Here is a 44,969-nt window from a genome sequence, read left to right as displayed (position 1 = left end):
CCCCCCCCCCCCCCCCCCCCCCCCCCCCCCCCCCCCCCCCCCCCCCCCCCCCCCCCCCCCCCCCCCCCCCCCCCAACTCACTACTCCGGCGAACCACTTGTCCTCAAGGGGCGCATTCTCGCGAAGGTGTAAATGATGATGTTTGATCCATCAAACCATGCGTTAAAAGATGCAGCCCAAGATCGTTGTTTTCTCTGCGGAGAAAAATTCCCCATCGACAAAATTACGCGGGAGCACGTATTCCCAAAGTGGCTTCAAAGAAGGCTAGATATTTGGAATCGCCAACTGACCCTGGTGAATGGGACAAGGATCAAGTACCGAAGCTTTACGGCTCCAGCTTGCGTTGACTGCAATGGAATATCGCTTTCCCGTATCGAAGACAAAGTCGCGACAGCGCTTCCGCTAGGGGCCAAGGCGGTTCGTGCGCTGGGTCACGAAATTTTGTACGTTTGGCTTTCAAAGCTAATGTTCGGTGCGTTGTACGTCGAGGCGCTTTTGCCGTCTGACCGATCCAATCATCACGCTGGGCCAATCCTGCCAAGCACTGTCCTCGAAAATTTCCGACACCTGCATTTCATGATGCAGGCAGCGAGGACTTCCGTAGAATTTCATAGCTTCGAGACTAAATTTCACGCGTCCGTGCTGGTGTTTCCTGTGCAGCGGCATCCTTCTGCTGCACATCGATTTATGTATCGTGATGACGTTCTGCACGGATGTATCGCTGTACGACTTGATACGGTAGGCCTTATTTGTGTTGCGGACGGTGGCGCTCAGGAACGGCTTGCTGAGGAAATTTTTCCGAAGCTTTTTAGCCACAACCTTCACCCGTTGCAGTTTGAAGAAATTTGCGCCAAGGTGTTTGCAAAGGCGCGGACTCAGCGGCTGGTTCCGAAGTACGTCACCGCCATCAGCCCCGGCCGCACCAGCGTTACTCAAATGCCGTTTGGGGGAATGTCGGGTGCGATCTTTGGTGACTGGGACCAGCAGCTTTACGCGCTAATGCTGGCCGACTTTACCGGGTACCCACTCGAAATCATTTCGCCCGGAGAAGGAAAAATCACCTCGTGGATTGGCAACTACGACGAACCCAGCGTCATTGACGTTCGTACGCAGCCGTGGCCATAAGTCATCGACGTGTTGCATCGACCGGTTTAATCTCCAGCCAAGGCAGACGTTCGCTGCGCGGGTGACCGCCTCGGCCTCAAGTTGAACTACATCCCAGGGGGCATCCATAGGTTTCCGTCAATCCATGAAAAAGCTGCGGGAAGCAATGTCCCCAAAGAAAAGCCCGCGAGCCTCTCAGCATCGCGGGCTTTTCCACATCTAGGCCACCATCAGCAGCCCCTCACCTCACTCCCCAGCCACCTTCTTCCGCGGCCCCCGACTAAACCGCGCCGACAACGTCCGTCGCGCCGAATCCAACCCTTCCCCTTTGCCCGCCACCTTCAGGTACGTGTAACCCTCCAGCGCGGCCGTCATCAGATCACTGCCCATCGCCAGTTGCGAATCCTGCATCCTTTCCAGCAACTTCTCCACGCGGGCGAGGCGAGGGCGCAGGGTGTCAAAGCCCACCAAGTCACGTCGCATCTCCTGTAGGCTGAAATTGGCAGGAAGCACGCTGGGGTTGTTGCTCAGCAGTTCCACTGCCTGGCGGCAGAACGCTTCGGACTTGTTGCCCATCTTCATGAGCGTGCTGCGCTGCTCGACTGACAGGTCAATCAGGCCGACGAGCTTTTCTTCCAGCGTCTTCAGCGCACCGTCAATGGCGGTCAGGTCGGTGGCGCTGGGTTGAAACGAGATCAAGTTCTGAGACATTGCGTTCCTTCTAAAGCGGATATCAACGTCATGCCGATTGGCACAACCCGGTGAGGGTGGCTACCGCTGCGGCGTATCGCAATGCTGTACACAACTTTTGACGGAAAGCGCCCGCACATGGGGCGAGCAAGCCCGCTCACGCCGTTCGAATGTTGGAGCGTGAAGCGCGAGCTTTGGACTGTCGAACTCGACTCTCTGAGACTGACGCTCGACTCTCAGACAGTGGAACGTGACCCTCAGACAGTGAAGTTCGAGTGTTTGAGGCTCAAACGCGACCCTCGAAGGGGCGAATTCGACTGTTTGACACTGACGCTCGACCCTCAAACAGTGAAACGCCAGTGTTTGACCCTCGCGTTCCACTCTCTGAGGGTGAAGCGCCACTGTTTGAGGCTGGAGCCTGACCTTCCGACCGTCGCTCCCGACGAATCAAGAATCCAACTTTCGCCGCTGCCCCCATCGCTATAATCCACCTCGCTGCCGCACCAACGGCAGTCGGGTTTGGCGACCTGCACTGGTGGCTCTGGAGAGACGATGCTTCGCGCATCGCCTCCGCACACCCACGCACGCACTACGGCGGGCCGGGTGGGGAGACCGCAAGGTCTGCCGGTGCTCCAGAGAGCCGGTTCGCCAGCCCCGCCGTCAGGCCCGCCACCTCGTCTGGCGATGAGTTGCCGGGCCTCCAACCACCTCTGGAGGCTCTATGCCAAATGGTCCAAGCGGGAACCGCCCCGCGTCGTATCCATCTCCGCCAACATCGCAACCCCCACCGCCCACGTCATCCGACACAGGCAGGCTCACCAAAAACCGCACCTACCTGAACGGCGCCATCGCAGCGCAGGCGTATCTCAAACGCACGCGCACCGCCATGTGCACGCACGGCCAATGCCGGCCGGGCATGCTGCGCGAACAGCTTCAACATCTGTCCGCACACGCGTTTCCACCGGCCTTCATCAAAGGCTTTGTGGATGCGATTGATGCCTACGTATCGATGTCGCTCGGGGGCCGCGATGTCGATCCGCAAACGTGGGACGTACTTGCCGCCGTAGAGCGGCGTGGCTACAGCCAATAACAACAGATTGACGCATTCCCGTGACGGGCGGGGATGCCGAGTAGTGCATTCGCTGCTGGATTTGCTCGCCTTCGGCCATGAGTGGCCGCCAGAGCCCTGGACATCAGTCATGGAATTGAAACGTGCTCAATCCAAAAGGCGGCAGATAGCCAAGCGTTATGCCCACGAACACGGCGATGGAATAGCCGAGTGCTCCTACGTGCAGATGTACTGCGACAAGTACGCGGCCAAGCACCGAGAAACAAATCTGCCGACGCCGTGGGAACCGAAACAACTTCGGTTCAATGTTTGGCACCAATTGCGCCTATAAAGAATCCTGCGGCGCCGAGAAAGAGCGCGTACCGAATGGAGTACTTGGCGCACGAAGGGCTGCTCAGAGTCGACAAGCGCCGCGGTCCTCGCGCGGCAATCGGCCATCAGCAGCCCGTGGTGGCCGTCCGTTTTCGGGCAGACTCTCGGCAGCAAGCCATTGATCGAGATACGGCCACCGACCGCAGCACACACTCTGACGACGGCCGCCCGCATCGATGATGCCGCTGGCACGACTAGACTGCTGGACACCATGAACCTACCCCAGAACACGACCTCGACCAAAGCGCGCGCCGTGCCCATGCCTAGCAACAGCGTGCTAGCGCCGCTTTATGCGGGCGCGGACCTTTTGGACGCTTTCGCAATTCGACTGCCGGCGGAGGCCAGCGATGATCTGGAGGTGTTGGCACGCGCCGCGTTCGAGCGGCAGGCGTGGTGGATTCGTGCGCTCACGCGTGTCCGCGATGTGGCGATGGCGACAGTCGGCGTCAAATCGTCTCGCGCCGTCGGTCTTGCCGGAGCGGCGCGTGGGCCGGTTATCGGTTACTTACCGCTGCTGTCAAAGAGCGCGACGGAGTTGATAGTGGGCGCGGATGACCGGCATCTCGATTTCCGCGCCACCATCCAACTTCGCGCCGATGCGGCAAATGGGCGCGAGCTGCTCGCAGGGACGGTGGTGCATTGCCACAACAGACTGGGACGTCTCTATCTTGCGACGATTGCGCCGTTTCATCGCGTGATTGTGCGGGCGAATTTGGAACGGGCAGTAAGAGAAATGAGGACTTGAGCACGCAGTGGCGGTAGCGGCAGGTTGCTTTAGCGGATCACGAACGTCCGGTTTCGGGCAGGCGATTCACCACGTCCACCGGCTCCTTTGGGTCGGAAGTGGACGGCCGTAGGCAGTGCCATCATCGACCGGTTGAATCCGCAGCCGACAACGGACAGTCTGCCGGTCGGCTACTGCGCGCGAGCAGAACAGCTATCAGCAGGACCTGTACCGTGCGCATCCAAGCCGCACGCGGAACAAGCTTCCTTGGCCATCCCCTGATTCCAGTTCGATGATGCCGTTGTTGAGCTCGACCGCCCACTTTGCTATGGCCAACCCCAGGCCTGCACCGCCGGTTTCTCGCGAGCGGTCTGCATCGATGCGATAAAAGCGCTCGAAAACGCGGAGGTGATGCTCAGCGGCAATACCTGGGCCGTTGTCACGGATCTCAATCACCGCGCAGTCCGGCATGGCATCAACACTCGCCTCAATACGGCCCCCATGCTGGGTGTAGCGGATCGCGTTGCTGATCAGGTTGAACAGCGCCTGCTGAAGCGTCGCCGGATCCACCATCGCTTCGACCCGCTTTGTGCTTGAGCACACGAGCGTTTGTTGCCTCTCTTCGGCCAGCACCCGCAGATGATCGGCTACACCCGCGGTCAACGCGGTGAGATCGCACAAGGTGCGCTGCAACGGCAATGCTCTAGCTTCAGCACGCGTGAGCATCAACAGCCCGTCGAGCAGGCGAACCAGGCGGTCTGTTTCTTCCAGGATGCTGCTCATGGCGTCGGCTTGTCGCGCGGGATCTTGCGGGTGCTGCAGCGCGTTCTCGCCAACGCTACGAATCACCGTCAGCGGCGTGCGCAGTTCATGCGAAGCATCCGCGGTAAAGCGGCGCAAGCGCGCAAACGCATCCTCCAGACGTTCCAACGTGTCGTTGAAGGCCGTGGCCAAGCGATTGAATTCGTCGTCAGGGCCATCGGCGGGCAAACGCTGCGACAGGTTGTCAGCCGATATTTCACCCGCCATGCGCGCCATCTTGCCAACCGGAGCAATCGCCCGCCCGGCGAGGATGTATCCGCCAACGAGACTGATCAACAGTGCAAAAGGCAAGCCCACCCAGGTCATCAGAATGAGCTTGCGCTCGATGACATAGGTTTGTTCCATGTCTTGCGCCACGGTCACCCTGTATGCCACGCCCGCGTGCTGGGTCATGGCAGTGCGCAGGTAGTAGTGGCGGCCATTGGAGGCTTTCTCGACACAGTAGGGGTTGGTGGGATCTGAGGATCTGGCGTTCAACGTGCTTACCTGCCAGGCACGCGTGGTCTGCGCCGGCTGACCAGATGCTGCGATGCGCGCGAGTATTCCGGTATCGCGCAAGCCGGCGCTGTGGAGACCGCTTTCTTCACGCAGCATTTGCTCGACTTGCTCGACGTCACGGTCTACCTGTGTGCGCAGCAGCACCATATTGCTCGCACGCGTGAGCAGGAAGACGCAACAAGAAAACACCAGGCAGATCAGCGTGAGCGAGACCGCGTACCACAGCGTCAGGCGCTGCCGCACGCTACCGGCGCCGACTCGCATCAGCTGGCGTGGCGCAGGATGAAACCCACGCCGCGAATGGTGTGCAGGAGCGGGTGATCGAACCCGATATCAACTTTCTTGCGCAGGCGGGCAATGTGCACATCAATTACGTTGTCCAGCGGCGCCGCACGCGGCACGTCCTGCCAGATGTCGCGCACGATCATGGCGCGCGTGACCGTGCTGCCGCGATGGCGCACCAGACATTCGAGAATCTCGAACTCCTTCGCGGTCAGGTCCAGCAGCCGGCCGTCGCGCGCTACCTCGCGCGTCACCAGGTCCATTTCGAGCCCCGCGTACTTGAGCTTGAGTGCGGGTTCGGCCGCCCCCCGTCGCAACAGTGCGCGTACCCGCGCGAGCAGTTCCGGCAGTGCGAAGGGTTTGACCAGATAGTCGTCTGCGCCGCTGTCCAGGCCGTGCACGCGGTCTTCTACCGTGTCGCGCGCCGTGATGATGATCACCGGCGTGGCTGCATCGCGTGCGCGCAGCGTCGAGAGGATTTCGATACCGCAGCGCCCTGGCAGCATCAGGTCGAGCACCACCAGATCAAACGGCTCCGTGCCCAGCAGGAAGAAACCTTCCTCCCCCGTGCTGGCCACGCGCACGTCGTATCGCTCGCTTTCAAGGTGTTCCTGAATCGCCTGGGCCAGCTTTTTTTCGTCTTCAACGACAAGGATGCGCATGGTGTTTTTTGCCGAGCCCCCGGGGCATTGCCTGGTCGGCGGATTCTACCTTGCGAGGCCTCAGCCTCTTCCTGAATTCTTCGTCAGAAAAGCTTCAGTTGTGAGGCGTTGGCGGGCCCTTCTACGATGCGTCCGTCGACTAGGCATGCAAGCCCCTCGCGCTGCCGCAGCGGCATTCCAATCACGATAGTTCAACCACTGGAGTACACGATGGCCTTGATTACTCGGAGCCTTGTTGCGTTTGTTTTGCTGCTGTCTGGTGTCTTTGCCCATGCTGGCGAGCAGGCCTTTGACCAGAAGTCGTTTGACGACCTGCGTGCAGCAGGCAAGCCAGTTGTGGTGCATGTGCATGCGCCCTGGTGCCCGGTGTGCAAGAAGCAGGCGCAGGTGATTTCTGCGCTGGAATCCGAAGACCGATTCAAGAGCCTGACGGTGATGCGCGTCGATTTCGACACGGACAAAGGCGTGCAGGCCGCGCTTAAGGTCACCTCCCGCAGCACCCTGATCGCCTTCAAGGGCGAGACCGAGCTCGGCCGCTCTGTGGGGGACACCAACCCTGATTCCATTGCCGCGCTGTTGGCCAAGCCGCTGCAGTAGCGCCGCCATGACCGCAACCCGCAACCGATAGACAGGAACGACATGGAATTCGGACTGGGAACCTATGGCCTGGGCTATGTGGCCGGCGTCTTGTCGACCTTGTCGCCTTGCGTGCTGCCGCTACTCCCCATCGTGTTGGCGGGCGCGGCATCAGCGCATCGCTGGGGCGCAGCTGCGCTGACAGCGGGCCTGGCGCTGTCGTTCACAGCGATGGGAATGTTCGTTGCCACGGTTGGAGTCACGATCGGGCTGGATGCAGAGGTGCTACGGCGCATTTCGGCATGGCTGCTCGTGGCGGCTGGCGGCATGCTATTGCTGCCCGCTCTGCAGCGGCGCTTTGTGATGGCCACTGCCGGTGTTGCCAATGTTGGACAGAGCTGGTTGTCTGGCCTCGACGTTGGCGGGCTGCGCGGGCAGTTCTTTGTGGGCCTGGCACTGGGCACCATCTGGAGTCCCTGCGCGGGGCCGACGCTGGGCGCCGCAATCGCGTTGGCTGCTCAGGGGCGCCACCTTGGCAAGATCGCGCTGCTGATGATCTTGTTCGGCCTGGGAGCCGGCACCCCCCTGATGCTGCTCGGTAGGCTGTCAAACGCCACCTTGGCGAAGCTGCGCGGGCGGTTGCTGTCTGCGGGCAGACTGGGCAAGCCGGTGCTTGGCGTCATCCTCATGGTGCTTGGTGTGATGACGTTGACTCGGGCCGACCAGCATCTGGAAACCTGGGTGGTGAACTGGTTGCCGGCCTGGGCGGTGGATCTGACCACGCGCTTCTAGGAATCGGTCTCCGATGGTCTCTACGTGGAGGCGTCGAATCTCGCGCGGTTCTCGACACTGCACCCTTTGCGCAAAATCAGTTCACCGGAATTCAGAATGTCTATCCGCCACACCTTCGCCTGTAGCCTTTCGCTTGTTGCCCTGCACGCGGTGGCCCAAGTTCCGCCCGAGATCGGCGGCAAGCTCAACGCCATCGGTCACGCCGTCGACCTACCGGCTGTGACCGCGTTGTACGCACCCACTCTCAAGCATCAGTCGTACGTGGGCACGCGCGTCACGCGCGAGGTGAGCTACGGCAAAGATGCCGCGCAAAGGCTCGACGTGTTCGCGCCAGACACGCCCGCCACCACACCACGCCCCGTGCTGATCTTCGTGCATGGTGGCGGTTTCGTCTCGGGGGACAAGCACACTGCCGACAGCCCCTTCTACGACAATGTGATGCTGTGGGCCGCACACCACGGCATGGTCGGCGTCAACATCAACTATCGCTTGGCGCCAAAGAACCCGTGGCCGGCCGGCGCCGAAGATGTAGGTCTGGCCACGCGCTGGGTACAGGAGAACATCGCTATGCAGGGTGGCGACCCGCTACACGTCTACCTACTTGGGCACTCAGCGGGCGGCACGTTGGTCGGGTCGTACGTTGGGCAACAGCAATTTCAGGGGCAGTCTGCAACGGGGCTGGCCGGGGTCATCCTCTTGTCGGCCGGCATCGTCGATCCAACCACCGCGGAGCCGAGCGCCCCACTCAAGGCGTACTTCGGTGATGACCCACACCGCTATGCTGAGCGCTCCAGCTTCCAGGGTCTTGTGCGGACCCGCCTGCCCACGCTGGTGGCGGTGAGCGCGCTGGAGCCGCCGCCCTTCGAGCGCCAGGCGCTGCAGTTGCAGAACGCACGTTGCCGGCTGGACCGCTGCGCCTCGTTTGTCCGCTTGGCGGGGCATGACCATCTGTCGACCGTGTTCTCGTTCAATACGACGGACGAGTCTGTCGCCGATGCCGTTCTTGCTTTCATACGCGGCAGTGGTACCGCTCCGACCCAATCCGCATCGAACTAGAGCCGCTAATCTGCGCGGGGCCCCGGTTTTGTTAGCGGCTCTTAGCTAGCCGCGTGGGGTCACGGAACGGACGCTATCCCATGCTGGGCAAGCGTGAACTGGGCGAGCCCGACTTGTAGACAATGCCTTCCCCGAGATCCGGTTCCACAGCGTCAGATGAGATCGAGGCGGAAGAAGAGCGAGTTCCGGTCCACGTAGTCGTACTTCACTGGCACCTCAGTCTGAGGGATCTCCCGAAATCCATTTGCTTTGTAAAAAGCATGAGAGCGCGTTGCGATCGACGGCGTGTCGAGCACAATGGAAACGATGCCAGACGAGCGAGCGAACTCGATGACGGCGTTAAACAACTTCGCCGCACACAGCGTTTGCTTGCCTCTGTAGTCCGCCAGCACGAATAGCTTTTTGAGAATGCCGATGCCATTCGGTTTTGCCTGCAGGCCAATGGTGCCGACAACTCGGCCGTCCTGCGCCAGGGCGACCCAGAATTGCCCGCCAGTCGCGACGTAGTGCGTCTCGATGTCCAAGAGGTCTGGTTGGTCCTCAAGTGAAAGCCCCACCTTGAACTCAACGTTTTGCACGTAAAGGATGGTGTCGATGACCTGTTGCTGTTGCGTCGCATTGAAGAGCTCGACGTTGACGCTGGCGGCGTGCGCGCCTAATTCGGTCATACAAGGACTCCATAAATTTAAGGTACGGCTGTCTCCCCCTCGAAGGGGCGTGCCAGGATTTCGCGAAGAGGTTAATCAGCGGTAGTCGGTGAGCACGGACAACGCCCACATGCCTATTGGCGTTCCATTGGAACCTGCGGAACGATTCCATCAATTTGTTGCATCGACCGGTTGAATCCGCAGCCAACAACGGCCATTCCGCGCCTACGAGTCTATACTCCCGGGCCCGGCAATCTGCGTGATACGACAAGACCAAATGAAAGCAAGAGAACTGTTCATCGTTTTGCTAGGAGCGTTGGCGTTGACTCAACCATCACTATCCTTCGCGCAAAACATCAACGGGAAAAATCTCTACGTACAGAGATGTGCGATGTGCCACGGCGCAGATATCAAGGGCACGGGGCCACTGGCCAAGAAAAGCAATCCCCCCACGCCTGACCTCACGACCGCTGCGTTCAAAAAGCGACTCAATGATTATCCGGGCGTCATCGTCTCATCCGTAATACTTCGCCCGAACGGAGACCTGATTCCGAGAACCTTGAGGGAGAACGGCGTAAAGCTGGCGCCGCACTCCTGGACCGTTCAAGATTTTCGCGATTTGAATCAATACATGCGTGACGTGATTTCTAAAAGCCGATGATTGCGTATTGACCGTCGGCACATGCTCGCGACAGGCATACCGCGTACTGCGCTTGCCGGGGTCCGGGGCCGGTGAGTGCGCCCTGCCAACTCGTTCAACGCGCGGGCGGATGAACGACTTGCATTGCTGACTTGGCAACCCGCCGCATCACAGCGCGCAATGTGACGCGTAGCGCCAGAAATACCCGGGCCCACGATCCCGATATCGGAGTAGAGTGGGGTACGGATATCAGCGGGGCGCATCGTCGGCCCCGGCACAAGAGAAATTTGCCTCGCCTCTGATCGACGCGTCGCGGACGTTCCACCTCGATCCAGCCTCCCAAGCTGCCTCTCCGAGTCGTTTTTCCAGCACGGCTCGCACTTCACCCGCCCCCGGGCATTCTCGCCTTGCCATCAGAGCACCAAGGGCGTAGCCCGGCCCGCTCGCTTTTCCTATGGGAGATCCACCATGGACACCTACCCGACATCCTTCTACAAAGGGTTCGCGATTTACCCCCTGATTTACCCGTTCAACCCACCGCGCGAGTGGCACGAGAAACGCCCCGACCGCGCGTACAGCGTCTCGGTCGTCATCTGTCTTGAAGGCGAGACGATGGACGATGAGCGCTCCCGCGTCTTTCGTCTAAGAGGCGAGCCATGGGACAACGTAGGCGCTGCGAAGCGCGCGGCCGCGCAGGGCGCAGAGGACATCATCAATGGGCTTGTGCCGGGCCAATCTATGGCTGGCGAGTAGACCGTCCTATGAGGTCAAATCCGAAGGTCTGTCCGGTGGCGCTCTCAAGGGCCACCGTCTACGCAAGCGACCCAGCCATGCCGGGCGTCAGGAGTTCGAATGGTTCGAATGCAGTACTCAATCTGCCTGGCTTATGAGATTCGCGATCAGGCCGCAGACTTCATCTTCAATTTTCACGCGGCGCAGACCGCGCGCCAGACAATCGTTGCCGAATCGCTGCAACTGACCCCTGCGATTCCGACCACGCTTCAGACGGAATCGACCTTACTGAATCGTTATCTACGGGTGCGAGCACCGCGCGGCCATCTCGCCATCAACTATGTGGCCACCGTTGATATGCGCCACCTGCTCACACCACCGCAGTCACTGTTTGAAGTTCGTATTGCGGACTTGCCGCTGGACGTTATTCCCTTCCTGGCGCCCAGCCGCTATTGCGAATCCGACCGCCTCATGGCATTTGCTCGCCGGGAGTTTGGCGGGTATCAGCGCGGGTATGCGCTTGTCCTTGCGATTCGGGATTGGGTCTGCCGATATGTACAGTTCATCCCGCTATCCACGAGCGAGCAAACCTCTGCGGTGGACACATTGGTGGATCGGCATGGCGTATGCCGGGACTACGCCCATCTGATGATCGCGTTGTGTCGCGCGCTAAGCATTCCGGCCCGTTTCGCGACGAGCGTCAACTACGGAGCCGACCCTGCTCTCGGCCCCAATGATTTCCACGCATTTGTAGAGGTGTACCTGGGCAACCAGTGGAATCTGCTCGATCCATCAAACGGATCGATGCCCATGGGGCTCCTGCGGATTGGTACCGGGCGCGATGCCACTGAAGTGCCCATCGCAATGATCTTTGGCGATGTTGAGCCGACCCGCCCTCGCGTCGAGGTTCAGGCGCTCACAAGCGCTGAGCCGAAGGCCGATATGCCAATGGCGACTGACCAAGCAATCTGCACTTGGTAAGGCACCTGCGCTGCCTACCATTCCTGCGTGGCCGGAGGAACATCCTCAGGGCCAAGAATGACGTCCACCGCGGCGCGCCCCGCCACCTCTCCTACCAAGTGCGCCCAACGCTTGGAAAAGGGTCCCCCATGAATCTTGATCCGCTTGCCCAGCGCTATCACGCCAGCGGTCTCAATGGGTCCTTCGATCCGGAACCACAGATCAAACATGTCTTCAGACGTCTCAACGAGATCCACATGAATCTGAAAGCCGCGATACTCGGTGGTGCGTGTCATATTGCCTCCGGGGTGCGCTATTTCCTTGCGCCAGGATCTCAGCCCTAGCTTCAGAACACGTCCCGCCGTAAAGGGGTGAACCGCCTTAGGCTCTTATCGTTCCTGCTGCGAACGCAGCGAAGAACGGCAAGGTCGGCATCGAAGGCTCTGCACTGACTGCCGAGTGCGCTGACAGGGCCAGCGCCTGATGCCCAATCTACGCGCATTGCGGTCAGGCTTGGGACTTATTTCGTCAGCACGCTGAGAAGGCGACTTCAGGGCATTATTCGAATCGTCGGAGCGAGATCCGATTTCGCGCGGTACGCTCAAAACCGAAGGCTGACGCCAGGAGGATAGGCAATGAAGTGGTTGACTGTTTTCGCCCTTGCCCTGTGCTGCTGGGCCACCGCATCGCACGCGCAAAGCGGTGATATTGCAGCGCATGTTGAAGTGCATGCGATTCCGTCGTTCACGCTGTCGGACACTCAGGTCTTGACCGGCAGCAAAGATGGAAAGCCCGTGATGGTGGGCGGCGTGCTGCGCCTGGCCCAGGCGAGTGGCCGCCAGCCGGCGGTGGTGCTCATTCACGGCTCCAGCGGCATTGGCCCCAACATCGAAATGTGGGAGCGCATATTCAATGCCCTGGGCATCGCCACCTTCGCCATCGACGGCTTCACGGGGCGAGGCATTGTTTCGACAAGTCGTGACCAAAGCCAACTGGGTCGGCTGAATCTCATCATCGATGCATATGGTGCGCTTTCCGTGCTGGCGCATCATCCGAGAATCGATTCCAAAAGGATCGTGCTGATGGGCTTTTCGCGAGGCGGGCAGGCCACGCTGTATGCGGCGATGCGCCGGCTTCACCGGCTGTGGAATACCAGCGGTGCGCGCTTCCAGGCATACATTCCGTTTTATCCCGACTGCATGACGCGCTATCGCGATGACACCGACGTCGATGCCCCCATCCGGGAGTTTCATGGCGCTGCGGACGATTACGACCCGCCCCAAAAATGCGCGGCTTATGTGGAGCGCCTGCGCAAGGCCGGTAACGACGTTGCGATGACGGTGTACCCCGATGCGCCTCACGCATTCGATCTGCCGTTAGACATGGCACCCACAGTTGCCAAGGGCTCGCAAACGGTGCGGGCGTGCGAGATTGCCGAAGACGAGAAGGGGATATTGATCAACCTCGCCACGCAATCCGAGTTCACGTTCAAGGATGCATGCGTTCAATTGGGCCCGCATGTCGGAGCCAACGCCCAGGCACGCGAAGCTGCCATCCGTGACGTTCGTGCGTATCTGAGCACGCTCTTCTCACGGCAGTAGATTCAGGCATCTGCATCACCTTTTTCCGCATCCACCGTGCGAAACCCGTCTATGAAGGCATCCCCACGCTCCAAGGCCGCTTTGCGATGGCTGAAAGCTGCAGTCATCATGTTCGGACTGACGGCCAGTCTATTCACCGCAACCAGCGAGGCAAAGGAAGTGCAGCACTCCATCAAGAACGTTGTCCTGGTACATGGTGCGTTTGCTGACGGATCAAGTTGGTCTGAGGTCATCGCAGCACTGCAGCGCAAGGGTTATCACGTGACCGCTGTTCAGAACCCGCTCACCTCTCTGGAGGACGACGTTTCTGCCACCCGCCGCGTTCTTGCCCGGCAGTCGGGAGACGTCATTCTGGTGGGGCACTCGTATGCCGGTGCCGTGGTGACTGAAGCGGGGAACGCAGACAACGTCAAAGGCATCGTCTACCTCTCTGCGCTGGTACCGGACAGCGGAGAATCCGTGTCCGATCTGCTGACGCGCCTGAAGGCGCCCATGGATGGCCTGAAGCCCGACAATGAAGGCTTCATCTGGCTCGACGACCCGGCAGCCTATCGCGACGTCATGGCGGGCGATGTACCCGAGCCCCGTGCGCGCATTCTTGCTGCTACGCAGGTCCCTATTTCCGTATCTGCCTTTGCAGGCAAAGTCTCTCATGCGGCTTGGCACGACAAGCCAACGTGGTATCTCATTACCGAAGAAGATCATGCGCTCAAGACGCCAGTGCAGCGCACGTTGGCCCAACAGATTGGAGCCCGCGTGACGACTGTGAAGTCGAGCCATATGTCGTTGGTCTCACACCCCGCCGTGGTGGCCAATCTGATCGATCGTGCCGCGAAAGACGCGCAGCACTAGAGCGTCGGCGGGTTAGAAACTGAGGTGCACCCAGCGCGGCGTCGACGCGATGTTGCGCCGTGAACAGGCGGGAAGCCCTACGCCCGCGAGGACTCTGCGGCGTTGGCCAGTTTCGCCATTGCCTGCGTTGCTGAACGAAGCTCCTTATCGCCCATCTGACCTGCAAGTTCTGCTTTGGCTGAACTCCACACCGGGAGCGCATTCGCCACGAGTCGACGCCCGGATGTCGTGAGGGTCAACTGCTTTCCAGCTCGGCCGCGTCCGCCAGTGGCGTGGACCAAATCCCGGCTTTCCAGATTCTGAACAGATCGGCTGAGGGTAGTGGGGTCGACGCCCGCCTTATCCGCTAGCTCGACCAGCGTCGTTCCCTCGGCTTCACCGATACCAACCAACAGGCTGAACTGCTCCGCCGTTAGCCCGAGCGGCTTGAAACAGGCGTTGTAGTAGCGCGTGAGTGCGCGCGCCGTTGCGCGTGCCCGGAAGCCCGGACACTCCGCAGCAACGTTCTTCAAAGCCTCTGGATCAAAACCCTTCATGCCTACCCCGTTTGACAATCCTGCCTTCCCTTAATAATGTATATGCATTATTTAGGAGGCACAATGCCGGCATACGTACACGTCAATCTACGCATCATCGACTCTGCCAAGCAGGCGGCGCTTGCTCCGCGCTTTCAAGCTGCGCTGCAAGAGGCGGGCGGGCGAATCTTGCATTTCGGCCCTGTCGCGCAGGTTCTGGAGGGGGATAAAGACCCGTTGCCGATGGCCGGCGTGTTCGAGTTCCCGACGCTGGCCCAAGCGCTAGCTTTCTACAATTCCGAGACCTATGCGCCGATCAAGGCCGATCGGCAGGAAGCCCAGGAATCGCGGATGTTCGTTGTCGAAACGCTGTCGTGATTCACGGCTTCCGGCCAAGAAAGCACGTTCCCCGGTACGCATCGAAAAACGCAAACCACTGCGGAGGATGGAAGGATGCTGACGAACGGCTGGGGCTATGTTCAAACATGACGATCGAGGAGCTTCACTCATTCTTGAACAGCACGTTCGATTTGGTCACCGACCCAGTGGAGCGGGGCAGCGCTCGCACATACTTTCTCGGCAACGTGGTGTGGCAGCCGTCGGCGACCACGCGCATCCTTCATGTTGGGTGCGGGGTGAACAACCAGGTCAGCCACATCAAGCTGTGCGTCTCGTCGGACAACAATAACAGTGTGTTTGTACGGTTGCCGGTGACCTGGTTGGAGCTTGAGCAGATCGTGGCCAACGAGATTTCGCTGCGTGCACGGAGCCGGCTGGTGAATACCTAGGCCGGCTGGTTCTGCACCCCGCTACTGAGCCTGCAAAAACGCAGCAACCGCTTTCGCTTGGTCGTCCGACAGCGTGTGTGCAACGGCACTCATCACGGGAGCGTTGGCGCGCGTGCCGTTCTTGAACACCGCAATCTGCCGTAAGAGATAGGCGTCATGCTGGCCCGCCAGCCTCGGGAAGGTTGCGTTGCCCTGCGCTTGGGCCCCGTGGCACGACGCGCATGCTGGTACGCCGTCCGCAGGCAGGCCGTGCTCGAAAATCTCTTTGCCGCGCGCCATCAGTGCAGGATCACCTGCAGGGCCGGCAGGTGCTGTCTGCCGCGCATAGTATTCGGCCAAGGATGCAATGGTTGCGTCGTCCAGCTGCGATGCGATACCCCACATGAAGGCCTGTGCATCGGTCTCACCCCGGCCACGGGTGCGGAAGCCTTTCAACTGCGCTTCCAGGTACTGCGGCATCTGTGCGTCCAGGCGCGGAAACATCGGCGCTTCGCTCTTGCCGTGCACCCCATGGCACGAAGAACACAGCTGCGCGGCAAGCTTCTCGCCATCTTGCGCACCCGCCATGTTCGACCAGCCGATCATCGCCAACGCTGCCAGCGCGGTCAGCCAGACTCGCCTGGGCTGATGGAATCCTTTCATGGCGTTCTCCCCCCTCGCATCTTCGCGCGTGACCTACGGCTAGAACATGAACCAGCCAAGCAGGTAAATCGTGTTGTTGTCGACCGCGTTTCTGCCGTTGCCGTCGTAATTGGCGTGGGCGCCGTTGAACTTCAGGAACCACGTGTACTGCAACGCGAGCCTGATCTGCGGATGCGGTAAATAGTCCAGTTCCAGGATCACGCCTTGTGTGTCTGGTCGCCCGTTGGCGCTGCCCGTCACAGGCGCTTGGGCGTACAGGCCGGGGTCTGCGTTGCCTGTTGTTGAAAAGTACGCGACCGACCCCCCGTACTTGCGCTGGTAGTAGTACGACGCTTTGGCTTTGAAGGTATCGAGATGATCGGTTGGGTTGGCCGGAGTGGGGCCCGCGCCGATGCCACCGCTCGGGAAGCTCGCCCGCCAGTTCTGTTGCTCGTGGATCCATGCCATCTGCGCCGTGAACGCATGGGTCATGGTCAAGTACTGGTACTGCGCGTCGAGCGCATAGTCTTTGAAGCGATCGGTCGGTGTGCCCGGCATGGTGTTGTCGGGATACCGGTTGGCCAGCAACCCGAATGTGCCAAACATGACCGAATGCGAGCCCCACTCCTGGTTGTAAGCCAGACGCCAGTACGGGTTCGCGCCGCTCAAGCGCGCAACGCCGCCCGGGGTTGCGGTGTCCTGCCCGGCACGGAACACAGAGAAGGCCTGATCGGCAGTCCGATAGGCGCCCAGTTCTGCGTAGATATGGCGTTGCCAGAATGCGTATGCGCTGGCGCCTACCACCTGCTGCGCCAGGGCGCCGTCGACAAGGGTGCCCGCCAGTGGAGGCACGCCGATGCTGGGCGCCGCATAGGGATACCCGAATGCCGGCGTGCTGTTCCACACGTCAGACACCGTCGGGTTGTTGTTGACCGTGACGCCGTAGATGAACTCGACGTCCTCGCGCGTGAGATGCCATGCAGCGCGGATATCGGTGTTGTCGAGCGCGCTGTGGTGCGCAATACCGTCGTACGTCCACTGAGCGAAGGCACCCACGGGCCCCGCAATGCGCCCCGCGTAGAACAGGCTCACCTGCTGCGGAACCGTGTCTCCGTTGCGAACGAAGTCGAAATTTTCCTGATCGATCGTCCGCGTGTTGGTGCGCGAAATCTGCACCATGCCCGAGAGCGGAATCGTCTTGTTGTTGGCCAGCGTATAGCCGGTCATTTTGAAGAAGCGGCCGAAGGGTGTCAGTTCAGGAAAGCTGACATGGCACGCCATGCATGCCATCCCGGTCTGACGGGCAAAAGCCGGTACCGCACTGGCTTGTCCCGACCACGCCAAAAGCGCACCGATCAGCAGCCCCGTGAGCGCACGGAGCGCAGTAATTAGACGTCGCATGGTGTCCCTCCCCAATGTTTTTTTCGGTTTTTTCACCAGCACGTACGACCATGAAAGGCGCTATGGCCGCAGCTGTCAAACCTTCCGGGGGCATTCGCCTGATACGGATCAACATTTTTTGAGCGCCACAAGACACGGGCGTGCCTGCAAAGAGAGACGGCGCAACGGTTGTACGTTTGCGCGTTCAATGAGGGGCGAGCGGCGGACCAGTCGATCAGGTCGATCGGGTTGAAGAGGATTCAGCCAGAGTCGGTTGCCGCCGCGTTACTCGGATGGCGAACCTGGCGGCGAGTAGCTTGCGAGCAGGGCCATGCAGCGCTCCCGCAGGAAAGCACTCAGTGCCTTGATGGCGGGGGTCAGTTGCGCACGGTGGGCGCAAATCAAATGCAGCGGCGCGGGCTCGCCATATTCCTGCGGAAAGATCTCGACCAACCGGCCGGCCTTCAAATCGTCGATCAGGTCCAGTCGGGATTTATAGAGCAGGCCTTCGCCTGCGATGGCCCAGCGGCGCACCGCATCGGCATCGTCGCTCACGCGATTTCCGGTGACTGCCACGGTGCGTTCGCCGCTGGGTAGCGTGAAGCGCCAGCGTTCGTGGACTTGCTCGCTCCAGATATACCGAAGGCAGTTGTGGCGCCGCAGGTCGTCCACCTTGACCGGCGCGCCGTGTTGTTCGATGTACGAGGGCGCCGCGCACAACGCACGCCGGTTGTTGTCGAGCAGTTTGATGGCCAGCAGGGATGAATCTGGCAGCGCGCCGTAGCGCACGGCAAAGTCCAGCGGCTGGCGGATAAGGTCGGCCGACCGGTCGCTCAGTTTCAGGTGCACCGATAAACCGGGGTGCTGGTGCTGAAAATCGTCGAGCCACGGCAGGAGCAGGTTTCTCCCGAAATCGGACGGAGCAGACAGCCGCAGCGGGCCGGAGAGTGTTTCCCGGCCACCGGCCAGCGCCTGTTCGCCTTGCTCCCGCGCGCCCAGCATGACGCGCGCGTGCGGCAGGTAGCGCTCTCCAGCCTCAGACAGTTGCATGCTGCGCGTGGACCGTGTGAACAGGCGAGCATCCAGCGCCTTTTCCAGCCGCTGCACAGACGCGCTTGCTTGCGCAGGCGCGATGTTCAGCTGGCGTGCCGCCCCTGAGAAGCTGCCGGCGTCAGCCGTGTGCACGAAGATTTGCACGTCATCGAGGCGGATGATTTTCATTGAAATGCCGAAAGTGTTTGGGCGTGCGGCCCGTTTATCCGCATATCGCTGAAAGATAGCATGGCCCTCATTCACTTCCTGGAGAGCGTGCATGAAAGCCATCGGTTTCTATCAGAACCACCCCATCAGCCATCCCCAGGCGCTGCAAGACATCGAGTTGCCGACGCCTGAACTTCGCGACCACGACCTGCTGGTGGAAGTCAAAGCGGTGTCGGTCAACCCGGTCGATACCAAGATCCGGCGGGGCGGAGACATCCCGGAGGGCCAAGCGCGCATTGCCGGGTGGGACGCAGCGGGCATCGTGCGCGCGGCCGGCCCGTTGGCCACGCGCTTCAAGCCAGGTGACCGTGTCTGGTACGCCGGCGACATCACGCGGCCCGGCACCAACAGCGAACTGCATGCGGTGGACGAACGCATCGTGGGCCCCATGCCGGCATCGCTGGATTTTGCGCAGGCCGCATCGCTGCCGCTAACAGCCATCACTGCATGGGAACTGCTGTTTGATCGTCTGCGCGTCCAGGCGGCCGACCCGACCGAGAACAACGTGCTACTGGTGACGGGGGCAGCCGGCGGCGTCGGCTCCATCCTGACCCAGCTGGCGCGCGCGCTGACGGGGATGACCGTGATCGGCACGGCTTCGCGGCCTGAAACACGCGAATGGGTGCTGGCGCACGGCGCGCACCACGTCATCGATCACCGTCAACCGTGGGCGCCGCAATTGGCAGCGCTTGGTATTGCGCACGTCACGCATGTGGCCGGGCTGAACCAGAGCGCCGCTCACGTGCCGCAGATCGCCGCCGTGCTGCGCCCCGAGGGGCAATTCGCCCTCATCGATGACCCGGCGGATCTGGACATCGGCCCGTTCAAGGGGAAATCCATTTCGATTCACTGGGAACTGATGTTCACCCGCGCCATGTTCACCACCGCCACCATCGCCCGACAACACGCGTTGCTGCGCCGTGTGGCCGAACTGGTCGATCGCGGCGACATCAAGCACACCCTGACGCAGCGCATCGATGGCATCAACGCTGCGAACTTGATCAAGGCACATGTGCTGGTCGAAGCCGGAAACATGATCGGCAAAGTCGTTGTCGCCAACGCTTGAACTCTTCTGACTTCGGACAAGGAGCCTCACCATGACATCCCCCATCGTCCCTACGGCAACGATCAGCCTGGAAGCCGCCCAAGCCTTGCTGGCAGAGGCACGCGGCGCCTGTGCCGCACGCGGGTTTGCCGCGACCATCGCCATTACCGATGCAGGAGGGCACCTGCGCGCGTTCGAGCGTGCGGACGCTGCGCCTTTCCTGACCGCTGACGTCGCCATCAACAAGGCATGGACGGCAGCCTCGTTTGGCATGGCCACGCATCAATGGAACCAGTACATGGCTGAGCCCGCCGTTGCCCCGCTGGCGCACCATCCGCGCCTGATGCCGGTGGGCGGCGGCGTGCCGATCATTTACGAAGGGCGTCTGGTGGGCGGCATCGGTATCTCTGGGGGCAGCGCTGCCCAGGACCACGAGGCGGCCGAGGAAGCATTGCGCAAGGCAGGGTTTCTGTCTTGAGCTGTGAGCCTGCCTACGCGCTCTTCCTCGGCGATTGCAATGAGGCATGGGCGGTGAGGTCCCGCTCAGCCGGTTACTTCAACCGCGCCTTCAGTTCTTCGCTGGCCTGATGCAGCGCTGCACGCGTTGCCGGCACGCCGGCAAGCGCGTTGAGCAGGCCGAAGTCGTGGATCATGCCGTTGTAGCGCGTAGCCGTGACGTCCACGCCCGCGGCATCGAGCTTGCGTGCGTAGGCTTCGCCCTCATCGCGCAACACATCCTTCTCGGCCGTGATCACCAGCGTGGGCGGTAGCCCCTTCAACTGATCGGGCGTTGCCAGCAGTGGCGATGTGTAGATTTGCTGACGCTGCGCCGGGTCGGTCGTGTAGGCGTTCCAGAACCACTGCATCATCGGCTTCGTCAGGAAGTGCCCCTGCGCAAACTCGTCGTACGACGCGTTCTCGAAGCTGGCATTCGTGACCGGCCAGAACAGCACTTGCGCGCGCAGTGCGGGCGTGCCGTGCGCCTTGGCCATCAGCGCCACCACGGTCGCCATGTTGCCGCCGACGCTGTTGCCGGCAATGGCTAGCCGCTTGCCGTCTACGCCAATCTGGGCGCCGTTTTCAGCCACCCATTTGGTGGCGGCGTAGATCTGGTTGATTGCCACCGGATACCGCGCTTCGGGCGACGGCGTGTAATTGACGAAGACGGCGACGGCGCCGGAGTCAGCCACCAGATCGCGCACAAAGCGTTCGTGTGTGGGGAAGTCGCCCAGTATCCAGCCCCCGCCATGCACGAAGATGAAGCCGGGCAACGTACCTTTCGCGCCGGCGGGGCGCACGATCGTCAGGCTGATCGGCTTGCCATCCACGGTGATGGTTTTCTGGCTGACGTCGGCGGGCGGCAGCGACACCTTTGCGGCGGCTTGCGCGCCCACCAGCACGGCGCGAGCGTCGGCCGGTGACAGCGTCTCCAGCGGCTTGCCGCCGCTTGCGGCCAAGGCGTCAAGGAAAGCCTGGGTGTTGCGTTCCACGCCCGGGCTGCCCGCAGCAAGCGCGACGCTTGCTGCCAAAGAGAGAAGGGTGCCGGCGGCAAATCTGGTCATGCGGTTCATGGCAGTGCTTCCAATCGATTGATGGGGGAATGGTGTGAATGGACGTGCGGGTCAGATCAGGCTCAGGCGCACGTCGATGTTGCCGCGCGTCGCGTTGGAATACGGGCAGACGATGTGCGCGCGGTCGATCAGCGTTTGCGCTTCGGCGCGGTCCATGCCGGGCAGGCTGATCTTCAGATCCACTTCAATGCCAAAGCCGTTTGGAATGGCGCCGATGCCAACGCTGCCCTGCACGGACACATCTGCCGGCACGCGGATCTTGTCGCGCGCGCCAACGAACTTCATTGCGCCCAGGAAACACGCGCTGTAGCCCGCAGCAAACAGCTGCTCGGGGTTGGTCCCTTCGCCACCCGCACCGCCGAGTTCGGTCGGCGTGGTCAGACGGACTTCGAGCCGGCCATCGTCGGTAATGGCGCGGCCGTCGCGGCCGCCGGTGGCACGAGCATTGGCACGGTAGAGGACGTTTTCGATCGACATGGTGGTTCTCCTTTGAGAGGGGTGGAGGTGCATGCATCGGCTGTCGAGGCCATGCAATATTGCTTGCTATTAAATAGCGCGCTATTTAATTGGTTTAAAAAAACGGACGCGATCAAGCGCCCGCGGGCGATACGTGTGCGCTCAGGTGGCGTTCTTGAAGAGCCGTCCTCGCAATGCATTCAACTGTGTGCGCAGTTCTTCCAGCTCGCCGGGCGCGCACTCCATGGCCGCAGCCATGCATGCCGGCACTTTCTCGGCACGCTTCTCCAGCGCCTTGCCGGCGGCGGTGAGCGAGATGATCACCCGGCGCTCATCTTCCGCCGAGCGCTGCCGCTCGATCAGCCCGGATGCTTCCAGCCGCTTAAGCAGCGGGGTGAGCGTGGCGGAGTCGAGGAACAGCCGATCACCAATCTCGGACACCGTCTGCGCATCCTGCTCCCACAGCACCAGCATCACGAGGTACTGCGAGTAGGTCAGGTCCAACGCCTTGAGCAGCGGCCGGTACGCCTTGTTAATCCCGATCATGGTCGAGTACAGCGCAAAGCAGAGCTGCTCGTCCAGGGCGAGGTCGCGGCGTGCGGAGGAAGGCTTGCGTGTGTTCATGGGTGACAATATAGATAGCGCACTATTGAATTGCACGCTATTTTTTTTTTTGGGTGCTGTTGCGTGGGCGGACGCCGTGATTGGGGCGGGGTCCTACTTGCCCCCACGCTCCTTCAGCCCATATTGCAGACGACCAATTTCGTCGCCGTACAGCAGCGCATCGTTAAAGAGGCGATTGTCATGCGGCACGGGTTCAGAGGATTCACTGTCCCCATAGAAGCAAACGTAAATCTTCCTTGTCTGATGCTCCCATCGAAACATCACCTCCTCAAAGGGATCGTCGATGTAGACATCTCGGGCATCGAACGTAGGGCCTTTGTGAACGGGCATGCGGAATCCTTTTGCGAAACCGGATGGTCGCGGGCGATGTTGACCATTGTCGGCCGACCGCTTGTGGCCGGGCGCAGACCGTGGCATCGACCTCTGCTGTTGCTGAAAACAGATTGTCCAACGCCTCACTTTGAGTTGCCACAGCGGTACCGTTTGCGTCGCAGGCCACCAAGATGGCGCTCGACTCTGCCCCACCGCAGTCACGCTATTCTTCAAGCCTTAGCTCACGACAAGGAGAAGCGCATGATCAAAGTGACGGTGATGTACCCCTACGCCGAAGGCGCGCGCTTCGACCACGACTACTACCGCGAACGCCACATGCCCCTGGTGAAGGCGAGGTTGGGCAATGCCTGCGCGTACTACACCGTCGACAAGGGTTTGGCTGGCAGAGCACCCGGTGAGCCTCCTACCTACGTGGCGATGTGCGCGTTCATCTGTGAATCGATCGAAGCCTACGAGGCCGCCATTCAACCGCACCGCGCCGAGATCCTTGGCGATATCCCCAACTACACCGATATCGTGCCGGTGGTGCAGGTGAGCGAAGTCGTGGTCGAGCGGTCGGCTCGTTGAGCGCCCAGACGGCGCTACAACCAATAACAATGGATTACGCGTTTCCGGGGAGGGGGCGTTACCGCTGAGAATTGTTGAATTGCCTCGGCAGGGCCCCTTCCATAGACTCCGCCCCTGGAAAATTACGGGGAGGCTCCTCCCTCTCCCTAGTCGTCCATGCAGTCCTAGCTCGCCTCGGCCACCCGTCCCGGCCGGGGCCTTTTTTTGTCAGACGGCATGTCGATGCAGCAGCAACGGCACGTCGCAGTACGGGCTGCATTCCTCGACAGCAATCAGTCTTCTTGCGCAAGCCGAGACAAGGCGTCAGCGAGGGCGCGAATCTTGGACTGGGCAGCTCGTTGTGATGGATAGACGACGAAGTACGACAAGCCGTTTTGCGCCACGTCGACAAAAGGCGTGACCAGTGTCCCGGCCCGCAGGCGGTCTCTCGCCATCCGCGGATCACCTATTGCAACGCCATGCCCCTCCGCCGCAGCGGTGAGCGTCAACTCGAGGGTATCGAAAACGAGCCCACGATCCGCGTCAATGTGCGGTGCCCCAACGCTTTTCAGCCAGCATTGCCACTCCTCATGGCTCTGTCCGGGATGGAGCAAGGTGACATGAGCAAGATCGGCTGGCGATCTAAGCGATGCGGCCAATTCGCGCGTGCACATCGGTGTGAGTTGCTCGGCAAACAACGGAACCGCATCCATACCCGCCCAGTGGCCGGTTCCCCGAACGACGATGGCGTCGATGTCGGGCGTAGTGAAATCCGGCGTGTCGTCCGCCGATGTGGAGATGCGCAGTTCTGTTCCAGGCAAGGCGTCATTGATGTCTGCCAGCCGCGGCAGCAACCAACGAATCGCAAACGTCGATGGCACCCGCAGAGTGACGACGGACGCCGTCTTGGCGTGAATGTCTGCGTGTTGAACCAGTTGCGTGAGGATGCTGACGGCTACGGTCAGTAGTTCGCTTCCTTCCGCCGTCAGCGTGAGCCCTGATGCGTGGCGCACAAAAACTGCGCACCGGTAGTGCGATTCCAGTTGCTGGATCTGACGGCTCACCGCGCCCTGTGTTCGACACAGATGATCTGCGGCTTTGCTGATGCTCCCGAGTTGCGCCGCGGCGACGAACGACTGGAACGCTGCCAGCGGCGGGAGTGCCCGCGTCAGATCGGCCAAGGGGTATGCATGGGCCGCATACCCGGGTTGCGGATTTTTCGATTGTTCGGACATCGGTGCATCGATATCGTGCGTGCATCTGGCGCGCGTCCGCACGAGCGTGCGGAGTTGTCAACGAATGACCGGAGAATGAACATGGCCACATCGCCCGAAGCACTATACACGCGGCAGGTTCGCAACTATCTCAAGGAATTGGAGCGCGGCGATGTTGCGGCGATCTGTGCGTTGTTCACGCCGGATGCCCAGATCTTCTCGCCGTTTCTCGGGTGGATGCATCCCGCGCCATTCTTTGCGAAGGTCGAAGCGGCATCTGGTGAAAGCAAAATCACGCCAATCGACATCTGCGTCAGCACGATGGGCGCCCGACGTGCGACCGGTTACTTCATCTATGACTGGGGGCTCAAAGATGGGACGGCGGTGCGCTTTGAGTGCGTCGATGTTTTTGAATTTGACGACAACGGGCTCATCGAGCGAATGATCATCGTCTACGACACCCATTCGATTCGCAGTACGGTGGGCGACAAATATGCGTAGCCAATCTAAGTCGTTCGGAAATGGCGGCCGCTAGCGGCAAAAGGCGGCGGGGTCGATACCGTCATTGCGGTCGTTGGCAACGCCCGAGCACCGGCTCGCGGCGCCCAACTCTGACTAGAATGGGGGCCCGCCTGCCGATGACCTCTCGAATGACGACGAAACAAAGAGTTGCTACAGCGCTGTTTGGCGCGCTCGCCTGGATCATCATCGACCAGGCGACGAAGGCCATATTCAAGCAAATCCTGACGCCCGGCGAAGTCGTGTCATTCCTTTCAGGAAGCCTTCTCGTTCTACCCACCTATAACCACGGCGCGTTCCTAAGCCTCGGGGCGGGAATGTCCGATGCGACTCGCAATATCGTTTTCATCTACGGCGTTCTGGCGATTCTGGTCGGCCTGTTCGTGTGGCTGCTGCGTTCATCCAGGCTGGGCCGTACCGAAGTCATTGCGGCAGCTTGCATTCTGGGTGGGGGGTTCAGCAACCTGTTCGATCGTTGTGTCTACGATGGCCGGGTTTTTGATTTTCTGAACATAGGCCTCGGGCAGTTGCGAACAGGTGTATTCAACGTCGCAGACATTGGCATCATGCTTGGCGTGGCGCTCATTCTCTTCCATGGTGTCAAGCGCGGGCCTACTCTGCCAGGGGCCTCGACCGCCTGAAGAATGCAGTCCCCCAGCGGGCCGGCTGTTCTGCTGCCCGCGAACCTGCCGTGCTACTGACGATCAACGGCGTCGAGGGCTTGGAGCACCGAGCGGCCAGCCCCCGCCAAAGACAGAGACCGGTCCAGAGAGGCCCCTATTGCCGGCACATGCGGCACAGGGTAAAAATCGGTCTATTGCCCAATGTCGACCCGGAGTCGCCTATCCCATGGACCAACCAGCCAAGCTCAATGCCGATTCCTTGGGCGTCGTCGAATCGGTGATCATGGGCATTGCCGGCACTGCACCGGCCTACAGCATCGAGATTACGACTTCCACCATCATCGGGACGGCTGGCACGCAGTCACCGGCGAGCATTCTGGTGTGCGGGTTGATCATGTTTGGCATCGCCTACGCGTTCATCAATATGAATCGCGCCCTGGCGAGCGCCGGCACCTCATATTCGTGGGTGAGCATGGTATTCGGGCGTGCGCTCGGCTTCCTTGCTGGCTGGGCGCTTCTGGTGCTGTGCTGTGTGTTCATGGTGTCTGCCATGATTCCGGCGGCAAATGCCACGCTGCTCATCTTTGATCGGCCCATGATGAACAACGTGCACTACGTGACGTTGATCGCTGCAGCATGGCTCACCATTGTCAGCGCGGTGGTCGTCAAGGGCATCAAGCTCACCAGTTACGTGCAGGTGCTGATGACGATCGTCGAGGGCATCATCCTGCTCGTGATCATCGTCGCGAGTTTCATCGTGTTCCCGCATACGCCAGCGCATCCGTTCTCGTGGGTCTGGTTCTGGCCTTTCGCGTTCACGCCCAAGATGTTCGCCAACGGCGCGTTGGTAGCGATCTTCTTCTTTTACGGCTGGGACGTGACGATGAACCTCAGCGAAGAGACACGGGACGCCAACCACACCCCCGGTCGGGCCGCGTTCTGGTCGATGGTGTTCTTGATGGCGTTTTTCCTCATCTTCATCGTCATTACGCAGCTTGGCCTGTCCGATGCCGAGATCCAGCACTACAACACGAACATCATTTTCGCCATCGCAGAGAAGTTGTTTGGGCCGACCTGGGGCTACGTCGCGATCGTCGCGGTATTGCTGAGCACGGTGGGAACGGTCGAAACCCAGATGCTGCAGTTCACGCGCACGCTGTTTGCCAAAAGCCGCGACGGCGCACTCCACGCGCGCTATGCGCGGCTGCATCCGGTTTGGCGCACGCCCCACATCGCCATCTTCTTCATCTGGATCACGGGGCTCGTTCTGCTGTTCGTGTCGTCCTATCTGCCGACGATCAACGTCATCCTGCAGGATTCAATTACCGCCATCGGCTTCCAGATTTGCTTCTACCTTGGGCTTACCGGGCTCGCCTGCGGCTGGTACTACCGCAAGGTGCTGACGCAGGGCCCGTGGGTCGCCATCACCCATGTCATCTGGCCGGTGGCAAGCGGGCTCTTCCTGTTCTTCATTGCGCTCTACAGCATCCCGACCTTCGACTGGGTCACCAATGTCGTGGGGATGGGCGGCATCGTCATCGGCGTGATTCCGCTGCTGCTGAACCGTAAAAAGATCTGGGTGGCTTCCAGAGCCTGAGCGGCACTGCGCACACGACAATCTGCGGCGCCGGATGCTGTCAGCCTGCACTGACAGCGCCTGCGGGATTGACCTACAGAAACAAGGGCACGCCCGGACAAGACAATTGGCGTCCTCTGATAGCGGCGGCCGGGTGGCCCTCCGATACTGAACCTGGTGGCACCCGGCTCTCGATAAAGGTCATTGTCATGGACGACTATTGCACGCTGTGCGGGCGGCGCGGGCATTCTGCGTCGCACTGCCCATGGGGTTCGTATATGCGAATCCGTCGCTGTTCTCTGCTTCTGTCGAAGGACGGCCGCTCATCTATGTTTCGAAGACTCCCCACTTGATGCGAGCCCATATGCGTTCGTGGGCAAAGTAGGCGATCGACGTGTAGATATTGCTGGCGATCATGAAACCGACTGCCAGGTGAACCGTGCCGGTAAGCAGATAAAGGGTGCCGAAGTCCAGGCACATGATCACGATCCGGTATGTCGCGGCCTTGATCACAGAACGACGAGCGCTGACGGTTCGCACCATGATGTTCTCTCCTGCTTGCGCGCATCGATGCCTGGTGGCGCCGATCGATGAATGCCTTCCGGTTTTGGTACCGCACGGTTTCGGGAAGCGGTGCCGAACATTGCGTCGCCGCTGATGGCTGCCGCGGCAATGCCATGAATGCGCGCCGCCGGCGCCAAACCGCACGATATGATTCCAGTCATAGTGCGCGGCAGACGGTAACGCTAGACTGCGCTGTATCCGACACGGGAGACATTCATGCCGCGCACATCAGTGGCTTATCTACTCGCCGCATTGCTGACCGCAGGAATACTGTCTTCCCCCGCGATTGCCGACACGCCGGCGCGTCAGAAGGACGTCGCTCAGCGGGGGGCGGACGTCATGCCATTCTCCCTCTCGGCAACCACCCACATTTTTACCAAGACGGCCAACGGCGGTGTCCAGCAGGTCGTGACCAAGCGGGACGATCCCGGCCAGGCCGCGCTGATCCGCCAGCACTTGGCAATGATCGCCCGGCAATTCTCCGCCGGCGACTTCGAAGGGCCGGAGCACATCCATGGCAATGCCATGCCCGGGTTGGCGGCACTGCGCGCCGCGAAGCCTGGTGAGCTCAAAATAAGCTATCGCGAGCTGTCCAACGGCGCCGAGATCATCTATCAGAGCGATCAGCGCCCCCTCGTTACCGCGCTGCACCAATGGTTTGACGCCCAATTGGCCGATCACGGCCATGACGCCATGGCGGGGCACGACTCCGGTTCAATGCATCACCACGCGATCGGCGCGGAAAAGCCCGAGTAACACTGCCGTGGCCAAGAAGCCGCCTGGAGGCAGCGTGACGAAGCGGGCGGTGAGTCCATTACATTGCAGACCGCCGAGCGGGCAACTCCGTCGACAAAGCGAACCTGTGCAGCGCGCAATATCATTGCGACGAAGCCTCGCTCGTAACCGGGGCTTTCTATTCGAGTTCAACCGCTTTTCGCGGAATCGAAAGTTGGATGCGGTACCCGCCTTGTGAAAGCGGTCCCGCTGCGAAAGTCCCGCCCAGGCGGCGCACGCGGTCACGAATGCCCGCGATACCTGATGACGGCGGCCGCCCGGCGACCGGTTCGGCTGAGCGCGTGACAACAGCTCCATCGTTGCGAATCGTGAGCTCGCAACTCGACCGGTCGCATCGGAGATCGATCACCACTTCCGTTGCCGACGTCGCATGCCGGGCAACATTGGTCAGACCTTCTTGCACGATCCTGAACAGCGCGGTGGAGGCGGCGTCGTTGAACGCCACCATATGCGTGTTGCAATTCAGCGCGACCCGCAATCCGGTATGTCGTCCGAAATCGGTGACAAGCCAGTCGAGCGCGGGGAGCAGCCCCAGGTCATCGAGCATGGTCGGCCGCAGGCCGGCGGCAAGACGGCGGACCGACGCGAGCGCGTGGTCGATGGCATGGCTCATTGTCTGTGTTCTTTCGCGCGCATACGCCTGGCCTTCTGGCGTGGTGCCTTCATCGGCAAGCCGGCCGGTGATGATCATCTTCAGCGCCGTCAATTGCTGGCCGAGGTCATCATGAAGCTCGCGTGCAATACGCTTCTTTTCTTCTTCGCGAGTGGCCTCGACGCGTGCTGCCAGCTCGCTCGCGTATTCAAGTTGCTTGAGCCGCTCACGCTCGGTGAGATCCCGGGTGACTTTGGCAAAGCCGATCAGCTCGCCGTCTTCATCCCGCAGAGCGGTGATTACCACGTTGGCCCAGAAACGCGAGCCGTCTTTGCGTATGCGCCACCCCTCGTCTTCCCAGCGGCCAAGGGCGACGGCACGCTTGAGCTCTTCGCTTGGATAGTTCTGCGCAATTGCCTCGGCAGGATAGAAGACCGAGAAGTGCTGGCCGATGACTTCATCGGCGCGGTAGCCCTTGATGCGTTCGGCACCGGCATTCCAACTGGCAATGTGACCTGTCGGATCCAGCAGGAAGATTGCATAGTCCTGTATCGCGTCCACCAAGGTGCGATAACGCTCCTCCACGGGCACGTGAGCGATTGCTGCATCGCTTCCCAGTCTTCGCAATCTGCCTGCGTTGGTATCCATACCAAGCCCTCATCGCAACGGGTTCGAGCGCCCAAGGCAAACCTGTTGGAAGTCGCTTCCCGTGCATCTGCATAAGAATATGCTGCCCGGCGACGGCAATCAAAGCAGGCACGGCCACTGCGATGAGGCGCCAGAAAATGCCTGGCCAAGGATTGGCTGCCCGCACGCATTGCATGCTGTTCAGCATTCGCTTTGCAATATGTGCGCAGGCGGCCTGGAGGTTGGTAGCCGCTTCCGGCTACCGACGCTCAAACCTGAGCCATCCCGCCGTCAACAAACAACTCGATGCCATTGATAAAGCTTGCCGAATCCGAGGCAAGAAACGCGACGGCCTTGCCCACTTCGGCCGGCTCCCCCAGGCGGCCCAGCGGCACCTGAGCGGCAAGGAAGTCGAACAGGCCCTGGCGCGTTTCATCTGATGCGAGGCCGCCAAGGCCCGGCGTACGAATCGGGCCGGGGCTCACCACATTCACGCGAATACCCCGATCCTTCAGATCCATCACCCACGAGCGGGCGAAGTTGCGCACCGCCGCCTTGCTGGCGCTGTAGACGCTGAAGTTGGCCGTGCCTTGAACGGAAACCGTGGACGACGTGAGGATGATCGATGCGCCGTCGGTCAGCAGCGGCAGTGCCTTCTGCACCGTGAACAGCACGCCGCGCACGTTGGTGCCGAAAATCCGGTCGAAATGCTCTTCGGTGATGGCGCCCAGCGGCATCATGTCGCCGCCGCCAGCATTGGCGAACAGGATGTCGAGCTTGCCGGCCACCTTGGCAATCTGGGCATAGACGGCGTCGAGGTCCGACAGCACCGACGCATCGGCCCGCAGTGCGGTGGCCCCAGCGCCGATCTCTGCGACGGCGGCATCGAGTTCAGCCTGACGGCGGCCGGTGATAAACACGCGCGCGCCTTGGGCCGCGAGTTCCTTGGCGGCGCCAAGGCCGATGCCGCTGCTGCCACCCGTGACGAGGGCGATCTTGCCTTCCAGTTGCTTGCTCATGATGTGCTCCATGTCGTGATTTCAGGTTTGGATGAATGACCTCGCGCCGGGTGCTGCCTTGTTCTGCGTTCGCCCCGTCGCGTTGGGCATGGAGGCACTGTAGGGCCCAGAAACTTTTCGAAAAAGCGCTGCAAACAGAATTACTATCCACAATTGTGGATAATTGGCGGCTGCACGCGCAGCACAGAGGGCACTCGAATGGATCAACTAATGGCAATGCGTTCCTTTGCCCGCGTGGTGGAGGCTGGCAGCTTTACGCGGGCGGCCGATTCGCTCGACATGCCCATTGCCACCGTCAGCAAGCAGGTGCAGGAACTGGAGGCGCACCTGGGTGTGCGCCTGCTGCAGCGAACGACACGGCGCGTGACGGTGACGCCGGAAGGGCAGGATTACTACGCCAAGAGCACGCGCATCCTGCGCGATCTGGAAGACATCGATGCCTCGTTCAGCCTCGCAAGCGGGCGGCCGCGCGGGTCCTTGCGCATCGATGTCGGCGGCTCGACGGCGCACGATGTACTCATTCCCCTGCTGCCGGAATTCGTGGCGCGCTATCCAGAGATCAGGATCGACCTGGGCGTGTCAGACCGTTCGGTGGATCTGATTGCGGACAACGTCGACTGCGTCATTCGTGGTGGCCCGCTGGACAACTCGTCCCTGGTCGCACGCCATCTGGGCAACGCGCCGCTGGTCACGTGCGCCACCCCGGGATACCTCAAGCAATACGGCACGCCGGCTTATCCCGATGAACTCAAGAATGGCCACCGGCTGGTGAGCTACGTATTCAGCCAGACGGGGCGATCTGTTCCATTCCGCTTCGAGCGCGACGGCGAGAAGACCGAGATCAAGGTCGAGCATCGCATCGGTGTGAACGAGAGCAATGCGCATCTGGCCGCCTGCCTTGCCGGCCTGGGCATCGTGCAGACCTTTGGTTATGCGGCCGAAGCGGCGATCAACGACGGTGCTCTGGTGGAAATCCTGAAGCCGTGGCGGCCCGCGCCTTACCCCTTCCATGTTGTCTATCCGCAGACGCGCCACGTCACGCACCGCCTCAGAGTGTTCATTGACTGGCTCGTGGAGTCTTTTCCGGCTCGGGTGGGGCGGGGGCCGGCGAAGTAACTCCGTGCATGGGCGCGATTGTCGCTGTGGATAAACACGTGAAGAACTTCAGGGACAACTGTGTTGGCTGTCCGGGGTCAGGTTGTCCACAGCACGGGAATAACTTTGGTGTCTGCCAAGAGGGTGGGGCGCACTCTGCACGAGTCATCCACGCCACGGCACACGCTGTCCGATGGGTTGTGCATTTCGCAAGCAGTTGATGCGAAAGCGTTTTCTGCAGCTATCCACAGAAACCATCCACCGTTATCTACTACTACTATTTTTATATACAGAAGAAATAAAGAAGACAGCAAAGACGGGCGAACCAAATGCTCATGGGCGCTTGATCTGCAGGGCTTGATCAAGAAACTCGAACATACGGCGTTCTGAGTCTTCCGTGGCTTGCGGGCTGTAGTGATAGACGACCTGATGGCCACGCACGTCGGTCTTGCTGAAGTTGTTCAGGCGCTGGCAGTCCCAGCAGTGCGTGGTGTCGGGATAGACGTACCACTGCACGGGCGCACCGGCATCCTTGGCGGCCTGCAACCTGGAGACGCACTCTGCGGCGGGGCCTTCGGTGTCGGCTTCACCCATCAGCACGAGCAGGGGGCGGTCGATGTCGGGGTTGAGGATGTCGAGCGGAGTGCCGTTGCGCAGCTTGAGACCGGAGCACACAGGGTAGAACGCGACGGCGGCTGCGAAGCGCGTGCCGTCTCCCAGCGCTTCTGCCCAGTGCTTGCTGCTCAGCCCGAGGCCCATCATCGCGCCCCAGGAATAGCCGGCGTGGGCAATGCGGGTCTTGTCGACGAAATCGAATTGGCGGAGATACGCGGCTGCCTGCAGCGCATCTCGCACGCCACGCATGGGCGTCACGCCGCCTTGCGGGCCCATGCACACCGACTCAACCCCGCGTGGGCCGAGGCTGTCGATCAGCAATGCCACATAGCCGTGGCTTACCGCGCGGCGGGCCCATTCGAGCATGGCCTGGTTCTGCCGCTTGCCATGACCCAGGCCGCTGCACTGATGCTGCAGCACGAGCGCAGGGAAGGGGCCATCACCGGCGGGTTTGTAGAGCGCCATGGCCGGCGTGGTGAGCATGCCGAGTTCGCTCACCTTGTCGGGAAAAGTCAGATCCGGCGCGCGCGAAGCGCCGGCGCGCAGCGTCTGCGTGTCGATTTGCGCGTGGGCCAGCAGTGGCAGCGCCAGCGCAATGGCAAGGGCGCAACGATGGATGAACGTCATGGCCGCCTCTTCGTTTGACGTGCGTTACGTGAGCGCGGCCGGCAGCGGCTGCGCACTCATCACCATATTGCGTCCGGCCGCCTTGGCGCGGTAGAGCGCGGCATCAGCGGTCTCGACCAGCGTGTCGATGGAGAGGGCACCGTTACCCGGCACCGACGTGGCGCAACCGGCGCTGACCGTCACGTAGCGCGACGGCGCAGTGGCTTCGATGCGTAGACGCAGCACAGCTTCACGCGCGCGCTCGGCAAGGGCCTGCGCTTCATTGGCATCGGTTTCTGGCAGGACGACGACGAATTCCTCGCCGCCATAGCGTGCGATGAAATCTGCAGTGCGGCGCACGACGCCGGCCAGTGCATGGGCCACGGCGGCAAGGCACGCGTCGCCCTTGAGGTGGCCGAAGGCATCGTTGTAACGCTTGAAGTGGTCGACATCGACCATCACCAGCGAAAGCGGCTGTCCGCTGCGCTGAGCTGTGCTGATCAGGCTGTCGACCCGCTCGTTGAAGTAGGTACGGTTGTACAGGCCCGTCAGCGCATCATGCATGGACGCCTGCTGCAGCGAGACATGCGCCTCGAACAGGCGCCGGTACAGCGTGGTCACTTCCCACACCAGCAAGCAGACCAGCACCCCAGGCGCGAACATGCTGAACAGGCGCGCGACGTACCAGCCCACGGTAAAGCGGTCTGTGCTCAGCAGGTTGAGTGTGGTGTCCGTCAGGCAGGCCAGCGCGGCAATGGCCAGCCAAACGTCGAGCACCGCGCGCAAGCGGCCGCTGGCCACCACCGCGAGCACGGCAACCGCGTTGATGGCCCACAGGACGACCGCGACAGGGTTGTTGCCATTGCTGGCGCGCAGCGGCGGCGGCAGGTTGGTCAGCACCGCAAAGCTGCACAGCAGCACACCCACCACCACCGGCCCGCCGATCAGCAGCGAGGCCCACCGGCCGACGCGCCCGTCAGCAACGGCATCGCGCGAGAGCCGATCGCGCAGGAGCACCGCCAGGATCACGAACAGCGGAAAGCCGCCGTGCCAGAACACCCACATCCATGCTGCAGTGGTGGGGCGGGCGCCAAACAGCCCCGTGGGCGAGAACACGCCCGGGAACGTCAGCAATTGCAGCGCCACGGCCAGCGCGGTAAAGGCATAGGCACCGCCAAGCGCGCCAAGCATCGGCTGCCGCGTCACGGTGAACTGCGCGCCCAGCAGAAACGCGGCAATGCCGGCGGTGGTGAATACCGTCAAGGCGCACATCGGCATGAACGGGTTGATCGCCGGCCATTGCAGGCCTGCACGTGGTGCGGCCACAGCCAGCGTCAACAGGATCAGCAGCGCGATCGCACCGGCAACCATCGCTTGCCGGCCTGTGGCTCGCTGAATCAGAAAACTTTCCATCCACCCCCCGGGGTTCGAGATTGTGTATCCGGCCTGCTTGCGTGTCGGTGTGCCTACATCATAGGCAGCGCCTGGCGGCGGGAAAAGCCTAGGCAAGGATCGGGAGCATCGCTACGGCTGGCCTAAGTCAGGTGGCCTAGGCTTATCCACAGACGGGTTCCAAGGGAATTGAAGGGAACCTTCCGTAGTGTGGGCCGGGTCTCACGCCGTTGTTGAATCACTCGGGCCGTTGGCCGACGCTGTATGGAATCACTCAATCACACGCTGTTTCTTTGGATCAACGCGCCGGCCGACGCTTCAGCCACGACCGTCTGGCTGGCGATGGCCTTTGCCGAATACGCGATCTGGCTGGTGCCACTGACGCTCGTGGCCGCTTGGCTCTGGGGCGAGCCGACCACGCGGCGCCAGGCACTGCAGACCGGTGTGGCTGCCGCGCTGGCGTTGTCGATCAACGTTGGCTTCAGTCTCGCGTGGTATCACCCGAGGCCGTTTGCGATTGTGCTGGGCACCAATCTGCTGCCGCACGCGCCGGATTCGTCGTTCCCGAGCGACCACCTGACCGCGCTGTGGACCGTGGCGTTCAGCCTGATGTGGAACGCACGCCTGCGGCGCGTGGGCGTGTTGCTGGCGCTATTAGGCTTGCCCATGGCATGGGCGCGCATCTATCTGGGTGTGCACTATCCGTTCGACATGCTGGGCGCGGCGGCCGTGTCGGCCTTGAGCGCCTGGCTGTGCAGCGGGCGCGTGGCGCATACGCTGTCGGAGCCGCTGCACCGTCTGGGGCTGGCGTTGCATGGTGTGGTGCTGGCACCGTGCGTGCGTCGCGGCTGGGTGCGCAAGTAAGCGTGGGTCAGGCGTGCCGGCGCCAGGCGCGCCAGAAGAGCACGAAAGACAGTATCGTCGCACCCACGTTGTAGAGCGTCGCCAGCGCGAACGCATGGCCGTAGTGCGCGGCGTGCGTGGCGGCGTCCATCGCCACCGCACCATCTGCCCCATCCACCTGGCCGAGCAGCGAGAACAGCAGCACGCCCACCACCGTTACGCCCACCGCGTTGCCGACGGCCTGCATGGTCGTGACGGTGCCGGCGCCCATGCCGGCCTGGGCTGTTTCCACGCCGCTGAGGATGGTGTTGAGCGACAGCGGAATCACCATGCCTTGCCCAAAGCCGTTGAGCATCAGCGGCAGGATCAGCCAAGCGGTGCCCGCGCCCAGTTGCGCCATTGCCGCCAGCACCGCCATGCCCACGGCGAAGATCGCCACGCCGAGCAGCAGGGCGCGCTGCCCGATGCGTTCAGCCAGGCGGGGCGCTGTGAGCGAGCCGGTAAAGAACGCGATGGCCGCCGGCGTAAACACCAACCCCGCTGCCAATGCCGACAAGCCGCGCCCGAACTGCAGCAAGATCGTCAGCGCCAGGAAGTAGGAGCTGATGGCAGTGTAGAACAGGAAGATCGCCAGCACGCCCAGCACAAAGCTGCGGTTGCGGAACAGCGCCATCTCGATGATGGGGACGCGGCCCGCGGCCGACAGCGCCTGCTCTACGCGCACAAAGTGGCGGAACACCAGCAGCGAGGCCAGCGGCACCGCCCACGACCACCAAGGCCAACCAGACTCGCGGCCCTGCATGATCGGCACCAGCAGCATCGCCAGTGCCACCGCGCCTGCCACGGCGCCATGCACGTCCAGCCGCGCCGCCACCGGCGCACGCGATTCCGCCACGAAGGCGCGCGCAGCCAAGAGCGCGGCAATGCCGATCGGCACATTCACCAAGAACACTGCGCGCCAGCCCGACACGTCGGCCGCCAGCGGATGCGCAATCAACCAGCCACCGATGATCTGCGAGACCGACGCCGCCACGCCCTGCACCGCGCCCATGGTGCCGAATGCGCGTCGCCGTGCGTCGCCGTCAAACAGCACGCGCAGCGAAGCCATAACCTGTGGCATCAGAATGGCTGCCCCCAGGCCTTGGCCGACACGCATGGCGATCAGCATCCACGGCGTTGTCGCCAGACCGCACAGCGCGGATGCCAGCGTGAACAACGCCATGCCCGCCAGAAACATGCGCTTGCGCCCGAACAGGTCGCCCAGGCGGGCGCCGTTGAGCAGGAACACCGCATACGCCGCGCTGTAGCCGACCATCACGAGCTGGATTTCGGCAAAACTGGTGTGCAGACCGGCACGGATGTCCGGGATCGCCACATTGACGATGAACAGGTCGAGAATCGTGACAAAGTTGCCGGTCAGCAGCGCCGCCAGCGCCGGCCAGTGCCGTTTGGCTGGCGAGGCAACGCCAGCGGCAGAAAGGGATTCCGTTGACATAGGGGATCGCGATTTATTAATATACGGTCGTACGTATACTAGAGGGCGGTTGGCTCACGTCAAGCGCCGATTGCGTTGTCCCCACTCATCGATAGGGCATTGCCATGAACGAGACCGACGGCCGCCGCCAGCGTGGTGAACGTGCGCGCGCCCAGGTGCTCGAGCACGCCACCGCCATCGCTTCCACCGACGGGCTGGAGGGTTTGACCATCGGTCGCGTGGCCACGGATGCGGGCGTGGGCAAGGGCAATATCCAGGTGCTGTTCGGCGACAAGGAAACGCTGCAACTGGCCACGCTGGACGCGGGCGTCGTGCATTACCGCGAGATGGTCGTTGAACCGGCGCTGGCGCTGGAAAGCCCGCTTGCCCGCCTGCGTGCGCTAACCGAAGGCTGGTTCGACTACGTGGCCAGTGGGGCGTCGCCGGGTGGCTGCTTTGTCTGCGCGGCCAGCTACGAATACCGCGCGCGGCCAGGCGCCATCCAGGACCGTGTGCGCGGGCATCGGGAGGAGATGCGCGCCCGCTTTCGCGAGACGATTACCGCGGCACAGGCGGCCGGTGAATTGCGCGCCGATGTCGAGGTCGATCAGCTCGTCTTCGAAATCGAATCGTTTCGTTCCAACGCCAACGTGGCGTTTCTGATGGGCGACATGGCGGTATTTGAGCGCGCGCGCCGCAGCACGCGGGCGCGCATCGATGCGGCGCTTGCCTGAGCGGACTTCCCAACACGCGACGCGCGCAAGCAACGCCTGTGCGCCGCCGCGGCCGTCCCCTCGCACCACCTTTGGTTACACTTGTGCGCAGTCGCACAAACACACCAAACACAAGACTCGCGGGGGGATTGGGTATGACGAGCCGAACGATTGCTGCGGCCATCGGAATCGGGGGCGCGCTGTGGCTGACGGGCTGCGCAGCGCCTTATGCGGAGCCGCCTGCCGGCGCCAACACGGCCACGGTGGATTTCGTCCGCCCGCTGACCAGCACCAACGCCACCATCCTCGCGTTTGACGACGCAAAGTATTGCGGCAACCCGCGCACCGCGCTCAAGCCGGCGGATGCGACGCGGCCGATCCGCGTGCTGGCCGGTGTGCCGACCGCGCTGGGCGCCAGCTTCGTCCGCACCTCGGGCACGCTCATCTATCGCTGCGGTGTGTCGGCGACGTTCGTGCCGCAGGCGGGCAAGCAGTACAAGATGACGGCCAGCTACCCCACCAACGCCCATGTGTGCCGCGCCGGCGTGGTTGAGTCTGACGACGGCCGGTCGTGGCATGCCATCAACGCGCGCTATCGCACCTACCGCATCAACCCGTCGTGGGGCACTGGAAGCTGCCCCGGCCTGACCGACGCCGACGTCGCCTTCATGCGTGACAAGACGCGCTCCGAAGACGGCTCCACCACGCTGAGCGACCTTTCCGATTTGCTGACGCCGCAATGACCCGCCGCACCGCCTTAATGATCCACACGTTCCTGGCCACTGCATCGGCACTGGCAGCGTTGCCGGCGGCTGCGCTGGAGCCGGCCGAAGTGTTCGCCAAGGTCGCGCCCAGCATCTGGGAGGTGCGCGTATCCAACGCTGCCGGCCAGCCGCTGGCCATCGGCAGCGCGGTGGTGATTGGCGACGGGCTGGCCGTGACCAACTGCCACGTGCTGCGCGGCGGCAAGCAGGTCAGCCTCAAGCGCGGCAACGCCAGCTTTGGCGCACGCCTGCTGTATCCCGACGTGCAGCGTGACCTGTGCCAGCTGCGCGTTGCCGATTTCCACTACCCCGCCGTCACCATTGTCCCGAGCAGCACGCTGGTGACGGGGCAGAAGGTCTACGCAATCGGCAATCCGCTGGGGTTTGACCTGACGATCAGCGAGGGGTTGATCTCGTCGCTGCGGCATGACGAAAACGGCGAGCTCAAGGCGATCCAGACGTCGGCAGCGATCTCGCAGGGCTCCAGCGGCGGCGGCCTGTTCGACAGCAACGCGCGGCTGGTCGGCATCACGTCGCGCATGGTGTCCGCCGTCTACGGACAGAACCTGAACTTTGCAGCGCCCGCCGAGTGGATCAACGATGTTCCCGCCCGTGCGCAAAAAGCGCTGGCCGAGCGCGCTGCAGCAGCGTCGTCGGTGGCTGCCAATACGACGCCTGCAGCGGCCACTGCTCCACAGCTGCGCAAGCCCGGTGAACTGGGCCCGAAGTCGCAAGCCGCCTTTGGTGCGTATTTGCGCAAGCCGTGGCCGAAAATCTTCGTGGCCGCCGATGGCGATCAGTTCGTCTACGAATGGGGCCAGAACGCTGAATTCCGTGCGGTGTCGTCGTGCAAGGAGCGTTATCAGAACTGCTCGATCTATGCCCGCGACGACACGGTCGTCGAAGCCAAATAAACGCCCTCGCAACCCTTGACCTCGATTCAGCCAGGTTCAGGTCGGGGCATGAAGACATTAATATGTGACCCGTTTGGCTGTGCGGTGCCCGTTCGAGCGAGCCTGCGCAGTCACTCAAAACAAGTCGACTAGGAACCCGCCAACATGAATTGGACCGCAACCCGACCGATCCGCGTGGTCGTGCTCGATGACCATGCGGTCGTCCGCCATGGTCTGGCTGCGCGCCTGAAGCAGGAGGCCGATATCGAGGTCTGCGGCATGTTTGCGTCAGGTCGCGAAATCGTGCGGGCACTCAAGGACAGCACCTTCGAGGTGGATGTCTTGCTGATGGACTATTCGCTGGGGCCCACTGAAATCGACGGGCTGAACCTGATCCGCCTGATTCGCGTGCGCTATCCGGAGTTGAAGATTCTGGTGGCCTCGGCGCATCACAACAAGGCGACGGTTGGCATGGTCATGCATGCCGGCGCGCGCGGGTTTGTCGGCAAGGAAGAGGAGCTGTCGGAACTGGTGCGTGCCATCCGCACCGTGGCTACGGGCGGCAAGCGCCTGAACGCCGCGCTGGCTGCCGAGATGGAGAGCGACGCCCTTTCTGCCGATGCGCCCCCGCCCACCGCGAATGGCGGCAAGCTCTCTGCACTGCTCGACCGCTCGGAGCTCAGCCCGCGCGAGCGCGAAGTGCTGCGCTGCTGCCTTGACGGCATGTCGGTTACGGACATTGCCGAGAAATTTGCGCGCAGCATCAAGACCATCAGCTCGCAGAAGCAATCTGCCTATCGCAAGCTGGGTATTCGCACCGATACCGAGCTGTTCAAGATCAAGCACGAGCTTGAGGGGCAGTGAGCGCTGAGCGGCGCCCAAGCCATCCCCTGCACGCCGGCAACGCCGTCGGCTCAAACGACCGAACCGCGAACGCCTGAACCGGTCAGGCGTTATGCAGCACGCGCAGCAGCAGGTTCTCCAGCTGCTTGACCTCGGCCTGCGAAAACCCGCGCAGCAGGTGGTTCAGCACATCGATGATCAGCGGCCGGATTTCCGGATACAGCGCGCGGCCCTGCTCGGTGAGCGAGACCACCACTGAGCGGCGATCCGCATCACTGGGTGCGCGCTTGACGATGTTCTTCTTCTCCAGCCGATCGATCAGCCGCGTCATCGCACCCGGATCGTAGTGCAGCGCGCGAGAGAGTTCGGCCGGGGTGGTGGCCAGGTCTTCGGCCAGGTAGATGACGACCGTCCACTGCGCGGCCGTCAGGTCCAGCGATGCCAGGGCACTGTCGATGTGCGTCACCAACGCGTGTCGGACCCGATGCACGAGCCGACCGATGTTGGTATCGCGGTCCATGGTGTCAAGCTGGTAGGCGCCTTCACTGGTGCTGGTGTCGGCGGCCTCAGGTGTTTGTACGTCGATGCTCATGGTGGTGCTCCCCGTTCTGCCGGTGATCCGGCTTGTAAGGCGCGCCGCATTCCCGTAACGCTGGCGTGCTTCATTGCACACTAATCGTCGCTTGCCCAGGCCGTCAAGCCGGGATCGATACCAACGCAGATCGTCAAATCTCGTTGGATATCGCTGCAAAACGATTGCGGCTGCCAAGGGGTGGGATGGTTCGTATCATGGCTGAAACGTAGCAGCCGACGCATGTGGCGCGGCGTGCTCGTCCTCCTCCATATTCCTTTTTTGAACGCCATGAACCTCCACCTTCAGAACAAGCTCGCGCTCGTGACCGGCTCTACCAAAGGCATCGGTCATGCCATTGCTGTAGCACTGGCCGCCGAAGGCGCCCGCGTGATCGTCAACGGCCGTACGGAAGCGTCCGTTGAGGACGCAATTTCGCGCCTACGCACCGAGGTGCCCGACGCCCAGGTCGAGGGCTTTGCCGGTGACCTGTCCAACCCGGCGCAGGCTGACGCGTTGGTCACCCGCTTTCCCAAGGTCGACATCCTCATCAACAACCTCGGCATCTTCGACCCCAAACCGTTTGAGGAAATCGACGACGCCGAATGGCAGCACTTCTTCAACGTGAACGTGCTGAGCGGCGCGCGTCTGTCCCGCGCGTATCTGCCCGGCATGCGCGCCCAGAACTGGGGCCGCATCGTGTTCATCAGCAGCGAGAGCGGCGTGCAGATCCCGGTGGAGATGATCCACTACGGCGTCACGAAGACTGCGCTGCTGGGCCTCTCGCGTGGCTTGGCCGAGTTGACCGCCGGCACGGCCATCACCGTGAATGCCGTGCTGCCGGGGCCGACGCGTTCCGAAGGCGTGGATGAGTTTGTCGAGAAGCTCTCCGGCGGCCAGAGCTTCGAAGCGTTCGAGAAGACGTTCTTCGAGACAGCGCGGCCGACCTCGCTCATCAAGCGTTTTGCCAGCACGCAGGAGGTGGCCAACCTGGTTGCCTATGTGGCGAGCCCGTTGTCATCTGCCACCACGGGCGCCGCGCTGCGCGTGGACGGCGGCGTGGTGAAGTCGGCGTTCTAGAACGTCAGCCCTGACGAACGCACCATTCCGGCGCGCGGCCCCGGCTTTTACGCTGGCCGTGTCGCTGGTGCATGCCGGCGGGACAAGCCGGCAGCGCGTCTGTTCGCCCGTATCGTCGAGATCGCAGACCAGCCAGACCGAGCGTGTCCTCGCCCGTGCGCTGGCGGCATTCCTTCCACATCTTCGGAGTGATTGCCATGTCCCACTGCAAAGTCTACGGAACCAAACCTGACAACGGCCCCGGTCAACTGGCGGCCCAGGCTGCACGCGATCGCGTCAACCAGGCGCACGCCACCTGGGCCGTCACGCTGGCCTACGACAGCGGCACGACAACTGCTGTCTACACTTCCGCAGTCGCCAGCGTCGACAACCTGGAAAAAGCGTTCGAAGCTGAATTTCCGCAGTACACGGTGGTCGGCTACTGAGCCGTTTGTCCCGCCACGTGCCCCAGGGCAGCGTGGCGGGCACGTCCCCTAAGCCACAAACATTGCAATCGGCCTGCAGCCCGTCACAATAAAAGTCGGACTGACTTTTGAGGATTGGGATGCAGGGCAAGCGAGCTGTGGGCAGCATGGGTGTGTGGTGGCGGACGGCGTGGCTGGGTGCCGTTACGTTGGCGTTCGGCGTTGCGGCTGCGCGCGCACAACAGCCGGTAACGCCTGCGCCTGCAGATCCGCAGATGGCCTTTTACTACGGCCGCGATGTGCCCGTCGCTGAACTGCAAGCCTTCGACTGGGTCGTGCTGGACCCGGCAACCGCCGGCAGTTTCGATCCGAAACAGCCATCGTCCACGCTCTGGTTCGCTCGCGTAGATTTGACGCAGCAGACCGATGCGATGCGCTCAAGCGCCTGGCCCGCCAATGTGATCGACCAGGTCTTTGCGCCGTTGCTCGCGCAAGGCTACCAAGGCTTCCTGCTCGATGGACTGGACACACTTCAACGCAGCGCCCCCGATGCCGCCAATTCCGTTGCGGCGCTGGTTCAGGCGTTGCACGCACGCGCACCGCAGACGAAGCTGCTGGCTGGCGGCACGGCCTGGCTCGAGACGCTGGCGCCGCAGTTGTCCGGCGTCGTGACGGCGGGTCTGGTGCGTGAGCGCGCAGGCGGCGAAGGTCTGCGTGATGTGGCCGATGCCGACCGCGCCGCACGCATTGCCACGCTGCGCAACATCGGTGCCCAGTATCACTTGCCGGCGGTCGCGCTCGATTACTGCGTCAACTACAACCGCACCTGTCTGCGGGAGACCGCCAACGTGGCGCGCGCTGCGGGCGTCACCAGCTACGCCACCACACCGGGCGCGGACTTCATCGGCATTGGCCGGCTGGAAGTGATGCCGCGCCGTGTCTTGTTGGTCGAAGCTCAGGAGCCCGGCACCAGCCGCAACACCGCCCCGTCGGTGCTCTATCTGGCCATGCCTATCAACTATCTGGGCTATCGCACCGAGTTTGCCGACGCCAACAAGCCGTTGCCGACCGTCACCCCCGACCGCTATGCCGGCGTTGTCACCTGGTTCGACAGCAACGCACCGCGGCCTGGCGCGTGGGCATCGTGGCTCAGGCGCACGATGGGCGCCGGCGTGCGTGTGGCGATGTTCAACCAGTTCGGGCTGAACATGGATGCGGCCACGGCGCAGATGCTAGGTCTGCGAGCCGTGTCCGGCACGCCGGCGGGGCCCCTTGCCATCGTCTCGCATGATCCGATGATGGGCTTCGAACTGCAGCCTCATCCCGATCGACGCATGGCCGTGGGCGTGCAGGTGGACCCCGGTGTGGCGGGAGCGCAATCGCTATTGCGGCTCTCGGTCGGCAGCTACACCTACGATGCGGCGGCCATCATGCCGTGGGGTGGCTACGTGCTGCAGCCCTTCGGTGTGTTTCGCATGCCCGATGTCGACCAGGCGCGCTGGGTGATCCAGCCACTGGATTTTCTGCGCCGCGCGCTGCAACTGCCCGCCATGCCGGTGCCGGACACCACGACGGAGAACGGCCGCCGGTTGATGACCGTGCATATCGATGGCGACGGATTCGCCTCCCGCACCGAGTTCCCGCCCGGCGAGTTCTCCGGCCAGGCCTTGCTGCGCGACATTCTGGATCGCTACAAGGTGCCGACTACCGTGTCGATCATCGAGGGCGAAGTGGCGGCCGACGGTGTGTACCCGAAGCTCACGCCGCAGCTTGAGCCGATCGCGCGCAGCATCTTTGCGCAGCCCTATGTGGAACTGGCTAGCCACACGTTCTCGCACCCGTTCAACTGGCTGCGTACCACCAACCCGCCCGCCCCGACTTCTGCCGAAACGCCCGAAGGCACCGACACCGCCTTCTCGTTGAGGATCCCCAATTACCGCTTCAGTTTCGACCGCGAGATCGCGGGCTCCATCCACTACATCAACACCAAGCTGGCCCCACCGGGCAAGCGCGTGAAGGTGCTGCTGTGGAGCGGCAACGGCCAAGTGCCACCAATTGCCGTGCAGAAGACCGTCGAGGCCGGTGTGCTGAACATGAACGGCGGCGATACCTACATCACGCGCTCCAACCCGAGCTGGACGGCCGTCGCGCCGCTTGGCGTGGACAAAGGCGATGGCCTCTTCCAGGTATTTGCGCCCGACCAGAACGAGAACATCTACACCAACCTCTGGCACGGCCCGTATTACGGCTTTTCGCGCGCCATCGAAACGTTCGAGCTGACCGAAAAACCTTATCGCTTCAAGCCGATCGGCATTTACTACCACATGTATTCCGGCACCAAGCTGGCCTCGCTCACCGCCCTGCGGCAGGTATATGACTGGGCTGTCGCGCAGCCGGTCATGCCGATCTACGCGTCGGACTACATCCGCAAGGTGCTCGACTTCCGCGCCATGGCTGTCGCGCGTGACGGCGATGCCTGGGTCGTGCGCGGCAATGGCGATCTGCGGACCGTGCGCTGGGCGGGGCCGGGCGTGCCGCGCCTTGCCGATGCACGCGATGTGGCCGGCTACGCTGCAGGCCCGGGCGGCACCTACATCCACCTGACCAGCGGCTCGGCGCGCTTCACCCTGAACACCGCCGCGCCAACGCAGCCCTACGTGCGCGATGCCAGCGGCAGGCTGTCGAACTGGCAACGCAGTGCGGATGGCCGTGCGCTGTCGGTCGACGTTGCCGGCTATACGCGACCGTTCATCCGCTTTGCCAATGCAACCCGTTGCCGGGCGACCGTGGACGGCCGCGAAGTGAGTGCATCACATGGCGCTGACTGGCGCATCGACCTGGGTGCGGGCAACCCCGCCAAGCCCACACCCCAGCACGTCGAGCTGACGTGCGACAAATGACGTCTGGAAGCGCAGACGCATGTCTGATT

At 62.2% G+C, this 44,969-nt stretch carries 50 protein-coding genes; 29 read left to right on the top strand and 21 right to left on the bottom strand.

Annotated elements, in window-relative coordinates:
- The first annotated feature begins 132 nt into the window (after positions 1–132).
- The gene (locus ACCD03_RS14830) at positions 133–1,125 is read left to right on the top strand and encodes a hypothetical protein (RefSeq protein ID WP_413412154.1); all 993 of its coding nucleotides are present in this window, start codon (positions 133–135) and stop codon (positions 1,123–1,125) included.
- A 225-nt stretch (positions 1,126–1,350) separates the two neighbouring features.
- Here ACCD03_RS14830 and ACCD03_RS14825 read toward each other — a convergent pair whose 3' ends face one another.
- Positions 1,351–1,815 (bottom strand): hypothetical protein, encoded by a 465-nt coding sequence (locus tag ACCD03_RS14825; protein ID WP_413412153.1) that lies wholly within the window; start codon positions 1,813–1,815, stop codon positions 1,351–1,353.
- 700 nt (positions 1,816–2,515) lie between these two features.
- Here ACCD03_RS14825 and ACCD03_RS14820 point away from each other — a divergent pair.
- Positions 2,516–2,884: a hypothetical protein gene (locus ACCD03_RS14820; protein WP_413412152.1), complete on the top strand. Its 369-nt coding sequence runs from the start codon at positions 2,516–2,518 to the stop codon at positions 2,882–2,884.
- A gap of 562 nt (positions 2,885–3,446) precedes the next feature.
- Positions 3,447–3,980 carry a DUF2867 domain-containing protein gene (locus ACCD03_RS14815; protein WP_413412151.1) on the top strand — a complete coding sequence of 178 codons (534 nt, stop codon included), beginning with the start codon at positions 3,447–3,449 and terminating at the stop codon, positions 3,978–3,980.
- Positions 3,981–4,175: 195 nt separating this feature from the next.
- On the opposite strand, the gene ACCD03_RS14810 is transcribed toward ACCD03_RS14815, so the two are convergent.
- Both ACCD03_RS14810 and ACCD03_RS14805 read right to left on the bottom strand, forming a co-directional pair.
- A complete protein-coding gene (locus ACCD03_RS14810) occupies positions 4,176–5,522 on the bottom strand; it encodes a sensor histidine kinase (RefSeq protein ID WP_413412150.1) in 1,347 nt (448 codons plus the stop codon).
- Between the two features lie 20 nt (positions 5,523–5,542).
- Positions 5,543–6,223: a response regulator transcription factor gene (locus ACCD03_RS14805; protein WP_413412149.1), complete on the bottom strand. Its 681-nt coding sequence runs from the start codon at positions 6,221–6,223 to the stop codon at positions 5,543–5,545.
- Positions 6,224–6,433: 210 nt separating this feature from the next.
- Here ACCD03_RS14805 and ACCD03_RS14800 point away from each other — a divergent pair, with 210 nt between their 5' ends.
- The 3 genes from ACCD03_RS14800 (at position 6,434) to ACCD03_RS14790 (ending at position 8,647) form a co-directional block, all read left to right on the top strand.
- The gene (locus ACCD03_RS14800; protein WP_413412148.1) at positions 6,434–6,820 is read left to right on the top strand and encodes a thioredoxin family protein; all 387 of its coding nucleotides are present in this window, start codon (positions 6,434–6,436) and stop codon (positions 6,818–6,820) included.
- A 42-nt stretch (positions 6,821–6,862) separates the two neighbouring features.
- The gene (locus ACCD03_RS14795; protein ID WP_045206757.1) at positions 6,863–7,591 is read left to right on the top strand and encodes a cytochrome c biogenesis CcdA family protein; all 729 of its coding nucleotides are present in this window, start codon (positions 6,863–6,865) and stop codon (positions 7,589–7,591) included.
- Positions 7,592–7,687: 96 nt separating this feature from the next.
- Positions 7,688–8,647: an alpha/beta hydrolase gene (locus ACCD03_RS14790; RefSeq protein ID WP_052672893.1), complete on the top strand. Its 960-nt coding sequence runs from the start codon at positions 7,688–7,690 to the stop codon at positions 8,645–8,647.
- Between the two features lie 152 nt (positions 8,648–8,799).
- Here ACCD03_RS14790 and ACCD03_RS14785 read toward each other — a convergent pair whose 3' ends face one another.
- Entirely contained in the window at positions 8,800–9,315 is a 516-nt protein-coding gene (locus ACCD03_RS14785; RefSeq protein WP_413412147.1) for a GNAT family N-acetyltransferase, read from the bottom strand.
- 256 nt (positions 9,316–9,571) lie between these two features.
- Between ACCD03_RS14785 and ACCD03_RS14780 the strand changes: the two genes are divergently transcribed.
- From ACCD03_RS14780 to ACCD03_RS14770, 3 genes are all read left to right on the top strand, one after another.
- Positions 9,572–9,955, top strand: a complete 384-nt coding sequence (locus ACCD03_RS14780; protein ID WP_045206754.1) for a c-type cytochrome — start codon at positions 9,572–9,574, stop codon at positions 9,953–9,955.
- Positions 9,956–10,402: 447 nt separating this feature from the next.
- The gene (locus tag ACCD03_RS14775) at positions 10,403–10,687 is read left to right on the top strand and encodes a hypothetical protein (RefSeq protein WP_413412146.1); all 285 of its coding nucleotides are present in this window, start codon (positions 10,403–10,405) and stop codon (positions 10,685–10,687) included.
- Between the two features lie 99 nt (positions 10,688–10,786).
- Positions 10,787–11,647: a transglutaminase-like domain-containing protein gene (locus ACCD03_RS14770; protein ID WP_413412145.1), complete on the top strand. Its 861-nt coding sequence runs from the start codon at positions 10,787–10,789 to the stop codon at positions 11,645–11,647.
- A 14-nt stretch (positions 11,648–11,661) separates the two neighbouring features.
- Here the strand turns inward: ACCD03_RS14770 and ACCD03_RS14765 are convergent, their stop codons facing one another.
- A complete protein-coding gene (locus ACCD03_RS14765; RefSeq protein ID WP_045206750.1) occupies positions 11,662–11,922 on the bottom strand; it encodes a hypothetical protein in 261 nt (86 codons plus the stop codon).
- A 339-nt stretch (positions 11,923–12,261) separates the two neighbouring features.
- Between ACCD03_RS14765 and ACCD03_RS14760 the strand changes: the two genes are divergently transcribed.
- Both ACCD03_RS14760 and ACCD03_RS14755 read left to right on the top strand, forming a co-directional pair.
- Positions 12,262–13,227, top strand: coding sequence for a dienelactone hydrolase family protein (locus ACCD03_RS14760; RefSeq protein WP_413412144.1), 966 nt, complete (start codon positions 12,262–12,264; stop codon positions 13,225–13,227).
- A gap of 108 nt (positions 13,228–13,335) precedes the next feature.
- Positions 13,336–14,079, top strand: a complete 744-nt coding sequence (locus ACCD03_RS14755; protein WP_413412143.1) for an alpha/beta fold hydrolase — start codon at positions 13,336–13,338, stop codon at positions 14,077–14,079.
- 77 nt (positions 14,080–14,156) lie between these two features.
- Here the strand turns inward: ACCD03_RS14755 and ACCD03_RS14750 are convergent, their stop codons facing one another.
- The gene (locus ACCD03_RS14750) at positions 14,157–14,615 is read right to left on the bottom strand and encodes a MarR family winged helix-turn-helix transcriptional regulator (protein ID WP_413412142.1); all 459 of its coding nucleotides are present in this window, start codon (positions 14,613–14,615) and stop codon (positions 14,157–14,159) included.
- A 63-nt stretch (positions 14,616–14,678) separates the two neighbouring features.
- Here ACCD03_RS14750 and ACCD03_RS14745 point away from each other — a divergent pair, with 63 nt between their 5' ends.
- The gene (locus ACCD03_RS14745) at positions 14,679–14,972 is read left to right on the top strand and encodes a DUF1330 domain-containing protein (RefSeq protein WP_413412141.1); all 294 of its coding nucleotides are present in this window, start codon (positions 14,679–14,681) and stop codon (positions 14,970–14,972) included.
- 134 nt (positions 14,973–15,106) lie between these two features.
- Complete coding sequence (locus tag ACCD03_RS14740) at positions 15,107–15,382, top strand: hypothetical protein (RefSeq protein WP_413412140.1); 276 nt, start codon at positions 15,107–15,109, stop codon at positions 15,380–15,382.
- Between the two features lie 21 nt (positions 15,383–15,403).
- Here the strand turns inward: ACCD03_RS14740 and ACCD03_RS14735 are convergent, their stop codons facing one another.
- The 3 genes from ACCD03_RS14735 to ACCD03_RS14725 all read right to left on the bottom strand — a co-directional run bounded on the left by ACCD03_RS14735 (position 15,404) and on the right by ACCD03_RS14725 (position 18,598).
- Positions 15,404–16,024 carry a c-type cytochrome gene (locus tag ACCD03_RS14735; RefSeq protein WP_316678873.1) on the bottom strand — a complete coding sequence of 207 codons (621 nt, stop codon included), beginning with the start codon at positions 16,022–16,024 and terminating at the stop codon, positions 15,404–15,406.
- Between the two features lie 39 nt (positions 16,025–16,063).
- Positions 16,064–17,404, bottom strand: a complete 1,341-nt coding sequence (locus ACCD03_RS14730; protein WP_045206739.1) for a hypothetical protein — start codon at positions 17,402–17,404, stop codon at positions 16,064–16,066.
- Positions 17,405–17,668: 264 nt separating this feature from the next.
- Positions 17,669–18,598 (bottom strand): LysR family transcriptional regulator, encoded by a 930-nt coding sequence (locus ACCD03_RS14725; protein WP_413412156.1) that lies wholly within the window; start codon positions 18,596–18,598, stop codon positions 17,669–17,671.
- Between the two features lie 97 nt (positions 18,599–18,695).
- Between ACCD03_RS14725 and ACCD03_RS14720 the strand changes: the two genes are divergently transcribed.
- Both ACCD03_RS14720 and ACCD03_RS14715 read left to right on the top strand, forming a co-directional pair.
- Complete coding sequence (locus tag ACCD03_RS14720; protein ID WP_413412139.1) at positions 18,696–19,709, top strand: zinc-binding alcohol dehydrogenase family protein; 1,014 nt, start codon at positions 18,696–18,698, stop codon at positions 19,707–19,709.
- Positions 19,710–19,740: 31 nt separating this feature from the next.
- Positions 19,741–20,166: a GlcG/HbpS family heme-binding protein gene (locus tag ACCD03_RS14715; protein WP_413412138.1), complete on the top strand. Its 426-nt coding sequence runs from the start codon at positions 19,741–19,743 to the stop codon at positions 20,164–20,166.
- 73 nt (positions 20,167–20,239) lie between these two features.
- On the opposite strand, the gene ACCD03_RS14710 is transcribed toward ACCD03_RS14715, so the two are convergent.
- The 4 genes from ACCD03_RS14710 to ACCD03_RS14695 form a co-directional block, all read right to left on the bottom strand.
- A complete protein-coding gene (locus ACCD03_RS14710) occupies positions 20,240–21,259 on the bottom strand; it encodes an alpha/beta hydrolase (protein WP_413412137.1) in 1,020 nt (339 codons plus the stop codon).
- 51 nt (positions 21,260–21,310) lie between these two features.
- Positions 21,311–21,736 carry an organic hydroperoxide resistance protein gene (locus ACCD03_RS14705; RefSeq protein WP_045206731.1) on the bottom strand — a complete coding sequence of 142 codons (426 nt, stop codon included), beginning with the start codon at positions 21,734–21,736 and terminating at the stop codon, positions 21,311–21,313.
- Between the two features lie 141 nt (positions 21,737–21,877).
- Positions 21,878–22,339 carry a MarR family winged helix-turn-helix transcriptional regulator gene (locus tag ACCD03_RS14700; RefSeq protein ID WP_413412136.1) on the bottom strand — a complete coding sequence of 154 codons (462 nt, stop codon included), beginning with the start codon at positions 22,337–22,339 and terminating at the stop codon, positions 21,878–21,880.
- Between the two features lie 93 nt (positions 22,340–22,432).
- Positions 22,433–22,669 carry a hypothetical protein gene (locus ACCD03_RS14695; protein ID WP_413412135.1) on the bottom strand — a complete coding sequence of 79 codons (237 nt, stop codon included), beginning with the start codon at positions 22,667–22,669 and terminating at the stop codon, positions 22,433–22,435.
- Positions 22,670–22,912: 243 nt separating this feature from the next.
- Between ACCD03_RS14695 and ACCD03_RS14690 the strand changes: the two genes are divergently transcribed.
- Positions 22,913–23,239 (top strand): EthD family reductase, encoded by a 327-nt coding sequence (locus ACCD03_RS14690; protein WP_413412134.1) that lies wholly within the window; start codon positions 22,913–22,915, stop codon positions 23,237–23,239.
- Positions 23,240–23,511: 272 nt separating this feature from the next.
- On the opposite strand, the gene ACCD03_RS14685 is transcribed toward ACCD03_RS14690, so the two are convergent.
- Entirely contained in the window at positions 23,512–24,453 is a 942-nt protein-coding gene (locus tag ACCD03_RS14685) for a LysR substrate-binding domain-containing protein (RefSeq protein WP_413412133.1), read from the bottom strand.
- Between the two features lie 81 nt (positions 24,454–24,534).
- On the opposite strand from ACCD03_RS14685, the gene ACCD03_RS14680 reads away from it, so the two are divergent.
- From ACCD03_RS14680 to ACCD03_RS14670, 3 genes are all read left to right on the top strand, one after another.
- Positions 24,535–24,933: a nuclear transport factor 2 family protein gene (locus ACCD03_RS14680; RefSeq protein WP_413412132.1), complete on the top strand. Its 399-nt coding sequence runs from the start codon at positions 24,535–24,537 to the stop codon at positions 24,931–24,933.
- A 149-nt stretch (positions 24,934–25,082) separates the two neighbouring features.
- Complete coding sequence (gene lspA / locus ACCD03_RS14675; protein WP_413412131.1) at positions 25,083–25,592, top strand: signal peptidase II; 510 nt, start codon at positions 25,083–25,085, stop codon at positions 25,590–25,592.
- A gap of 208 nt (positions 25,593–25,800) precedes the next feature.
- Positions 25,801–27,171: an APC family permease gene (locus ACCD03_RS14670; RefSeq protein ID WP_413412130.1), complete on the top strand. Its 1,371-nt coding sequence runs from the start codon at positions 25,801–25,803 to the stop codon at positions 27,169–27,171.
- A 306-nt stretch (positions 27,172–27,477) separates the two neighbouring features.
- Here the strand turns inward: ACCD03_RS14670 and ACCD03_RS14665 are convergent, their stop codons facing one another.
- A complete protein-coding gene (locus ACCD03_RS14665; protein ID WP_232041305.1) occupies positions 27,478–27,693 on the bottom strand; it encodes a DUF2061 domain-containing protein in 216 nt (71 codons plus the stop codon).
- Between the two features lie 237 nt (positions 27,694–27,930).
- On the opposite strand from ACCD03_RS14665, the gene ACCD03_RS14660 reads away from it, so the two are divergent.
- The gene (locus ACCD03_RS14660; protein WP_413412129.1) at positions 27,931–28,470 is read left to right on the top strand and encodes an aspartate carbamoyltransferase; all 540 of its coding nucleotides are present in this window, start codon (positions 27,931–27,933) and stop codon (positions 28,468–28,470) included.
- A gap of 157 nt (positions 28,471–28,627) precedes the next feature.
- Here the strand turns inward: ACCD03_RS14660 and ACCD03_RS14655 are convergent, their stop codons facing one another.
- Both ACCD03_RS14655 and ACCD03_RS14650 read right to left on the bottom strand, forming a co-directional pair.
- Complete coding sequence (locus ACCD03_RS14655) at positions 28,628–29,749, bottom strand: PAS domain S-box protein (protein WP_413412128.1); 1,122 nt, start codon at positions 29,747–29,749, stop codon at positions 28,628–28,630.
- Between the two features lie 248 nt (positions 29,750–29,997).
- Entirely contained in the window at positions 29,998–30,747 is a 750-nt protein-coding gene (locus ACCD03_RS14650) for an SDR family oxidoreductase (protein WP_253542271.1), read from the bottom strand.
- A 198-nt stretch (positions 30,748–30,945) separates the two neighbouring features.
- On the opposite strand from ACCD03_RS14650, the gene ACCD03_RS14645 reads away from it, so the two are divergent.
- Positions 30,946–31,863, top strand: a complete 918-nt coding sequence (locus ACCD03_RS14645; protein ID WP_413412127.1) for a LysR family transcriptional regulator — start codon at positions 30,946–30,948, stop codon at positions 31,861–31,863.
- A 312-nt stretch (positions 31,864–32,175) separates the two neighbouring features.
- Here ACCD03_RS14645 and ACCD03_RS14640 read toward each other — a convergent pair whose 3' ends face one another.
- Together ACCD03_RS14640 and ACCD03_RS14635 are read right to left on the bottom strand one after the other, a co-directional pair.
- Entirely contained in the window at positions 32,176–33,084 is a 909-nt protein-coding gene (locus ACCD03_RS14640) for a dienelactone hydrolase family protein (RefSeq protein ID WP_052672891.1), read from the bottom strand.
- Positions 33,085–33,108: 24 nt separating this feature from the next.
- Positions 33,109–34,476, bottom strand: a complete 1,368-nt coding sequence (locus ACCD03_RS14635; protein ID WP_413412126.1) for a diguanylate cyclase — start codon at positions 34,474–34,476, stop codon at positions 33,109–33,111.
- Between the two features lie 243 nt (positions 34,477–34,719).
- On the opposite strand from ACCD03_RS14635, the gene ACCD03_RS14630 reads away from it, so the two are divergent.
- A complete protein-coding gene (locus tag ACCD03_RS14630) occupies positions 34,720–35,319 on the top strand; it encodes an undecaprenyl-diphosphatase (protein WP_413412125.1) in 600 nt (199 codons plus the stop codon).
- Between the two features lie 7 nt (positions 35,320–35,326).
- On the opposite strand, the gene ACCD03_RS14625 is transcribed toward ACCD03_RS14630, so the two are convergent.
- Positions 35,327–36,793, bottom strand: a complete 1,467-nt coding sequence (locus tag ACCD03_RS14625) for an MFS transporter (RefSeq protein ID WP_413412124.1) — start codon at positions 36,791–36,793, stop codon at positions 35,327–35,329.
- A gap of 104 nt (positions 36,794–36,897) precedes the next feature.
- On the opposite strand from ACCD03_RS14625, the gene ACCD03_RS14620 reads away from it, so the two are divergent.
- The 4 genes from ACCD03_RS14620 (at position 36,898) to ACCD03_RS14605 (ending at position 40,006) form a co-directional block, all read left to right on the top strand.
- Entirely contained in the window at positions 36,898–37,506 is a 609-nt protein-coding gene (locus ACCD03_RS14620; protein ID WP_045206714.1) for a TetR/AcrR family transcriptional regulator, read from the top strand.
- 134 nt (positions 37,507–37,640) lie between these two features.
- On the top strand, positions 37,641–38,228 hold the full coding sequence (locus ACCD03_RS14615) for a hypothetical protein (protein WP_253542257.1): 588 nt from the start codon (positions 37,641–37,643) through the stop codon (positions 38,226–38,228).
- Positions 38,225–39,163 carry a S1C family serine protease gene (locus ACCD03_RS14610; RefSeq protein WP_413412123.1) on the top strand — a complete coding sequence of 313 codons (939 nt, stop codon included), beginning with the start codon at positions 38,225–38,227 and terminating at the stop codon, positions 39,161–39,163. The genes ACCD03_RS14615 and ACCD03_RS14610 overlap by 4 nt, the downstream gene beginning before the upstream one ends.
- Before the next feature lie 144 nt (positions 39,164–39,307).
- Positions 39,308–40,006, top strand: coding sequence for a response regulator transcription factor (locus tag ACCD03_RS14605; RefSeq protein ID WP_316678919.1), 699 nt, complete (start codon positions 39,308–39,310; stop codon positions 40,004–40,006).
- A gap of 82 nt (positions 40,007–40,088) precedes the next feature.
- Here the strand turns inward: ACCD03_RS14605 and ACCD03_RS14600 are convergent, their stop codons facing one another.
- The gene (locus ACCD03_RS14600; RefSeq protein ID WP_045206711.1) at positions 40,089–40,577 is read right to left on the bottom strand and encodes a MarR family winged helix-turn-helix transcriptional regulator; all 489 of its coding nucleotides are present in this window, start codon (positions 40,575–40,577) and stop codon (positions 40,089–40,091) included.
- A gap of 270 nt (positions 40,578–40,847) precedes the next feature.
- Here ACCD03_RS14600 and ACCD03_RS14595 point away from each other — a divergent pair, with 270 nt between their 5' ends.
- From ACCD03_RS14595 to ACCD03_RS14585, 3 genes are all read left to right on the top strand, one after another.
- Positions 40,848–41,636: an SDR family NAD(P)-dependent oxidoreductase gene (locus ACCD03_RS14595; RefSeq protein ID WP_253542255.1), complete on the top strand. Its 789-nt coding sequence runs from the start codon at positions 40,848–40,850 to the stop codon at positions 41,634–41,636.
- Between the two features lie 197 nt (positions 41,637–41,833).
- Positions 41,834–42,061, top strand: a complete 228-nt coding sequence (locus tag ACCD03_RS14590; protein ID WP_325650295.1) for a hypothetical protein — start codon at positions 41,834–41,836, stop codon at positions 42,059–42,061.
- Between the two features lie 119 nt (positions 42,062–42,180).
- Positions 42,181–44,940: a hypothetical protein gene (locus ACCD03_RS14585; protein WP_413412122.1), complete on the top strand. Its 2,760-nt coding sequence runs from the start codon at positions 42,181–42,183 to the stop codon at positions 44,938–44,940.
- Positions 44,941–44,969: the final 29 nt, after the last annotated feature.

It is taken from the genome of Ralstonia sp. Ralssp135, from assembly GCF_047304345.1.
Classification (GTDB): Bacteria; Pseudomonadota; Gammaproteobacteria; order Burkholderiales; family Burkholderiaceae; genus Ralstonia; species Ralstonia chuxiongensis.
This window is presented reverse-complemented; position numbering and strand designations above follow the sequence as displayed.

What these genes read in the sequence shown, in the direction of transcription:
- ACCD03_RS14830 (WP_413412154.1), top strand. Translation starts at nt 133, where the DNA reads ATGATGATGTTTGATCCATCAAACCATGCGTTAAAAGATGCAGCCCAA.
- ACCD03_RS14825 (WP_413412153.1), bottom strand. Translation starts at nt 1,815, where the DNA reads ATGTCTCAGAACTTGATCTCGTTTCAACCCAGCGCCACCGACCTGACC.
- ACCD03_RS14820 (WP_413412152.1), top strand. Translation starts at nt 2,516, where the DNA reads ATGCCAAATGGTCCAAGCGGGAACCGCCCCGCGTCGTATCCATCTCCG.
- ACCD03_RS14815 (WP_413412151.1), top strand. Translation starts at nt 3,447, where the DNA reads ATGAACCTACCCCAGAACACGACCTCGACCAAAGCGCGCGCCGTGCCC.
- ACCD03_RS14805 (WP_413412149.1), bottom strand. Translation starts at nt 6,223, where the DNA reads ATGCGCATCCTTGTCGTTGAAGACGAAAAAAAGCTGGCCCAGGCGATT.
- ACCD03_RS14800 (WP_413412148.1), top strand. Translation starts at nt 6,434, where the DNA reads ATGGCCTTGATTACTCGGAGCCTTGTTGCGTTTGTTTTGCTGCTGTCT.
- ACCD03_RS14795 (WP_045206757.1), top strand. Translation starts at nt 6,863, where the DNA reads ATGGAATTCGGACTGGGAACCTATGGCCTGGGCTATGTGGCCGGCGTC.
- ACCD03_RS14790 (WP_052672893.1), top strand. Translation starts at nt 7,688, where the DNA reads ATGTCTATCCGCCACACCTTCGCCTGTAGCCTTTCGCTTGTTGCCCTG.
- ACCD03_RS14785 (WP_413412147.1), bottom strand. Translation starts at nt 9,315, where the DNA reads ATGACCGAATTAGGCGCGCACGCCGCCAGCGTCAACGTCGAGCTCTTC.
- ACCD03_RS14780 (WP_045206754.1), top strand. Translation starts at nt 9,572, where the DNA reads ATGAAAGCAAGAGAACTGTTCATCGTTTTGCTAGGAGCGTTGGCGTTG.
- ACCD03_RS14775 (WP_413412146.1), top strand. Translation starts at nt 10,403, where the DNA reads ATGGACACCTACCCGACATCCTTCTACAAAGGGTTCGCGATTTACCCC.
- ACCD03_RS14770 (WP_413412145.1), top strand. Translation starts at nt 10,787, where the DNA reads ATGGTTCGAATGCAGTACTCAATCTGCCTGGCTTATGAGATTCGCGAT.
- ACCD03_RS14765 (WP_045206750.1), bottom strand. Translation starts at nt 11,922, where the DNA reads ATGACACGCACCACCGAGTATCGCGGCTTTCAGATTCATGTGGATCTC.
- ACCD03_RS14760 (WP_413412144.1), top strand. Translation starts at nt 12,262, where the DNA reads ATGAAGTGGTTGACTGTTTTCGCCCTTGCCCTGTGCTGCTGGGCCACC.
- ACCD03_RS14755 (WP_413412143.1), top strand. Translation starts at nt 13,336, where the DNA reads ATGTTCGGACTGACGGCCAGTCTATTCACCGCAACCAGCGAGGCAAAG.
- ACCD03_RS14750 (WP_413412142.1), bottom strand. Translation starts at nt 14,615, where the DNA reads ATGAAGGGTTTTGATCCAGAGGCTTTGAAGAACGTTGCTGCGGAGTGT.
- ACCD03_RS14745 (WP_413412141.1), top strand. Translation starts at nt 14,679, where the DNA reads ATGCCGGCATACGTACACGTCAATCTACGCATCATCGACTCTGCCAAG.
- ACCD03_RS14735 (WP_316678873.1), bottom strand. Translation starts at nt 16,024, where the DNA reads ATGAAAGGATTCCATCAGCCCAGGCGAGTCTGGCTGACCGCGCTGGCA.
- ACCD03_RS14730 (WP_045206739.1), bottom strand. Translation starts at nt 17,404, where the DNA reads ATGCGACGTCTAATTACTGCGCTCCGTGCGCTCACGGGGCTGCTGATC.
- ACCD03_RS14720 (WP_413412139.1), top strand. Translation starts at nt 18,696, where the DNA reads ATGAAAGCCATCGGTTTCTATCAGAACCACCCCATCAGCCATCCCCAG.
- ACCD03_RS14715 (WP_413412138.1), top strand. Translation starts at nt 19,741, where the DNA reads ATGACATCCCCCATCGTCCCTACGGCAACGATCAGCCTGGAAGCCGCC.
- ACCD03_RS14710 (WP_413412137.1), bottom strand. Translation starts at nt 21,259, where the DNA reads ATGAACCGCATGACCAGATTTGCCGCCGGCACCCTTCTCTCTTTGGCA.
- ACCD03_RS14705 (WP_045206731.1), bottom strand. Translation starts at nt 21,736, where the DNA reads ATGTCGATCGAAAACGTCCTCTACCGTGCCAATGCTCGTGCCACCGGC.
- ACCD03_RS14700 (WP_413412136.1), bottom strand. Translation starts at nt 22,339, where the DNA reads ATGAACACACGCAAGCCTTCCTCCGCACGCCGCGACCTCGCCCTGGAC.
- ACCD03_RS14695 (WP_413412135.1), bottom strand. Translation starts at nt 22,669, where the DNA reads ATGCCCGTTCACAAAGGCCCTACGTTCGATGCCCGAGATGTCTACATC.
- ACCD03_RS14690 (WP_413412134.1), top strand. Translation starts at nt 22,913, where the DNA reads ATGATCAAAGTGACGGTGATGTACCCCTACGCCGAAGGCGCGCGCTTC.
- ACCD03_RS14685 (WP_413412133.1), bottom strand. Translation starts at nt 24,453, where the DNA reads ATGTCCGAACAATCGAAAAATCCGCAACCCGGGTATGCGGCCCATGCA.
- ACCD03_RS14680 (WP_413412132.1), top strand. Translation starts at nt 24,535, where the DNA reads ATGGCCACATCGCCCGAAGCACTATACACGCGGCAGGTTCGCAACTAT.
- lspA (WP_413412131.1), top strand. Translation starts at nt 25,083, where the DNA reads ATGACGACGAAACAAAGAGTTGCTACAGCGCTGTTTGGCGCGCTCGCC.
- ACCD03_RS14670 (WP_413412130.1), top strand. Translation starts at nt 25,801, where the DNA reads ATGGACCAACCAGCCAAGCTCAATGCCGATTCCTTGGGCGTCGTCGAA.
- ACCD03_RS14665 (WP_232041305.1), bottom strand. Translation starts at nt 27,693, where the DNA reads ATGGTGCGAACCGTCAGCGCTCGTCGTTCTGTGATCAAGGCCGCGACA.
- ACCD03_RS14660 (WP_413412129.1), top strand. Translation starts at nt 27,931, where the DNA reads ATGCCGCGCACATCAGTGGCTTATCTACTCGCCGCATTGCTGACCGCA.
- ACCD03_RS14655 (WP_413412128.1), bottom strand. Translation starts at nt 29,749, where the DNA reads ATGGATACCAACGCAGGCAGATTGCGAAGACTGGGAAGCGATGCAGCA.
- ACCD03_RS14650 (WP_253542271.1), bottom strand. Translation starts at nt 30,747, where the DNA reads ATGAGCAAGCAACTGGAAGGCAAGATCGCCCTCGTCACGGGTGGCAGC.
- ACCD03_RS14645 (WP_413412127.1), top strand. Translation starts at nt 30,946, where the DNA reads ATGGATCAACTAATGGCAATGCGTTCCTTTGCCCGCGTGGTGGAGGCT.
- ACCD03_RS14640 (WP_052672891.1), bottom strand. Translation starts at nt 33,084, where the DNA reads ATGACGTTCATCCATCGTTGCGCCCTTGCCATTGCGCTGGCGCTGCCA.
- ACCD03_RS14635 (WP_413412126.1), bottom strand. Translation starts at nt 34,476, where the DNA reads ATGGAAAGTTTTCTGATTCAGCGAGCCACAGGCCGGCAAGCGATGGTT.
- ACCD03_RS14630 (WP_413412125.1), top strand. Translation starts at nt 34,720, where the DNA reads ATGGAATCACTCAATCACACGCTGTTTCTTTGGATCAACGCGCCGGCC.
- ACCD03_RS14625 (WP_413412124.1), bottom strand. Translation starts at nt 36,793, where the DNA reads ATGTCAACGGAATCCCTTTCTGCCGCTGGCGTTGCCTCGCCAGCCAAA.
- ACCD03_RS14620 (WP_045206714.1), top strand. Translation starts at nt 36,898, where the DNA reads ATGAACGAGACCGACGGCCGCCGCCAGCGTGGTGAACGTGCGCGCGCC.
- ACCD03_RS14615 (WP_253542257.1), top strand. Translation starts at nt 37,641, where the DNA reads ATGACGAGCCGAACGATTGCTGCGGCCATCGGAATCGGGGGCGCGCTG.
- ACCD03_RS14610 (WP_413412123.1), top strand. Translation starts at nt 38,225, where the DNA reads ATGACCCGCCGCACCGCCTTAATGATCCACACGTTCCTGGCCACTGCA.
- ACCD03_RS14605 (WP_316678919.1), top strand. Translation starts at nt 39,308, where the DNA reads ATGAATTGGACCGCAACCCGACCGATCCGCGTGGTCGTGCTCGATGAC.
- ACCD03_RS14600 (WP_045206711.1), bottom strand. Translation starts at nt 40,577, where the DNA reads ATGAGCATCGACGTACAAACACCTGAGGCCGCCGACACCAGCACCAGT.
- ACCD03_RS14595 (WP_253542255.1), top strand. Translation starts at nt 40,848, where the DNA reads ATGAACCTCCACCTTCAGAACAAGCTCGCGCTCGTGACCGGCTCTACC.
- ACCD03_RS14590 (WP_325650295.1), top strand. Translation starts at nt 41,834, where the DNA reads ATGTCCCACTGCAAAGTCTACGGAACCAAACCTGACAACGGCCCCGGT.
- ACCD03_RS14585 (WP_413412122.1), top strand. Translation starts at nt 42,181, where the DNA reads ATGCAGGGCAAGCGAGCTGTGGGCAGCATGGGTGTGTGGTGGCGGACG.